The 56,159-nt window shown below is 65.6% G+C and carries 53 protein-coding genes, 1 tRNA gene and 1 other RNA gene (2 of these 55 only partly in view); 35 read left to right on the top strand and 20 right to left on the bottom strand.

What is annotated here, in order from left to right; all coding sequences use genetic code 11:
- The 3 genes from lepA to DEIPE_RS08810 form a co-directional block, all read left to right on the top strand.
- On the top strand, window positions 1-1,261 hold the 3' portion of the coding sequence (gene lepA / locus DEIPE_RS08820; RefSeq protein WP_015235624.1) for a translation elongation factor 4. It extends 545 nt beyond the left edge of the window; the window shows 1,261 of its 1,806 coding nt (coding positions 546-1,806); its start codon lies off the left edge, out of view; its stop codon occupies window positions 1,259-1,261.
- Between the two features lie 67 nt (window positions 1,262-1,328).
- Window positions 1,329-2,441, top strand: coding sequence for a sensor histidine kinase (locus DEIPE_RS08815; RefSeq protein WP_015235623.1), 1,113 nt, complete (start codon window positions 1,329-1,331; stop codon window positions 2,439-2,441).
- The gene (locus DEIPE_RS08810) at window positions 2,438-3,022 is read left to right on the top strand and encodes a response regulator transcription factor (RefSeq protein WP_015235622.1); all 585 of its coding nucleotides are present in this window, start codon (window positions 2,438-2,440) and stop codon (window positions 3,020-3,022) included. Before DEIPE_RS08815 ends, DEIPE_RS08810 begins: the two co-directional genes overlap by 4 nt.
- Before the next feature lie 85 nt (window positions 3,023-3,107).
- Here the strand turns inward: DEIPE_RS08810 and DEIPE_RS08805 are convergent, their stop codons facing one another.
- Entirely contained in the window at window positions 3,108-3,545 is a 438-nt protein-coding gene (locus DEIPE_RS08805) for a hypothetical protein (RefSeq protein ID WP_015235621.1), read from the bottom strand.
- 177 nt (window positions 3,546-3,722) lie between these two features.
- Window positions 3,723-3,808: transfer RNA gene (locus DEIPE_RS08800), tRNA-Leu, on the bottom strand.
- A gap of 267 nt (window positions 3,809-4,075) precedes the next feature.
- Between DEIPE_RS08800 and DEIPE_RS08795 the strand changes: the two genes are divergently transcribed.
- Window positions 4,076-4,960, top strand: a complete 885-nt coding sequence (locus tag DEIPE_RS08795; protein WP_015235620.1) for a PRC and DUF2382 domain-containing protein — start codon at window positions 4,076-4,078, stop codon at window positions 4,958-4,960.
- Between the two features lie 57 nt (window positions 4,961-5,017).
- Window positions 5,018-5,419, top strand: coding sequence for a hypothetical protein (locus DEIPE_RS23910; RefSeq protein ID WP_015235619.1), 402 nt, complete (start codon window positions 5,018-5,020; stop codon window positions 5,417-5,419).
- Window positions 5,420-5,553: 134 nt separating this feature from the next.
- On the opposite strand, the gene DEIPE_RS23905 is transcribed toward DEIPE_RS23910, so the two are convergent.
- The 4 genes from DEIPE_RS23905 to DEIPE_RS08775 form a co-directional block, all read right to left on the bottom strand.
- A complete protein-coding gene (locus DEIPE_RS23905; RefSeq protein WP_245557617.1) occupies window positions 5,554-5,736 on the bottom strand; it encodes a hypothetical protein in 183 nt (60 codons plus the stop codon).
- Window positions 5,737-5,849: 113 nt separating this feature from the next.
- A complete protein-coding gene (locus tag DEIPE_RS08785) occupies window positions 5,850-6,284 on the bottom strand; it encodes a hypothetical protein (protein WP_245557616.1) in 435 nt (144 codons plus the stop codon).
- A gap of 19 nt (window positions 6,285-6,303) precedes the next feature.
- Window positions 6,304-7,311: a hypothetical protein gene (locus DEIPE_RS08780; protein ID WP_015235617.1), complete on the bottom strand. Its 1,008-nt coding sequence runs from the start codon at window positions 7,309-7,311 to the stop codon at window positions 6,304-6,306.
- A complete protein-coding gene (locus tag DEIPE_RS08775; protein ID WP_041230798.1) occupies window positions 7,311-9,620 on the bottom strand; it encodes a hypothetical protein in 2,310 nt (769 codons plus the stop codon). The genes DEIPE_RS08780 and DEIPE_RS08775 overlap by 1 nt, the downstream gene beginning before the upstream one ends.
- 240 nt (window positions 9,621-9,860) lie before the next feature.
- Between DEIPE_RS08775 and DEIPE_RS08770 the strand changes: the two genes are divergently transcribed.
- The 3 genes from DEIPE_RS08770 to DEIPE_RS08760 all read left to right on the top strand — a co-directional run bounded on the left by DEIPE_RS08770 (window position 9,861) and on the right by DEIPE_RS08760 (window position 13,357).
- Window positions 9,861-11,900: an ATP-binding protein gene (locus DEIPE_RS08770; protein WP_157448820.1), complete on the top strand. Its 2,040-nt coding sequence runs from the start codon at window positions 9,861-9,863 to the stop codon at window positions 11,898-11,900.
- Between the two features lie 55 nt (window positions 11,901-11,955).
- Window positions 11,956-12,945, top strand: a complete 990-nt coding sequence (locus tag DEIPE_RS08765) for a magnesium transporter CorA family protein (RefSeq protein WP_015235614.1) — start codon at window positions 11,956-11,958, stop codon at window positions 12,943-12,945.
- A gap of 94 nt (window positions 12,946-13,039) precedes the next feature.
- Window positions 13,040-13,357 carry a hypothetical protein gene (locus tag DEIPE_RS08760; protein WP_015235613.1) on the top strand — a complete coding sequence of 106 codons (318 nt, stop codon included), beginning with the start codon at window positions 13,040-13,042 and terminating at the stop codon, window positions 13,355-13,357.
- A 306-nt stretch (window positions 13,358-13,663) separates the two neighbouring features.
- Here the strand turns inward: DEIPE_RS08760 and nagZ are convergent, their stop codons facing one another.
- From nagZ to DEIPE_RS08730, 6 genes are all read right to left on the bottom strand, one after another.
- A complete protein-coding gene (nagZ, locus tag DEIPE_RS08755; protein WP_052326776.1) occupies window positions 13,664-15,139 on the bottom strand; it encodes a beta-N-acetylhexosaminidase in 1,476 nt (491 codons plus the stop codon).
- Window positions 15,140-15,171: 32 nt separating this feature from the next.
- Window positions 15,172-16,047, bottom strand: coding sequence for an N-acetylglucosamine kinase (locus DEIPE_RS08750; protein ID WP_015235611.1), 876 nt, complete (start codon window positions 16,045-16,047; stop codon window positions 15,172-15,174).
- On the bottom strand, window positions 16,044-16,931 hold the full coding sequence (gene murQ / locus DEIPE_RS08745) for an N-acetylmuramic acid 6-phosphate etherase (RefSeq protein ID WP_015235610.1): 888 nt from the start codon (window positions 16,929-16,931) through the stop codon (window positions 16,044-16,046). The genes DEIPE_RS08750 and murQ overlap by 4 nt, the downstream gene beginning before the upstream one ends.
- Before the next feature lie 117 nt (window positions 16,932-17,048).
- Window positions 17,049-18,170 (bottom strand): ABC transporter permease, encoded by a 1,122-nt coding sequence (locus tag DEIPE_RS08740; RefSeq protein WP_015235609.1) that lies wholly within the window; start codon window positions 18,168-18,170, stop codon window positions 17,049-17,051.
- Window positions 18,170-19,141: an ABC transporter permease gene (locus DEIPE_RS08735; protein ID WP_015235608.1), complete on the bottom strand. Its 972-nt coding sequence runs from the start codon at window positions 19,139-19,141 to the stop codon at window positions 18,170-18,172. Before DEIPE_RS08735 ends, DEIPE_RS08740 begins: the two co-directional genes overlap by 1 nt.
- An 81-nt stretch (window positions 19,142-19,222) precedes the next feature.
- On the bottom strand, window positions 19,223-20,974 hold the full coding sequence (locus DEIPE_RS08730; protein ID WP_015235607.1) for an ABC transporter substrate-binding protein: 1,752 nt from the start codon (window positions 20,972-20,974) through the stop codon (window positions 19,223-19,225).
- Window positions 20,975-21,112: 138 nt separating this feature from the next.
- Here DEIPE_RS08730 and DEIPE_RS25260 point away from each other — a divergent pair, with 138 nt between their 5' ends.
- Window positions 21,113-21,859, top strand: coding sequence for a GntR family transcriptional regulator (locus tag DEIPE_RS25260; protein ID WP_015235606.1), 747 nt, complete (start codon window positions 21,113-21,115; stop codon window positions 21,857-21,859).
- A gap of 75 nt (window positions 21,860-21,934) precedes the next feature.
- On the opposite strand, the gene DEIPE_RS08720 is transcribed toward DEIPE_RS25260, so the two are convergent.
- Window positions 21,935-22,972, bottom strand: coding sequence for a serine hydrolase domain-containing protein (locus DEIPE_RS08720; RefSeq protein WP_015235605.1), 1,038 nt, complete (start codon window positions 22,970-22,972; stop codon window positions 21,935-21,937).
- A gap of 150 nt (window positions 22,973-23,122) precedes the next feature.
- Window positions 23,123-23,471: a transfer-messenger RNA gene (ssrA, locus tag DEIPE_RS23060) on the bottom strand.
- A 132-nt stretch (window positions 23,472-23,603) separates the two neighbouring features.
- Between ssrA and DEIPE_RS08715 the strand changes: the two genes are divergently transcribed.
- The 11 genes from DEIPE_RS08715 to DEIPE_RS08665 all read left to right on the top strand — a co-directional run bounded on the left by DEIPE_RS08715 (window position 23,604) and on the right by DEIPE_RS08665 (window position 35,248).
- Window positions 23,604-24,572 carry a family 10 glycosylhydrolase gene (locus DEIPE_RS08715; RefSeq protein ID WP_015235604.1) on the top strand — a complete coding sequence of 323 codons (969 nt, stop codon included), beginning with the start codon at window positions 23,604-23,606 and terminating at the stop codon, window positions 24,570-24,572.
- Between the two features lie 41 nt (window positions 24,573-24,613).
- A complete protein-coding gene (gene dprA, locus DEIPE_RS08710; RefSeq protein WP_015235603.1) occupies window positions 24,614-25,705 on the top strand; it encodes a DNA-processing protein DprA in 1,092 nt (363 codons plus the stop codon).
- A gap of 128 nt (window positions 25,706-25,833) precedes the next feature.
- Entirely contained in the window at window positions 25,834-26,139 is a 306-nt protein-coding gene (locus DEIPE_RS08705) for a hypothetical protein (protein ID WP_041230796.1), read from the top strand.
- Window positions 26,136-26,966 carry a nitroreductase family protein gene (locus DEIPE_RS08700; RefSeq protein WP_015235601.1) on the top strand — a complete coding sequence of 277 codons (831 nt, stop codon included), beginning with the start codon at window positions 26,136-26,138 and terminating at the stop codon, window positions 26,964-26,966. The genes DEIPE_RS08705 and DEIPE_RS08700 overlap by 4 nt, the downstream gene beginning before the upstream one ends.
- Before the next feature lie 100 nt (window positions 26,967-27,066).
- Window positions 27,067-27,933 carry an aldo/keto reductase gene (locus DEIPE_RS08695; protein ID WP_015235600.1) on the top strand — a complete coding sequence of 289 codons (867 nt, stop codon included), beginning with the start codon at window positions 27,067-27,069 and terminating at the stop codon, window positions 27,931-27,933.
- Between the two features lie 124 nt (window positions 27,934-28,057).
- Window positions 28,058-29,191 carry a type III polyketide synthase gene (locus tag DEIPE_RS08690; protein WP_015235599.1) on the top strand — a complete coding sequence of 378 codons (1,134 nt, stop codon included), beginning with the start codon at window positions 28,058-28,060 and terminating at the stop codon, window positions 29,189-29,191.
- A 1-nt stretch (window position 29,192) separates the two neighbouring features.
- The gene (locus tag DEIPE_RS08685; protein WP_015235598.1) at window positions 29,193-29,714 is read left to right on the top strand and encodes an isoprenylcysteine carboxyl methyltransferase family protein; all 522 of its coding nucleotides are present in this window, start codon (window positions 29,193-29,195) and stop codon (window positions 29,712-29,714) included.
- 230 nt (window positions 29,715-29,944) lie between these two features.
- On the top strand, window positions 29,945-31,135 hold the full coding sequence (locus DEIPE_RS08680) for a GGDEF domain-containing protein (RefSeq protein ID WP_157448819.1): 1,191 nt from the start codon (window positions 29,945-29,947) through the stop codon (window positions 31,133-31,135).
- 83 nt (window positions 31,136-31,218) lie between these two features.
- A complete protein-coding gene (locus DEIPE_RS08675) occupies window positions 31,219-33,135 on the top strand; it encodes a putative bifunctional diguanylate cyclase/phosphodiesterase (RefSeq protein ID WP_015235596.1) in 1,917 nt (638 codons plus the stop codon).
- A gap of 72 nt (window positions 33,136-33,207) precedes the next feature.
- Complete coding sequence (locus DEIPE_RS08670) at window positions 33,208-34,365, top strand: MFS transporter (protein WP_015235595.1); 1,158 nt, start codon at window positions 33,208-33,210, stop codon at window positions 34,363-34,365.
- Window positions 34,366-34,546: 181 nt separating this feature from the next.
- Complete coding sequence (locus DEIPE_RS08665; RefSeq protein ID WP_015235594.1) at window positions 34,547-35,248, top strand: response regulator transcription factor; 702 nt, start codon at window positions 34,547-34,549, stop codon at window positions 35,246-35,248.
- Here DEIPE_RS08665 and DEIPE_RS08660 read toward each other — a convergent pair.
- Window positions 35,236-36,639 (bottom strand): MFS transporter, encoded by a 1,404-nt coding sequence (locus DEIPE_RS08660; RefSeq protein ID WP_015235593.1) that lies wholly within the window; start codon window positions 36,637-36,639, stop codon window positions 35,236-35,238. The genes DEIPE_RS08665 and DEIPE_RS08660 overlap by 13 nt on opposite strands.
- Window positions 36,640-36,800: 161 nt before the next feature.
- On the opposite strand from DEIPE_RS08660, the gene DEIPE_RS08655 reads away from it, so the two are divergent.
- Together DEIPE_RS08655 and DEIPE_RS08650 are read left to right on the top strand one after the other, a co-directional pair.
- Window positions 36,801-37,295, top strand: coding sequence for a VIT1/CCC1 transporter family protein (locus DEIPE_RS08655; RefSeq protein ID WP_015235592.1), 495 nt, complete (start codon window positions 36,801-36,803; stop codon window positions 37,293-37,295).
- Window positions 37,296-37,341: 46 nt separating this feature from the next.
- Complete coding sequence (locus tag DEIPE_RS08650) at window positions 37,342-38,019, top strand: HAD family hydrolase (RefSeq protein ID WP_015235591.1); 678 nt, start codon at window positions 37,342-37,344, stop codon at window positions 38,017-38,019.
- Here DEIPE_RS08650 and DEIPE_RS08645 read toward each other — a convergent pair.
- Entirely contained in the window at window positions 38,009-38,302 is a 294-nt protein-coding gene (locus DEIPE_RS08645; protein ID WP_083865871.1) for a hypothetical protein, read from the bottom strand. The two genes, DEIPE_RS08650 and DEIPE_RS08645, sit on opposite strands and share 11 nt — an antisense overlap.
- Before the next feature lie 123 nt (window positions 38,303-38,425).
- Here DEIPE_RS08645 and DEIPE_RS08640 point away from each other — a divergent pair, with 123 nt between their 5' ends.
- The 7 genes from DEIPE_RS08640 (at window position 38,426) to DEIPE_RS08610 (ending at window position 44,773) form a co-directional block, all read left to right on the top strand.
- On the top strand, window positions 38,426-38,689 hold the full coding sequence (locus DEIPE_RS08640; RefSeq protein WP_015235589.1) for a hypothetical protein: 264 nt from the start codon (window positions 38,426-38,428) through the stop codon (window positions 38,687-38,689).
- A gap of 202 nt (window positions 38,690-38,891) precedes the next feature.
- A complete protein-coding gene (gene mreB / locus DEIPE_RS08635; RefSeq protein ID WP_015235588.1) occupies window positions 38,892-39,932 on the top strand; it encodes a rod shape-determining protein in 1,041 nt (346 codons plus the stop codon).
- A 50-nt stretch (window positions 39,933-39,982) separates the two neighbouring features.
- Window positions 39,983-40,420, top strand: coding sequence for a 3-hydroxyacyl-ACP dehydratase FabZ (gene fabZ, locus DEIPE_RS08630; protein ID WP_015235587.1), 438 nt, complete (start codon window positions 39,983-39,985; stop codon window positions 40,418-40,420).
- A gap of 75 nt (window positions 40,421-40,495) precedes the next feature.
- A complete protein-coding gene (locus DEIPE_RS08625) occupies window positions 40,496-41,650 on the top strand; it encodes an LptF/LptG family permease (protein WP_015235586.1) in 1,155 nt (384 codons plus the stop codon).
- Entirely contained in the window at window positions 41,647-42,819 is a 1,173-nt protein-coding gene (locus DEIPE_RS08620; RefSeq protein WP_245557615.1) for an MGDG synthase family glycosyltransferase, read from the top strand. Before DEIPE_RS08625 ends, DEIPE_RS08620 begins: the two co-directional genes overlap by 4 nt.
- Window positions 42,816-44,030, top strand: coding sequence for a polysaccharide deacetylase family protein (locus tag DEIPE_RS08615; RefSeq protein ID WP_015235584.1), 1,215 nt, complete (start codon window positions 42,816-42,818; stop codon window positions 44,028-44,030). The genes DEIPE_RS08620 and DEIPE_RS08615 overlap by 4 nt, the downstream gene beginning before the upstream one ends.
- Before the next feature lie 2 nt (window positions 44,031-44,032).
- Window positions 44,033-44,773, top strand: coding sequence for a class I SAM-dependent methyltransferase (locus DEIPE_RS08610; protein ID WP_015235583.1), 741 nt, complete (start codon window positions 44,033-44,035; stop codon window positions 44,771-44,773).
- Window positions 44,774-44,804: 31 nt separating this feature from the next.
- Here DEIPE_RS08610 and DEIPE_RS08605 read toward each other — a convergent pair whose 3' ends face one another.
- Window positions 44,805-45,311: a metal-binding protein gene (locus DEIPE_RS08605; RefSeq protein WP_015235582.1), complete on the bottom strand. Its 507-nt coding sequence runs from the start codon at window positions 45,309-45,311 to the stop codon at window positions 44,805-44,807.
- Between the two features lie 170 nt (window positions 45,312-45,481).
- On the opposite strand from DEIPE_RS08605, the gene DEIPE_RS08600 reads away from it, so the two are divergent.
- From DEIPE_RS08600 to DEIPE_RS08575, 5 genes are all read left to right on the top strand, one after another.
- The gene (locus DEIPE_RS08600; RefSeq protein ID WP_015235581.1) at window positions 45,482-47,449 is read left to right on the top strand and encodes a S8 family serine peptidase; all 1,968 of its coding nucleotides are present in this window, start codon (window positions 45,482-45,484) and stop codon (window positions 47,447-47,449) included.
- Between the two features lie 113 nt (window positions 47,450-47,562).
- On the top strand, window positions 47,563-49,092 hold the full coding sequence (locus tag DEIPE_RS08590; RefSeq protein WP_015235580.1) for a S8 family peptidase: 1,530 nt from the start codon (window positions 47,563-47,565) through the stop codon (window positions 49,090-49,092).
- Between the two features lie 85 nt (window positions 49,093-49,177).
- Window positions 49,178-50,386, top strand: a complete 1,209-nt coding sequence (locus DEIPE_RS08585) for an LCP family protein (RefSeq protein WP_015235579.1) — start codon at window positions 49,178-49,180, stop codon at window positions 50,384-50,386.
- A 55-nt stretch (window positions 50,387-50,441) separates the two neighbouring features.
- The gene (locus tag DEIPE_RS08580) at window positions 50,442-51,782 is read left to right on the top strand and encodes an MATE family efflux transporter (protein ID WP_015235578.1); all 1,341 of its coding nucleotides are present in this window, start codon (window positions 50,442-50,444) and stop codon (window positions 51,780-51,782) included.
- 94 nt (window positions 51,783-51,876) lie between these two features.
- The gene (locus tag DEIPE_RS08575; RefSeq protein WP_015235577.1) at window positions 51,877-53,556 is read left to right on the top strand and encodes an alpha-amylase family glycosyl hydrolase; all 1,680 of its coding nucleotides are present in this window, start codon (window positions 51,877-51,879) and stop codon (window positions 53,554-53,556) included.
- Between the two features lie 52 nt (window positions 53,557-53,608).
- Here the strand turns inward: DEIPE_RS08575 and DEIPE_RS08570 are convergent, their stop codons facing one another.
- Entirely contained in the window at window positions 53,609-54,235 is a 627-nt protein-coding gene (locus DEIPE_RS08570; protein ID WP_015235576.1) for a GNAT family N-acetyltransferase, read from the bottom strand.
- Entirely contained in the window at window positions 54,232-54,843 is a 612-nt protein-coding gene (locus DEIPE_RS08565; RefSeq protein WP_015235575.1) for a GNAT family N-acetyltransferase, read from the bottom strand. The genes DEIPE_RS08570 and DEIPE_RS08565 overlap by 4 nt, the downstream gene beginning before the upstream one ends.
- Window positions 54,844-54,907: 64 nt before the next feature.
- Between DEIPE_RS08565 and DEIPE_RS08560 the strand changes: the two genes are divergently transcribed.
- The gene (locus DEIPE_RS08560; protein ID WP_217218468.1) at window positions 54,908-55,228 is read left to right on the top strand and encodes a MazG nucleotide pyrophosphohydrolase domain-containing protein; all 321 of its coding nucleotides are present in this window, start codon (window positions 54,908-54,910) and stop codon (window positions 55,226-55,228) included.
- A gap of 4 nt (window positions 55,229-55,232) precedes the next feature.
- Here DEIPE_RS08560 and hemW read toward each other — a convergent pair whose 3' ends face one another.
- Window positions 55,233-56,159: the 3' portion of a radical SAM family heme chaperone HemW gene (gene hemW / locus DEIPE_RS08555; protein ID WP_015235573.1), read on the bottom strand. The gene runs 249 nt beyond the window's last position; 927 of the gene's 1,176 nt are visible here — the last part of the coding sequence; its start codon lies off the right edge, out of view; its stop codon occupies window positions 55,233-55,235.

Below are 56,159 nucleotides of genomic sequence, written 5' to 3'. Positions count from 1 at the left end.
GGAGCGCATTCCGCCGCCGCCCGGCGATCCGCAGGCCCCCCTCAAGGCGCTGATCTTCGATTCCTTCTACGACGCCTACCAGGGCGTGATCCTGTTCGTGCGGGTGCTGGAGGGCACCGTGCGGGCCAAGGACCGCATGATGACCTACTCCAACGGCAAGAGCTTCGAGGTGGACAAGGTCGGAACCTTCACGCCCGGTCTGATCGTCGCCGAAGAGCTCTCGGCCGGATCGGTCGGCTGGATCGCCGCGGGCATCAAGGACATCCACGACGCGCAGGTGGGGGACACCATCACCAGCAAGGATCAGCCCACCACCGATCCTTTTCCGGGCTTCAAACCGGCCCAGCCAGTGGTCTTCTCGGGCCTGTACCCCACCGACACCGAGGATTACCGCAAGCTGCGCGAAGCGCTCGAACGCCTCAAGCTCAACGACGCCGCCTTCGTGTTCGAGCCCGAGACCTCCGAGGCGCTGGGCTTCGGGTTCCGCTGCGGCTTTCTGGGGCTGCTGCACGCCGAGATCATTCAGGAGCGTCTCGAACGCGAGTACGACCTCGATTTGATCGCCACCGCCCCCGCCGTGGTGTACCGCCTGACCCTGACCAACGGCGAAACCTTCGAGACCCAGAACCCGGCCGAGTTTCCCACCCGTGACCGCATCGAGACGATGGAGGAGCCCTACATCAAACTCTCGATCATGCTGCCCGAGGAGTTCGTGGGTCCGGTGATGCAGCTGCTGCAGGAGCGTCGCGGCGCGATGATCACCATGAACTACGTGGGCAAACGGGTCGAGCTGCTCTACGAAGTGCCTTTCGCCGAGATCCTCTATGACTTTCACGACCGCCTGAAGTCCATCTCGCGCGGCTACGCCAGCATGGACTACGAGCAGATCGGGTACCGCGAGGGCGACCTCGTGAAGGTGGACATCATGGTGCAGGGCGAGACGGTGGACGCCCTCGCGGTCATCGTGCACCGCGACAAGGCCTACTCGCTGGGGCGCAAGATCGTCGACAAGATGGCCGAGGTCATTCCGCGCCAGCTCTTTCCGGTGCCGGTGCAGGCCACCATCGGCGGCAAGATCATCGCGCGCGCCACGGTCAAGGCTTACCGCAAGGACGTGCTGGCCAAGTGTTACGGCGGCGACATCAGCCGCAAGAAGAAGCTGCTCGAGAAGCAGAAAAAGGGCCGTGCCCGCATGAAGAACATCGGCACGGTCGAGGTGCCGCAGGAAGCCTTCCTGGCCGTGCTGTCGACGGACGAGTAAATACCGCAGGCCAGCCACCCTGCAAACCACCCTGGGGCGTGCCCGAGCGTCTACACTGACCTCAGGCATGCCCCCCACCTTTCCCGAGGCCAGCCGCGTGATGCGCAAGCCGATTCAGCCTGGCAGCTTGCGGGCGCAGTTCGCGCTGGTGATCGCGCTGCTGTCCTTTCTGCCCAACATCGTGATCGTGCTGGTGCTCGCGCGCCTGACGGGCCTGACCGACTTCACGCTGATTCTCGCCTGGATGGGCGTGGTGGCGCTCGCCTCCGGTGGAGTGGGGTACGCACTCTCGCTCGCCCTGCTGCGTCCGCTCATCCGGCTGACCGGGGAAGTGGAACGGGGGCATCTGGGAGAGCCTCACGCCGACGATCCGCGTGAAGTGATCTCGTTGCGCGCCGCTTTTGCGAGTCTGCTGGGCCGACTGGCGCAGGAACAGGGACGGCGCAACGCTTTCATGGCCACCCTGGTGCACGACCTCAAGACGCCCCTGATCGCCACCTCGCACCTCGTGGCGGTGCTGCGCGGTGTGGGTCTTCCCCAGCTGGAGCGTGAGGAGATCGCCGGTCAGCTGCTGGGCGAGAATGCACGGCTGCTGCAACTGGTGCAGCAGATGGCCGATGCACACAAGTTCGAGCGTGAGGGCGTGACGCTGCACCGCGCGCCGCTGGATCTGCACGCGCTGGGTGAGCGGCTGCTTTCGCGCTTCCGGGTCCGGGCGGCCGAGCGGAGCGTCACGCTGCAGCTGGGTGGAGCAGGAACGAGCGTTGCCGACGAGGCGCAGCTCGACCGGGCCCTCAGCAACCTGCTCGACAACGCCGTACGCTACGCCGAATCTGCGGTGTGGCTGCAGGTGGAGCGTGACCGTCTTTGCGTGTGGGATGACGGTCCGGGACTGGTGCTGCCGCTGTCCGAGCTGGCGCAGCCGTTCAATGCGCAACCCGTCGAGATTGCCGGGCATCACTACACGGCGGGCACTGCCGGGTTGGGGCTCTTCATCGTGCGGCGCATCGCCGAGGCGCACGGGGGTGACCTGCGCTACCGACGCGAGACGCGGGAATACGGGCAAACGCTGCGGGAATGGAGTGTCTTCGAGCTGTATCTGGGTCGCGCCTCGTCCGATCTGCCCGACCTGCCGCACGCCATTCTGGCTTCACAATCCGCACCACCGGAGGGCGCATGAACGTCCTGATTGCCGACGATCATCCGCTTTTTCGCATGGGCCTGCGTTACGCCCTGGCCGCGCAGGGCTTCACGGTGGTCGCTGAGGCAAGCGACGGTGAGGAGGCCCTGCGCCAATGTCGGCGCACCTTGCCCGACGTGGCCCTGCTGGACGTCAAGATGCCCCGCTTGAGCGGCATCGAGGTCTGCGCGCGGCTGCAAAGCGAGAACATTCCCAGCGCGGTCGTCCTGATTTCGACGTTTGCCGAGCCCGCCATCATCGACGCCGCGCGCTCCGCCGGAGCGCGCGGCTACCTCAGCAAGGAAACCGATCCGGCGGTTCTGGCGCTGTCCTTGCGCCGAATTGTCAGTGAACCCACGCGGGACTGGCTGCCGCGCACCAACCTGCCGAGCCTCACGCCACGCGAACGCGACGTGCTGTCCTTTCTGGCACGCGGACACAGCAACAAGGAGATCGCGCGCGAACTGGGCCTCAGCCCTGACACCGTCAAAGACCACCTGGGGCGGCTGTTCGCCAAGCTGGGCGCCGACGACCGCCTCAGCCTGCTCAACCGGGCGCGCGAGCTGGGGCTGGTGTCATGAACTGGCGTGTCCTGAACTGGCCCGAAGAGCAGGTGCGATGAAAAGCGGAACGGTCATCACTGACCGTTCCGCTTGCTCGTGAGCTTCAGCGCAGGTTCGCGCAGGTCACGCCGCCGTCTGCGGGAGTGCCCGACGCGTCACGTGCGGTGTGAATGTTGAAGTAGGTGCCCTTTTCGACTTCCGAGGTGGCGTGCGAACCGCTGAGCACCAGATTTCCCGTGGCGTCCGTGCGGCCCACCATGGTGGTGGAGACGATCGGTGCCCCGCCCGAAAGGCAGGGTGGCTTGTTGGCGTCGCCCTGCACGTGGTAGTGCGAGACGTAAAAGGTGTTGGGCCGCAGGCCCGCCACGGTCGCCGACGAGTTGGTGAACCCGTCAAAGCGCATGGCGCGCGTGACCGTTCCCGTCGCGTTCAGCTCGGTCATCATGCCTTCCTGCTTGCTCACCGCGAACGACATCTGGCTTGTCGGAGCGCAGGCCCCCAGCAACGCGACTCCCAATGCACCCATCAGCAGTTTCTTCATAACCCCTCCTCGAAATGTCCGGCTCTACCAGGAGATACGCACGCCAAAGGAGTTTGGATGATCCGGTGTCTTCACCATAGTTTCACGCTTAGAGAGGTCTGACAGGGGACTGGCACAACGAAGTTCCAGGGGCCGCCCGGGTAAAAAGCCAGGAACCCCGTTTGGCGGGGTTCCTGCTGGTGCCGAGAACGGGACTTGAACCCGTACGGGCAAAGCCCGACCGATTTTAAGTCGGTTGCGTCTACCGATTCCGCCATCCCGGCGCAGGCCGAGAATACCACGGCTGGCACGTACCTGCGTGGTCGCTCCTGATGGATGGTGTGGGTCTTTTGATGCGGCAGTTGCTCCTTTCTGACCTTGCTCGGAACAGAAGCCCGGAGACGCGGCGCTTGTCTCTGCTGCCCGCACGGCAGCCGCAGCGAGAGTGGACCTCCATAAATGGAATGACCTTTACAGCCCGCTCAAGGCGTTCCTACACAAGTCGCAAAAAATAAAAGAGTTGGGTCCCTCGGGGCCGGAAAGGATTTCAGATGAAAGAGCTTATCCCCCTGCACGATATCTCCCGCGACCACAACGTCAACTTCCGAGACGAGGGCCTTTTCGATCCGACTGGCCACGCGGCTTACGGCGTGAACGGTGACAAGATCGGAACCGTTCGCAGTGCACTGGCTGATCCCGAGACGGGTCGTCTGCGCTACCTGCTGGTCGATGTCGGTGGTTGGTTTTCCAGCAAGGAGGTACTGGTGCCGGTGGGCCTCGCTCGTCTGGAAGACGACGCCGTCTATTTCGACTCGCTCACCAAAGAGCAGGTGCGCGACATGCACGGTTACACGGGCAGTTACGACTACGACGCACAGACCAGCGATGAGCGCATCTTGCGGGGCAATGATTACGACGGCGTCGTGGGAGACCGCGATGCTGGCAGCGTGTCGAACACCAGCGCTACGGACCGCCGTTACAACTACCGTGACGAGGACGAGGGGGACCGGATGTTCAAAACCCCCGAGCGACTGCGGCTGCTCGAAGAGCGGCTGACGGTCGACAAGGAGCGCTACCTCGCCGGCAGCGTCGAGGTCAGCAAGCACGTCGAGAACCGCCAGGAGCAGGTGAACGTGAACCTTGCCCACGAAGAAGTGGTCATCGAGCGGCATCCCGTCACCGACCCGCGTCCGGTAGCGGGCAACGTCACCTTGGGCAGTGACCGCGAAACCGTACGGGTGGACCTGGAGGCTGAGCGCGCCAACGTGCAGAAGCAGGCTTACGTTACCGAGGAGGTCACGGTGGGAGAGCGCACCGTAAGCGAAACGCAGACCTTCACCGAAACCGTGGGCAAGGAAGTCCTCGACGTGAACCGTAACGGCGAAACACGCGACGTGAACGGACTGGATGACACCGGCCGCCGCGACGAACGCTGAGTGACTTGATGACAAGCCGGGCTTCATTGGCCCGGCTTGTCAGGAAAGCAGGAAACCATGAGCAAGAAAGTCAAGATGGACGTTCGGTCCCGCCGCGGTGGGTCACCCTTGCCGCTGGCACTGCTGGCTGCCGGGGCGTACTACCTGTGGCGCAACGAGGGTGCGCGCAATAAGGTAATCGACACCCTTCAGAATCTCAATCCTGGCCCGCAAGGCAACTTCGAGCGGGTCGGCAGCGCGCTGCGCGGTGGTGTTGAGGCCGTGAAGCGCGGTGAAAGCCCGATTGACGCCCTCAGGACCGCCGCCCAGGAGGCTCAGCAGGGCTTCAAGAAGAGTGCGGACAACGCGACAGACGACGTGCGGAACGCAGCCGACGACCTGTCCGATCAGGCGCGGCAAGCCAGCACCGATACCCAGGACGTGCCCCGCGATCCCCTGCACGACCGCACAGACATTTGAAGTCGCCGCACAAAGAAGCCAGGCCGGCCTCCTTGCCTGCCTGGCTTCTTTGACGGTGGGCACACGGCGTCCCAATTTCAATCTGCCGCGTGCTGCTCCTGACTCCGCGTGTCCAAAAGCGCCGCCCGATAAGGTCAGGTGGGTGGGCGTCCGTGCCGGGCAGGCCGGAAAATCGCAGGTGCCGCTGGCAGATGACCCAGCTCGTCACGGTCGTTCGCCAGAATGAGACAGGCCTGCGAGGTTTCCGAAGGGTTGAACAGCCCCAGTACCCGGTAGGCCACGTCTTTCGAGAAGCCACTGTCCAGCGCCCGGAGCATGGGTGACCGGGTCCTTCGAGTTGCTCGATGCGTACGAAGGGGTGCGGGTGGAAAGCGAGTATGCTCCAGTGTTCTGGCAAGCGGAGTGCGTAACCGTACGCCTTGTGACTCCTTCAAGAAGTGGTCAAGACGGGCTGGTCTTCTGGGGCGTCCTCTGTGGGTGAGTGCAGCATCTGGTCGCGGAAAATACGCACGGCGTCCTGTATGTAGCTGAGATAACGCGGCAAAAACTGCAGGAAGTGCCGGGGGTCGGCGTGGATGGCTTCTACGCTGACCCAGGTGTCGTTTTCGACCGTGTGCACTTTCACGAGTTTGGCGTGCCGGTTGAGGGCGTCGCAGGCCAGCAGCGCGCGGCCGTACTCATCTTCGGTTTCCAGCGACCAGAAATTGGGCAGCAGCAGTTGAAAAAACTGCGGGTCTTCGTGGTTGTCCGGCAGAAAGTAGGTGCTGCCCTCGTACTTGAAGCTCAGGCCCGAGTCAGGGCTTTCCTCGACGCGGAAGCCTTCGGCGGTGAGGGCCTCTCGCAGGGTGTTTTGGGATGAGGTCATGGTCATATCCAAGCTCCGTTCAGGTGTCGCGGTAGAGTTCATCGGGCAGTGAGGCGACGAGTTCGTTCATGCAGGCGGTCGCGTCGACCATCCAGGTGTAGGCATTGCCCAGCCCCACGCTGATGTCCGACTTGGCATTGGCCAGGCAGAAAGTGCTGATGACGCAGTCGCCGTTGTCATCGAAATACACCGTGACAAGGCCATTGTCGTCACGCAGATGGATGGTCGTCCGGTCGGGCATGTCCGGGCAGATGTACGAGGTCGCGTCGATGGCCCTCTGGATGCGCAGGTACTTCTCGGGGTCCTGCACAGCCTCGCGAAATCCCCTGGTGCCGGTGCGCAGCTGAAATCCGCACGGCCAGCCGGGACTGAGCACCTCGAACGTGACCGGTCCACATTGCAGAAAGGTGACGTTGCCTTCCTGCCCGGTCTTGACCATGCGCCCCGAGGCTTCGGCAAAGACCACAAAGGCTTCGGCAGCGCTATGGTAGCGGCGCAGGGAGTCGTCGGCACGATAGCCGCCTTCCCAGGTGCCGACCTGCAGCGGAGGCACTTCCCGGGAGGGTCGGCCGAGGAACTTCAGGGCGTGGTTGGCAGCGTCTTCGGCGATGTGCACCGCGATGTCGTACAGCGTGTCGATGCGGTAGCGACCGAAACCCTCACCGCGCATGCCGACCATCAGTTTGTCCTGCCCTCGGTCCACATAACAGCGCGCGCCCATCACGCTTTTGGACACGTGATCCATGCAGCGGTACACCTGAAGCTCGTCTACGCCTGAGACATCTACTTCTGCATACACGGCGTCGCCTGCAATAGCGTTGACGTGATAGCGCAGACCCTGGCGTGTGAAGCGCACCTGCCAACGGGTGCGCTCCGGGTCATCCAGGTCGTCTTCCTCGTAATCCTCGTAGTGGTCGAGGTCCTTGATCAGCCGCGCGGCTTTGAGAAAGGAACCACGGAACTCGCCGATTTCGTAGTCACCGCGCATGACCTCGCGCCTGTCTTTTTTGCGAAACAGTCCGAACATCACTCCTCTTCCTTGATCTGCATGTTTTTCTGAAGGTCTTTCACGAAATCATCGGGATTGATTGGCATCACTTCCTGGATGCCTTCCTGCACGACTTTGCTGATGATTGCGTCGTCGGACTTCGAAGGTTTTTTGCCTTCTTCCTCGCCCAGGAACGTTTTGAGCTGGGTTTTGAGATACAGGTTCAGCTGGTCACGAACCGTCTTCTCGGCTGTTTCGGCCACGCTCGACTCGAGCAGCTGCGCCATACCGGCGATCGGTGTGGCCCCCCGAAGGGTGGAGGCGATCTTCACGTACTTGTCCAGACGGTCTTTGACCGCGAAGCGAACGGGAGAGCTGACCACGTAGCCGCTCCGGGCGATCAGCCCTTGCCGGGAAGCCGCAGAGCCAAAGAACTTGACGAGCACTTTTTTGACGCCTTCTGCCTGATACGCGGCGAGCGTGGCTTTGCGCAGATCCTCGGAGGCGTGGCGGGCCACGAACTTGCTGGCCTCTCTTTCGGCCCGGGCATCGAGGCTGGTACGCGCACGTTGCACAAAGCCCATCGCGTTCATTCTCGACCTGACTTGCTCTGCCCGAGGATTGGTAATTCCGTCGGCCAGCAGTGCCCTGCGTGCCAGCTTCTTTCCGTCTTCCTCGATCTCGCGGGCAAGCCGCGCTTTGGCAGCGGCCTTTGCTGCGTCGAGCTGACTGGCGTACATGGGTTGGGTTCCGACCAGTTGGCGCATTTCGGCCTGCGCGGCGCCCTGCTGCCCAAACAGGCGGCCGTATCCCACAGTGAGTTCCTGACCGGCCTCACTCCACGTCTGGGTCAGATGCGCCCGGATGGCCTGGCTGCTTTCACGAAACTCGTTGAAGGCCTTGACGAGGTTCGGGTTGTTGGACGTGCCAATGACACGGTCGACGTACCTGGTAAATCCGTCTGCCTGCCCCTGCACCAGCTGACCGGCTTTGCTCGTCTTCCACGAGCGTCCGATTTTATGCCCGGCATTGTCGATCTTGTCGAGGGCGACGTTCTTGAGGTTGTTGAGGACCTTTCCTGCTCCTGCCAACCAGTGATTGGCCGTGGTGTTCGCGGCGCGCACGGCCCTGACGGCCTTGAGGCTCGAAGCGCCTCGCAGCAGGCGCAGGTCCTCGACACGCCAGGCCGTCACGTTTCTGCGCAGGGCTTTGATGGCGCCGTTCTTTTTGTCCAGCGCGCTCTGGGCCTGACGCCGCACGAAGTGTCCCGGGCTGCTGTTTTTGACGGTGGCGCCCGCCGAGGTCAAACTGCGCGCGGCCTTGGCTTTCTGGGTGTTCACGAACCCGTTCAGGGGATCGCCCACATGATTTTTGAAACCTGTCATGGTGTGCTGCGCGCCACTTTTTATGGCGCTGCCCGTTCCCTTGACACTGTTTCCGGCGGCCTTGAGTGCCGCGCGCTGCGAAGGCGACAGCAGGCGGCGCGCTCCGGTGCGGGCGGCGGCCATGCCCAGCTGAGCCGTCCCTTTCAGGGCGGGCAAGGCGCCCCTGGCGAGCGCGCCGACGCTGCCGATCACCGCTTTTCCGGCGAAGCGGGCGAGTGGGCCGCCGAAAGCGCCGACCGCGCCGTCAACTGCCATGGTTTTCAGGCTCACTCCCTGAAGCGCGGTCTTTGGCGTGTAAGCGTAAGCTGTCTCTTGCCTGGCCTTTTTGGCTGCGGCGGCGTTGAATACCTGATTGTGCACAGCCTGCGCGGCAACCCCACCCGCCGCGCTGACGGCGCCCGCGAGCATCAAGGCGGGCGCGGTGAGCGTCCCGGCGCTGGCGACCGTGAGCAGACCCACGCCGGTCAGCGTGATGCCTTTCCAGAAAGCCGCTTTGCCTTCTGGCGTCGCGTACCAGCTTTTGAACTGAGTGATTTTCCTGCTCGCGTAGGCCCGGGTGTTTCCAGCCGATGTTTTCAGGAAAGTGCCGCTTTCGGCCAGCAGCTTGCGCGGTTGCCGAGCGTACCCTGCCGCTTTTTGGGCGACCGCAGTCCCGGTGTCGCGCAGCGTCTTTGCCGAAGCGTTGGTCAGGTCGGCAAGTCCTTTGACTTCCTTCTTGAAGAAACTGCCGATCTGTCCGAAGATCGTGTTTTTCCTGGTGATGTCTGTTTTCCCGGGATTGCCAAGGACATGTTTGGGTGCCACTTCGTCCTGAATCCTGCCGGTCGGCGCGGGCCGAATGCCCGGAATTGGGGTGGGCGCGAAGGCGCAGCCTGTTCGGGGCCTGGGCGTGCTGGCCTGCTGAGCGAGGTTCGTCGGTTTGGGCGTGTCCGGGTTCTTGGCCAGGGGAGCGGGAATGGGCAACTGTCTTTTTGCGGTGGTATCTGCTGATTTGGAACGCGTGCCCGTCCGTGGCGATTTGACCGGCGCCTTTCCAGAGAGGTGCGACGCTGATTTTTTCTTCGGGTCGAGCTGCTGATCTGGCATGAACACCTCGGCGGGATGAGAACGCTGCCAGCTTAGCCGACCACTGGGGCCAGAAAGCGCGCAAAGTCGCGCCGATTTTCGCGCCCTGATAGGAGGGTCTTGCGCTACAAAGAAGGAATGCCGCTTTCTGACAGGCCGGGCAGCACCGGTGAGCGTTCTCTGTTCGAGCGGGCGTGTCACGACCTCGCGCGTCAGGTGCTCGAACAGGTCAGTGCCAGCGGAGAGCGTCCGCTCACGTTGTCCCTGCCGGAACTGCCGGGCACGGCCTTTGAATTCCTGTCCGAGACCTTTGAGCTTTCAGCGTTCGAGCGTGCGGTGCTGCTGTTCGCGGCCACAATGGAACTGCAGACGGCCTCGCTGCTCCTGCCCTGCGCGGTTGAGCTGAACTTCGGAGAAGACATCACGCGGGCCTTTCTGAGCCCCTACACCCTGGGGCAGTGGTTGGGCAGTACAGACCCGGCGGCGTTTCAGGCGTCGGCGGCTTTGCGTGCCTCGGCCTTGATTCAGTTGCGGCCTTCCGGCTTCGAGCAGAGCAGTGACGTCCTGTCCGCCTTGCGCATCACTCCCGGAGCGCTCGGCTACCTGCTCGGCGCACAGACGGTCTCGGCAGAGGGGCAGGTGTTTCTGGAGGCGCTGGGAGATGGCGGGAGGCTGGGAGCGTCACAACGCGCCGCGGTGCACGAGATCGAAGGGCTCATGCACGGTTCGCCTGCGGGGAGCCTGCCGGTGATGAACGTGTACGGCGATCGGCAGGAAGGGTTGCTGGAGGTGTGTCAGGCGCTCTCGGTGGGCCCCCGCTGGCTGCTGCGTTTCGACCGGGTTGTGCGGGCTGTGCAGCAGGAGCGCTTCACTCCAGACGAGGTGCTGGGCATCGTGCAGCGCGACCTGACGCTCACGAACGCCACACTGGTCGTGGCTTTGGAGGACCGGGGACCGGGCGAAGCGGACGAGCGAGGAGTCACCCGCCTGGGGTCGCTGGGCTGGACCGAGCAGAACTTTGTGCAGGAACTGTGCGCGCGGTTGCGCACGCCGGTGGTGCTGCTGTCGCGCACTCCGGTGTCCTTTGCGGTACCACAGGACGTGTACGCGCTAAGCGTGGAGGCGCCCAGTGCCGAGGAGCAGACGGAATTCTGGATGGCCGCCATGAACCTCGGCCCGCTTCAGGCGTCCGTGGTACAGCTGCGGGCGAGCTTGCGCCAGGTCACGACACAGTTTTCACTGAGCGCCTCGAAAATCGAAACTGTCGCGCGTGACGCGCACCGTCATCTGCAGCAGCGGGCGGATCCGGACGCTCAGGTCAGCCTGGAATCGCTGCTGAGCGAGGTCTGGGAAGCCTGCAAACGCCAGGGGCGCAAAGCCTTTCAGGGAATCGCGGACCGGATGGTCTCATGCGCTTCGTGGGAGCAACTGGTTCTGCCCCCCGAGGACCTCGACTCCCTGCGGGAGATCATAGAGCAGGTTCAGCACCGGCATACGGTGTACGACGCCTGGGGCTATGGTGCCCAGGAGCGTGGCCTGGGCATCACGGTGCTGTTCAGTGGAACGAGCGGCGGCGGAAAGACCTTCGCCGCCGAAGTGATGGCAAACACACTCAACCTCGATCTCTACCGCATCGACCTTTCCAGTGTCACCAGCAAGTGGATCGGTGAGACCGAGAAAAACCTGAGGCGCATTTTCGACGCGGCCGATGAGGGGGGTGCGATTTTGCTCTTTGACGAGGCCGACAGCGTCTTTGGCAAGCGGGGTGCGGTGCAGAGCAGCAATGACCGTTACGCCAACCTCACCACCAATTACCTGTTGCAGCGGCTCGAGGCGTACCGGGGACTGGCGATTCTCACGACGAACTTCGAAGGCAACATCGATGCGGCCTTCATGCGCCGCATCCGCTTTCAGGTGCGTTTTCAGGAGCCTGACGAGCGCTTGCGCGCTCAGCTCTGGCAGCGGGCTTTTCCGGCAGGTGTGCGAACCGAAATGCTCGATTACGCCGCGCTGGCCCGCGTGAAGCTCACCGGCGCGAGCATCAGGTCGGTGGCGCTCGGCGCCACGTTCATGGCCGCCGCGCAGCACACTCCCGTGACCCCCGTGATCGTGCAGGAAGTCATCCGGCGCGAACTGCGCCGTCAGGGCCGCCTGATGCTGGCCGAGGTCCACCGCTGACACGATCTTGCACCGGCATGAATCGCGGCTTGGTCTCAGGCTCTAGACTCGGGCAATGATTCGCGCGATGTCCCTGCTGAACACCGAGAGCGTCGACTGGAAGACCGGCGGCAACAGCATCTGGGTGGATGTCGAAAGTCCCAGTCCTCAGGAGGTGTCCGAGCTTTCCCAGGTCTTTGCCTTCAACCCGCTGGCCCTGGAGGACGCCCTGACCCACGGACAGTGGAGCCGGTTCGAGGCGTACCCGGAACACGTCTTTCTGGTATTCCGCACGCTCGACCAGCCTCAGGCATGCAACGACGAAACCGAGCGGGTAAGCCTCTTTTGGTATCCCGCCACTGACACCCTGGTCACCTTGAGACTGGGCGAGGTGGATTACCTTTCGCGTACCTGGCTGGAGTTCGAAGGCCTGCGCTACGGCAGCGAGGAGCGCTTGATCTACACCCTGCTGGCGCAAGGTGCCGACACCTTCTTCAAATTCGCCGACGCGATGCAGGACAAGACCGACGAACTCGAAGAAGAGCTCTTTACCCAGCCCAATCCGCGCAACATGGCGCAGGAAGTCTTCGAGTACAAGCACACCATCATGGATGTGCGGCGCCTCGTGCGGGGGGCGCGCGAAAGTGTCGCGGCCTTTGCCCGGCACGGGCAGGTCGTCACCTCAGGCTACGCGGTGGGCGTGAACGGTCAGGGCAGCGCCGGAAAAATCGATCCGCAGGCGCAGGAGGTGATGCTGTACTTTCGGGATGTGGTGGGCACCCTGGACCGGGCGCACGACACGCTCGAGTCGGCCCGTGATGTCCTCTCAAGCGTGCTGGACGCCAATCTGTCATTGCAGAGCCACAAGATGAACGAGGTCATGAAGACCCTCACGACGGTCAGTGCGGTCTTTTTGCCGCTCACCTTCCTAGCGGGCGTGTGGGGCATGAATTTCGAGCACCAGCCGGAATTCGCGTGGCGCTACGGTTACCTGTTTGCCTGGGCGTCCTTTATCGCCGTGGGGGTATCGCTGGCCGTGTACTTCAAAAAGCGTGGCTGGTGGTGACGACCGGGAGTATCTGAGGAATCCATGGCAGGATCTCCGATGATGCTGGGGCAGAGTTCACACCTTCTCGAAGGGCTTGCCTTACACTTCCCGCATGCATGTCCGTCGCCGCAGCAGTATCTACGAGTGCCGGGGCTTCGTGATCGAGCCGCGTGCGGTCGTGTCGGGCACCCTGGTGCGCTCGGACCTGATGGCGCAAGGCAATGCGGCTTTCCCCGAAGGCCTGAATGCCGGCACCCAGCGCAGCTGCGACCTGACCATCGAAGGACCGCTGCCGCCCGGTGAGTTCGTCGCCCGCGTCGACGTGCCCCGCCTGGAGCAGTGGCTGCGCATCCGCGTGGTGCCCGACCGCGTGGCCGGAAATCGCGTGACGGGTCCCTACACGGTGCTCGACCACGGCAAACTGGGTTGACCTGATCACAACCCGGTCACCCGGCGGCAGCGCTCCGGTTCCTCATCCTCAGGGCAGGCATCCTGGGCGCACGGCGGGCGGAACAGCTTGCCGGCAATCACGGCGTGTCGTGTGCCGGTGGTGTGGGGCGGGGTGGGCCAGCCTTGACAGGCGTGGTCGCCTGACCGCCTGCGGCCAGGTCGGCGGGCCGGACGTCCGGGAGAACGCACCTGGCTCTCTGCCTGGCCATCAGGGAGGCTTCGCCGATCTGGGAAGTCGAGCGGTCTGCCAACCGCGCGGAATTGAGGTCGGGTATGTGGTGGAGCGTCATGGCTTTTGCGCCGGGTGCTCGGCGGACCGGGTTTCGAGCAGTACGGGCAGGCGGCCACCTGCGGCCACCTCGCCGCGCAGATAGCCCAGCACCGCCTGTACGGCCTCCGGCCGGCTTCCGTAACTGAGCAGCGCCGGAGCGTCCACATCCAGCACCGCGTACGGGTTCCACAGCGCAAGGTGCAGGTCGGGGCGGGCTCGCCGCCAACCGGGAAAACGCTGGCGGGTGGTGGTGGCCAGGATGACGGGGCGGCGCTCTTCTCGCAGCGCGTCCCAGTCCACGGGCACCTCACCGCTCACCAGGTGCGCCCGTACGTCGTACAGGGTCTCCAGGTGACGAAGCAGCTGTGCCCCACTCAGGCCCGCCTCGCTGACGTATTCGCCGGGGACCTCGGCGAGCGTCACCAGGGTGACGCTCGCGCCCGGGGGTGGGAACTGCGGGTCGCGGTACGTCGTGAGCCCCCGGGCCCAGGCAGCCTGCATGATCCGCGCGTCCTGCTCCCGCTGAACGCCATCGTAAGCTCGCTTCTCGCTGGGAAAGCGGCGGGCGAGCGCGCGCAGCCGGCTGCGGCGTGTGTCGGACTGCTCGATGCGGCCTTCGGCAAGGGCGCGCTCCACGGTCTGCAAGGTTTCTTCCTGCGCGCTGCGCCGTCCCAGAGCCATCACCATGTCCGCGCCCGCTGCAAGGGCCATGACCGCCGCTTCTCCCCGACCGAAATGGTCGTCGATGGCCTTCATGCCCATCGAGTCGGTGATGATCACCCCGCCGTAATTCCAGGCTTCACGCAGCAGGCCGCTCAGCACGCGTTCTGACAGGGTGGCGGGCCGTGTTTCGTCCAGTGCCGGGTAGACGATGTGCGCGGTCATGACGGCGGGCACGTCAGCTTCCGAAACGGCGCGCTGAAACGGCATGAACTCGCAGTTTTCCAGCTGCCCGCGCGTCTTGTCGACCCGGGGCAACGCCAGGTGGCTGTCGAGGTGGGTGTCGCCGTGGCCGGGAAAGTGCTTGACGCAGCCTGCCACCCCTTGCGAGAGTGACCCGGAGAGCCACGCCAGCGCGAGCGGCGTGACCTGCTGCGGATCACTTCCGAACGCCCGGTCGCCGATCACCGGGTTGGCCGGATTGCTGTTGACGTCCAGCACCGGCGCGAAATTCCAGTTGATGCCCAGCGACGCCAGTCCGCGAGCGGTCGCTGCGCCGACCTCAAAGGCCAGTGCCGGGTCACCGCACGCGCCCAGGCTCATGGCACTGGGGGGGAAGGGAAAGAAGGTGGTCCGCACGACCCCGCCGCCTTCCTGGTCGATGGCAATCAGCGCGTCCGGGCCCATCACGAGGCGCAGCTCGGCGGTGAGCTGCGCGAGCTGCGCGAAGTTTTCAATGTTCTTGCGAAACAGGCACACTGCGCGAATAGCGTGACGGCGCAGGTGCTCGCGGGTGTCGTCATCAAGGACTGGGCCAGGAAGGTCGACCATCAGGAGGGCTCCGGCGTTCTGGCAAGCGGGAATCACGTTGATCCTTTCCGGGAGGCGAGAAGTACCCCTCTGTGCTGAGCGAGCGCCGCGGCCCATTGAAGCGGCGAGCAGCGCGCTGCTCGCCACTGTGGTTCGCGCTCGGGCCAGTCGAGTTGCGTGGCCAGTCCCCCCCAGGTCCCCACAAGTTCGGTTTTGCTGTCACGCGTGACTTCTTCGAGCAGTTCCTGGCACAAGTCCCGCCATTCGGTCACGGCTCGCTGCGCGTGCTGGTCGCCCGCGGTTGCAGCCTCGAACAGCAGTGGGGCGAACTGTGCGTAGTCGCCCGCTGCGCGGCCACGCGACCACTCCAGCACTTCGCGCGCAGAGGTGAAGCGCCGTTGCAAAAGCGTACTGAGCGCAGATACACGGCTGTTTTCCCAGTCGCGCAGGCCGAGGCGCAGCGCCTGCAGGCCCAGGTCACCGCCGCCGCCCTGTTCGAGCGGGAAACCCCAGCCCATGCGGCGCAGCACGTCTCCCTGTGCGTTGCGGGCAAGGGCGATGCAACCCGTTCCCACCAGCAGCAGCGCACCGCCTTCACCGGCGAAGTAGGCGCCCAGGGTCAGCAGGGCGTCGCTTTGCACCTGGAGTTGCCCGAACGGATGTCCGGTGTCCTGCAACGCGCGTTCATCCTCCGGGGTCGCCAGACCCGCCACGCCCGCGTGAACGGCGCACTCGCTCAGGGACGCAGGCAGATTCGCCCGCTCGAACGCATTCTGCACGGCTTTCTCCAGATTCGCCATGACCTGGGCCGGGCCAACCTGCCGCAAATTACCCCCCCCGGCGTGACCTTCGCCCAGTACCTGCGCATGCTGGGTCAGCAGGGCTCGGGTATGCGTTCCTCCGGCGTCCACGCCTACCGCGTAGGTCATGACGTGCTGGTGATGGCGGCGCGGACGTGCCCGCCCGACGCCTGCAACAGCGCCCGGGCTTCGCTCACGCTCACGCCCCGCAGCAGACTCACGATGGCCACGTTAACCTTGAAGTCCGCCTGCGCGAGGACCGCGCGCGCCTCGGTCTCGCTCACACCCGCGGCGGTCATGACCAGCATCACGGCCCGCTCGCGCAGCTTGTGGTTGCTGGCCTTCACGTCCACCATCAGGTTGCCGTACACCTTGCCGAGGCGGACCATCACCGCACTCGAAAAGGTGTTCAGGGCGATTTTCTGGGCGCTGCCGGCCTTCAGGCGCGTGCTGCCGCCGATCACTTCGGCTCCCGTGTGCAGGCAGAGGGGAATGTCCGCTTCCAGCAGCAGTGGCGTGCCGGGATTGTTGGCCATGCCGATGGCGAGTGCCCCGACTTCGCGGGCACGGCGCAGGGCGGCCACCGTGTAAGGGGTGGTGCCCGAGGCGGCGACCGCAATCACGACATCACCCGCCCCGAGTTCCACCTCGGCCAGGTCCTGCAGCGCACCATCCGTGCTGTCCTCGGCGCCTTCCTGGGCTTCGAACATCGCCAGGCGCCCGCCGGCCAGCAGCGCCACGGCCCGCTCGGCCGGCCACGAAAAAGTGGGAACCAGCTCCGCCGCGTCGAGCTGCGCGAGTCGCCCGCTGGTGCCGGCCCCCGCGTAAATCAGGCGCCCGCCGCGCGCGAGGCGTGTGACCGTTTCATCGACGGCGCGCGTGAGGTCCCCCAGGACAGCGCTGACCGCCTGGACGGCCTGCGTCTGGTCGTCCACCAGGGCGCGCACGACGTCGGCGGTACCCAGGGTGTCGAGCTGATCGTAGTGGCTGTTGAGCTGTTCGGTGTCGAGCATAATTCTCCGGAATGTTGATTCAGCACTGGCAGTTCAGCCTCAGGTCAGGGCAGACGCGCAGGGAAGGGGGACAGGGGGTGTACCGCGTCAACAGCACAGAATCTATCGGCGCAGAATCTATCGACTCTGGGTGTCGGCAGCGTCGCGCAGGGCGTCGCCGAAGAAGTTGAACGCCAGCACGCTCACGACGATGAACAGGCCCGGCAGCAGCAGCCACGGGTACAGGTTGAGGGTCTGGAAATTCTGGGCGTCCTTGAGCAGCAGCCCCCAGCTGGTCATCGGTTCCTTGATGCCCAGCCCCAGAAAGGACAGCGCGCTTTCGCCCAGAATGTAGCCGGGCAGCGCCAGCGTCGCGGTCACCACCAGAATGGAGCTGAGGTTGGGCATGATGTGGCGCAGGATAATGCGCAGGTCGGATGCCCCGATGGCTCCTGCCGCCGCGACGTACTCGACCTGCCGCGCCGCGAGGACCTGCCCGCGCACCACGCGCGCCAGCGACGCCCAGCCGATCAAGGCCAGCACCGCGACGATCGCGAGGTACACCAGGGTCGAGGGCAGACTGGCCGGAATGATGGCCGACAGCGCCAGCAGGATCGGCAGACGCGGAAAGGACAGCAGCACCTCGATGACACGCTGCAGCAGGTTGTCGATCCAGCCGCCGTAATACCCGCTGACGCCGCCCACCAGGGTGCCGATGGCAAACGAGATCAGAATGCCGATCACGCCGACCGTGAGGCTCACCTGCGAACCCACCAGGGTGCGCGACAGCAGATCGCGTCCCAATTGGTCGGTGCCGAAGGGAAAGTAGTACGCTCCTTCCTGCACGCCGAAGAGGTGCCGGTCCGTCCTCACGCCGAAAAAGCGGTACTCCTCGCCCCGCACAAACAGCTGGACCGCGAGGGGTGTGCTTTTGTCCTCGGCGTAGCGGCTGACGAAGGTGACCGGATCGCGCTCCTTTTTGATGGGGTATACGAAGGGACGCATGAGGCGTCCCTCGTGCATCACGTGCAGCTTCTGGGGCGGTTGAAAGGGAAAGTCGGCGTGCTGGGTGGTGATGTTGTAAGGCGAAAGAAATCCGGCCAGCAGCGCGGTGGTGTAGAGCGCCACCAGAATCCAGCCGCCGATCACGCCCACGGTGGATTTGCGGTAGCGCCGCCACGCCATGTGCAGCGGGCTGGGCGCACTCGGCGCGCTGGTCGCGGAGCGCCCTGTCACGGAATGTCGTCCTCGCGCGCTCATTACTGGTACCTCACGCGGGGATCGGTCCAGGCGAGCGCGAGGTCGGCGAGCAGGTTGCCGATCAGGAGCAGCAGCGCCGAGAGCATCAGCAGGGTCAGCGCGGTGTACTGGTCCTTGTTGATGAGGGAGTCGTACAGCAGCGGCCCGATGGTGGGCAGGCTCAGCACGATCGACACGATGATGGTGCCGCTGATCAGGGTGGGCAGGCTCAGGCCCGCCAGGCTGATCAGGGGATTGATGGCGTTGCGAACCGCGTGGCGCCAGATGACGGTGTTGTTGCGCAGCCCCTTGGCACGCGCGGTGCGGATGTAATCCTGGCTCAGCACGTCAAGGGTGCTGGCGCGCATCTGCCGCATGATGCTCGCCACGCCCTCCAGTCCGAGCGCCACGACCGGAATCCACAAATGCCCCAGCAGGTCGATCAGCTTGGCGCCACTCCAGGGCTCACCGATGAAGCGCGGACTGTTGAGCCCGCCGACGTTGGTGCCGCCCAAATTCAGTACGAGCGCGATCAAGAGCAGGGCCGCCAGAAAATCCGGTACGGCCAGGCCGATGTACCCGAAGAAGTTGGCGAAGGCGGAAGTCTTGCCGTGCCGCCTGATGGCGGTGTAGATGCCCAGCGGCACCGCGATCAGCCAGCTGACGAGCAGGGTGAGCAGCGCGATGAACACCGTCCACCCGAGGCGCTCGCCGATCAGGTTCACGACCGGTTGGCCGTTGGCAAAGGAATACCCGAAGTCGCCCCGGGTGACCACACCCCATAACCACTTGCCGTACTGCGCGGCGGCGCTCTGATCGAGTCCGAGCTGCGCGCGGATGCGCTCTACGGTTTCACGGCTGAAACGCGGGTCTTCGAGGTACTGGTCGGTGAAGCTGCCCGGCTGAAGTTTGATGACGGCAAAACACACGACCGAGATCAGCAGCAGGGTCGGAATCATGCCTAGGACACGCCGAAGGAAGTACAGAAACATAAGGCACCCAGGAGAGAAGCGGGTCAGGCGTGAGCGGCGAGCGGAAGGTCACTTCCTTCACGCTCACCGCTCACGACAGGCTTACTTCTTGAAGATCAGCGGCACCGGGTTGTACCCGGGAATCACGCCGAGGTTGTAGATGTAGTTACCGTACTCGTTGCTGATCGCGCCGATGTTTTCAGGTTTGGCGAGCGGAATCACCGGCAGGTTCTGGGCAAAGAGCAATTGCCAGCGGGTGTAGAGCGCCTTGCGCTTGCCTTTTTCGGTGGTGGTGCCCGCTTCGTTGAAGATGTCGTAGATCTGCTTTTCCCACGGCTGCATGCTGGCGACTTTGGGCGTTTCGCCGTCCTTGGCGGGCTGCAGGCTGCGGTGCCAGTAATACAGCGCGCCGCCGGGCTGCCAGATGGGCTTGCGCAGCTCCGGATCAGGCTGGTCGCCCAAAGCGTGCAGGATCATCTCCCAGTCGCCGCTCATGCCAGTGGAGAGCAGGCGGCTGCTGAGAATGCCCTTCAGGTTGACCTTGACACCGATCGACTTGAGGTCGTTCTGGATGATGGTCGCCATGGCCGGATAGACGCTGGAGTCGGTGCCGTAGGTGAGGTCGAACTCCAGGTTCTTGCCGCGTGCGATGTTGCGCACACCGTCGCCGTCGGTATCCTTGAATCCCAGGGCGTCGAGTTGCGTGGCGGCAGCTTTCAGGTCAAAGGAGCCCAGTTGAGGCTTGGTGTTGGCGTACCACTCGGTGTTGACCGGTGCGATGCCGTGACCGGGCAGGCTGGCCAGGCCGTTGTAGACCGTATCGATGATGCGCTCGCGGTTCATGGCACTCTGCATGGCCTTGCGGAACTTGGTGTCGCTGAAGACTTTGGCCAGGGCGGGGTCCTTGGCGTCGAAGTTGAAGGCCACGAAAGGTGGGCTGCCGAACAGCGCCGTGGAGCGCATGACCTTGAAAGGCGCGCCCGCGACTTCTTTTTGTTTGAGGTCGGGAAACTGCGCGCCGGTGATGTTGATCTGGTTGAGGTTGCCCGCCAGGAACTGCGCCACCTGCGCCTGCGGATCGCGGATGATCAGGAACTCCAGGCGGTCGAGGTAGGGCAGCTTGGTGCCCCGGGCGTCGACTTTCCAGTAGTTGGGGTTCTTGACCAGGGAGACTTTCTGACCGGCGGTGTAGCCGGCGAGCTTGAACGGGCCGGTGCCGACCACTTCCTCGGGATTGGTGTTGGTGGGCCAGGCGTTGTTGATGTCTGCCGCCTTGGCGCCGCCTTCCTGACTCAGACGCGCCAGCTTGTGCTTGGGCATGATGAAGCTGCGCATCTGCAGCAAAAAGGCCGGCGAGGGGCGCGCGAGGGTCATGCGGACAGTGCGCTCGTCGACCTTCTCGAACTTGACGCGTTGACCGCCGATGTTGAAGTTGGCGGCGTCCCCGGCGCGCGCTTCGGGATTGGCGATGATCTGGTCGTAGGTGAAGACCACGTCGTCCGCCGTGACGTTGCGCCCGTCACTCCACTTGGCGTCGCGCAGCTTGAAGGTGTAGACCCGGCCGTCCGGTGAAATGGTCCAGGATTCGGCCAGCGCCGGCTCGATCTTGTAGGTCTGGTAGTTGAACTCCACCAGGCCGTCGAAGAGCTGCTGGGCGACCAGGCCGAGATTGTTGTCGATCACGCCGTAGTAAAAAAAGCTCTGCGGGCTGTCACCGAGGGCAAGCGTGAAGGTGCCGCCCGCTTTGCCGGCGGTGATGCCGAGGCTTTCATAGCCGGTAACTTTCTTGGGAGCGGCCAGCGCCCCGCCCGATAAGAGCAGGGTCGCCAGGAGGATGTGACTGCCGTGCTTCATATGCCCTCCGTTCAACTTCGGTGATGTGATACCACTTTAGAACCACAACACCAGCGATGCAAGGGGAAGAGCCAAACCAACGTGTGGGGTGGGAAAGTGAAACCCGATTGGTTGTGAAGTGGTATGATCGAATGAACCATGACCGCCAGTTCCCTGTCCCTGGCACTCGACGTCCGGAGTGCGACCCCCATGTATCTGCAGGTCGTGCAGGGACTCCGGACGCTCATCGAGCAGCACGCCATCTCCGAAGGTGCGGCGCTTCCGGGTGAGCGGGAATTGGCCGGGCAGCTGGGCGTATCACGCGTGACGGTCCGTCAGGCCTTGCGTGTGCTGGAAGAGCAGGGTCTCGTCTCCCGCCGCCACGGTTCGGGCACCTTCGTCTCACCGCGCCGCATCGTGCAGCCGCTCTCGGTGCTGACCGGCTTCAGCGAGGACATGCGTTCGCGCGGCCTCACGCCGGGCGGGCATGTCCTGAGCCTCGAGCGGACCCGCCCGTCACCGCAGGAAGCCATGAACCTCACCCTCGGCCCGGCCGAGGAAGTGGTGCGCCTTCAGCGGCTGCGCACGGCCGACCACGAGCCGCTGGCGCTCGAAACCAGTACCATGCCGGGACGGCTGCTCGGCACGGTAGGGCCCGGGGATGTGGAGAACACCTCGCTGTACGCCATGCTCCGCGCGCGCGGTTTTACTCCGGCCCGCGCCATTCAGCGCCTCAGCGCCCGCGCCGCCGACACCGAAGCGGCCCGGCTGCTGCACGTCGAAATGGGCAGTGCTCTGCTGGCCACCGAACGGGTCACCTGGGACGAGCGTGGACAGGTGCTGGAATTCGCGCGCGCGCTCTATCGCGGCGACCGGTACGATTTCATCGCCGAGCTCAAGCACTAGGCCTCTTGCGAAAGTGGGTGGGAGCAAAACTGCGGGGGTGGCCGGTCAGGACTTTCGCAGGCGGTCGAGTGACGGTCAGGCGCCTGGCGTCCAATCGGCGGCCAGCGTGTTTCCCACCGCGCGTCGCAGGGCCTGGATGTTGCTGCGGGTGTGCCGCGACGGATGCACGTCGTTGGTGAGGAGCGCCCAGGCATAGCCCCGCTGAAAGTCGATCCAGCAGCCCGTGCCGGTAAAGCCGGTGTGCCCGATGGTCTGCTCGCTGCACAAACTGCCCCCGCTCCACCCCGAATGCTTGCGCTGCCACCCCAGCGCCCGCGAAGGGGTGTGCTCACGGCGCAGCTCGCTGACCGCGGCCGGGCTGGGCCGCGTTTCTTCCAAGAGACCGCGCGCCGCGCCCAGCACCCCGTGCAGGGTGCCGAACAGGCCCGCGTGGCCCGCCACCCCGCCGAGTGCAAAGGCGTTTTCGTCGTGCACTTCGCCGCGCAGTACGCGAGTGCGCCAGGGGCAGCGCTCGGTGGCCACCGACCTCTCAGGGTCAGGAGCGAAAGTGAGACCCTCCGGCAAGGGCAGTTCGCGCAGGGAGACGCCCCGCAGGCGCTCGACCACCACTCCCAGCAGAATGAAGCCCAGATCCGAATAGACGTGCTCGCCCAGCGGCCAGTCTTCCTGCAATACGCGCATCTTGAGCAGTTGCGGCTCACTGCCCCAGGTGTAGAGAGGCGCCCAGGCGGGCAGGCCCGCCGTGTGCGTCAGCAGCTGGCGCAGCGTCCGCTCGCCCAGGCCGGTGTCGCGCATCCAGGAAAGTTCCGGAATGAACTTCCTGACGGGATCGTCGAGGTCGCACAGCCCTTCTTCGCTGGCGCGCAGCACCTCGGGCAGCGTAAAGAGGACTTTGGTCAGGCTCGCCAGGTCGAACAGGCTCTCCAGCGTGAGGGCGCTGGGCGTGGGTTCCCGCTGTGAGAGGCCCCACACCTGAACCTGCGCGTTCCCGTGACGCTGCACCACGCCCAGCGCCGCGCCCGGAATCTGAGCGCGCTCAACGGCCCTCTCGACCAGCTCAAAAGCCCGAACGTTGCGGTTTCCTGACCTGCCTGTGTCGGCGGCGTTCTGCATCGCCTGCCAGCATACTGCGCGCGGTCAGGTGAAGCGTCGTGCCCGGACAGGCCGTCAGCACAGGAGAGAGCCACCGGAAAGAGCACAGGAAAGCGGGAGTTTCGGGGCCGTGCCGAATACAAAAAAGCCACTTCCGAAGAAGTGGCCCTGTGGTGGAGGCGGAGAGAGTCGAACTCTCGTCCGAAAACCCATTCAGCGTGCCTCTACGAGCGTAGTCCGTACTTTGGATCTCGGCCCTCGGTCGCCTACGGACAGGCTACGTTCAGACCCAGTCTCTTATTTTCGCGCGAGCTTAGAGACATCTGCCCGTGCTAGCCATCTTTTCGTTAGCTTGCGTGACGCCAATGGCCGGGCTTCACGGTTGCTGCCTCACTTAAGCAGCGAGACGAAGGTTGTTCTGGTTGCCAGTTAAAGGCTTTGCCGTTTTTTTACGAGGCCAACGACACCCTCGGCTCGCAACATCGCCTGCAGCTGTCCCCGTCGAAACCAGGTCGCCCCCAGGCCCAACCAGTGTAGCAAAAAGCACGCGAAACACCGTTCAGGGAACACAATTTTCACGTCCGGCGCATTCTTCAAACGGCCCGTCAGCGGTACCGGAAAAGAGGCTCACCCGGCCCCGATAGCGTAAAGCATGCGCATCCTGCTCACCCTCGCCCTGGCCTGCGCCTCACTCGCTCCGGCCAAAATGGCCTTCTGGTTACGCCCTCCCACTACCCCGACCGAGCTTGAGCGGACCCTCGCGGCCGCCAAGGCTGCCGGGTTCACCGACGTGCTGCTGGAAGGCTTCTACCACGGCCGTACCGTCTGGCCCAGCGAAGTCACCAGCATGAAGACCAGCTACGACGCCCTCGAAGTCACGATGAAGTTCGCCTCACGCGAAGGTCTGAACGTCAGCGTCTGGTTCGAAACCCTGTACTGGCGTCCCGCCGAGAAGTTCGGCGTGCCGGTCACACCGTTGTGGCGCGACGAATGGGCGACCCTCAGCAAGGAAGGCTGGACCAGCCTGCAGCACGGCAACCTGGGCTTCGTCGATCCCGCGGAAAGCGGGGTGGGTGAAGTGCTGGAACGCCTCGTGCGTGAGGTGGCGACGCGCCACCCGGGCGCCGGGCTGCACCTCGATTACCTGCGCTATCCTCGCGAAAGCGACTTCGGGTACACTCCGACGCAACTGCAGGAATTCCAGCGCCGCACCGGGCGAGACGCGCGCACCATCGCCCAGCAGAACGGTGACGGCCCCACCCCCGAATGGGAGACCTGGATGGCCTTGCGGCGTGACGCCGTGACGAACCTGGCCAACCGGCTGATCGGCGCTTTCCGCGACGCGGGTGGACAGGGTCTGGTCAGCGCCGCCGTATACGGTGGGCAGGACCCCCTGCAGGACTGGCGCTCGTGGCGCGGCCTTCAGGTCGCCATGCCGATGCTGTACCTGCCCACCAACTTCGCCTCGTTTCTGCCCTTCGCGTTGCTGCCTTTTCCCAAAGGCGAGCAGCTGTGGCCGGGCGTGCAGATCGGCCCGAACTACCCCAGCCTGGCGCAGCAGCAGGCCACGCTGCGCGCCCTAGGCTACCCGAATATCGCCGTATTCGACTGGCGGCCCTGAACGCCTCATTTGAGCAGGGAACGCGCTCGGGCACTTCTACAATGTCCCTCGTGACCCTCTTGAGCGCGCCGCCTGACGAGCTGACTGCCCTGCTGGCGCTGCGTTTCACGCCGCATCTGGGCCCGCACCGCATCGAGACGCTGCGGCGCCACTTCGGTTCGGCGGGTGCGGCGCTGAGCGCCCGCAAGGAAGAGTTGCGTCAGGTGCCCGGTCTCGACGCGCGAAGCGTCAAAGAGGTCGGTTCGGCGTCTGCCTGCGAGCGAGCCTGCCTGGAACTTCAGCGTGCCCGGCTCGCGGGTGTTTCCCTGCTGGGTCGTGGCCTGGAAGGGTATCCGGCGGCGCTGGAAGCCCTCACCGATCCGCCGGCCGTGCTGTGGGTCAAAGGGAAGCTGCCGCCGCTGGGCGTCGTGCCGCGTGCGGTGGGCATCGTGGGAACGCGCAGCGCGAGCCCCTTCGCGCTGAACTTCACGCGCCGCCTGACGCTGGATCTCGCGCGCGCCGAGGTGATGATCATTTCCGGTCTGGCGCGCGGCATTGACACGGCCGCGCATCAGGCGGCCATCGAAGGGGGCGTGCCCACGGTCGGGGTGCTGGGCAGCGGGGTGGACAACATTTACCCGAAGGAGAACAAGGAACTTTCGGAACGGATGACCGTCATCAGCGAGCACCCGCTGGGCACCCGGCCTGCCGCCCACAACTTTCCCGGTCGCAACCGGATCATCGCGGCCCTCAGCGCGGGTTCCGTGGTGGTGGAAGGAAGCGCGCGCAGCGGCGCCCTGATCACCGCGGTGGCCGCCCTGGAGTGCGGACGCAGCGTCTTCGCCGTGCCCGGGCGACCGGGTGATCCGCTGGCCGCCGGACCCCACCAGCTGCTGCGTGAAGGGGCCGCCCTGTGCGAGAACGCCGGAGACGTCCTGACCGAATTGGGCTGGAGCGGCGCCCCGCCCGCTCCCCCGCCTGCCCTGCCCCCCGAACTGGCACGCGTGTACGGCGCCCTGAGCGGACCGACCTTGCTCGACGATCTCGCCGCGACGCTGGGAATCCCCCTTTCCGAAGTGCAAACAGCAGTGATGATGCTGTGCCTGCAGGAGCTGGTGACGGAGTGCCCGGGCGGGCGCTACTTGAAGCGCTGAGCGGGCGACGCGCGATCCCCGGTTGCCCCGGTTCGCTCTGGTGCCGCGTTGCCCCGGCCGGGCGTCTCGTGGCGCCTGTATGCTGAAGGGGTGAACCGCACGCCGCCTGACCTGACCGTGCGCACGGCGTGACGTTGGCCTTGGGCGGCGCCATGCTGCTCTTCGCGCTGAACTTCGCGTTGGGCGTCAGCCTGCAGTTCGGGTCGCGCTGGCATCCGCGTCCGCTTCATCATGCGCTTTACCTGCTGACCTGCCTGTCCACGGTGCTGGCCCTGGCACTGGCATGGAAAGAAGGGCACTCCGGCACGTTGTTGCTGTTGCTGGTCACGCTGCTCTTGCTCGTTCCCCGGACCCATCCCGGGCGCGCCGATCACGCGCTGCTCGCGACCCTGATCGGCGCCCTGTACGTATTGACCGCCTGGAGGCTGCTATGAGCGAACTCGTCTCTCCCGACCCCCCGGAGATCCAGGGAAAGCGTGGCGCCCTGCTGCGCGCAATTTTTGCACGCAAGACCACCAACGGTCCCTTCAAGGCGGACGCCGTGAGCCGTGAGCATCAGCACCTGCTGGTGCGGGCTGCCGGAGCGGCGCCCAGCCACTTCAACAGCCAGCCCTGGCGCTTTGTGCTGATCGAGGAGCGCGCAAAGATCGAGCGTATCGCCCACCTTGCCGGGCGCAGTATGCAGCAGCTGATCGAACGCGGCGTGTTCTTCGAGCGTTACCGCCAGTACTTCCGCTTCAGTGAAGCCGAGATGGAAGCGCGGCGCGACGGGATTTTCATCGACCAGCTGCCCGGACCGCTGCGGCCCTTTACGCGACAGGTCTTCAGCGACGCGGGCCTGAGCGTCATGCGAGGTCTCGGTGTTCCTGCCCGGCTGGGGCGTGACAACCAGAAGCTGGTCGCCACAAGCCCGCTGTTGCTGGCTGTCCTGCTCGACAAAAACGAATACCGCCCGGGTCAGTTGAGCGCCTTTTACAGTCAGTTCGGACTGGGCGCGGCAATGGAGAACATCTGGCTGACCGTCGGGGAACTGGGAATGGGCATTCAGTTCGTCAGCACGCCGATGGAAATTCCTGAAGCGTGGGCCGAAATCGCCGCGCTGCTCAAGGTACCGCCCGAACTGGAGCTGATGGCAGTCTACCGCCTGGGCTACCTGCCCGACGACGCGCTGCGCCCCTCCATCGACTGGTCGAGCCGTCACCGCAAGCGGCTGTCGCAGTTCGTGTTTCGCGAGGACTGCAGCGTCCCCGAAGCCGAGTAACACCAAAGCGGCGTCAAGACTTTGCAGTCGCGGCGCTCATTCGGCTCGCTGCCACAGTTGAGGTGTCCGGTGGGGCAGACAATACCCCGTGGAGGACAGCATGACGCAAACCATCAACGCAGCACAAAGCGGAACGTTCAAGATCGGTGGAGAACTGGAAGTCGTACGCCTGGGTTTCGGCGCGATGCGCGTGACCGGCAAGGGCATCTGGGGTGAAAGCGAGGACCCGCAGGAAGCGCGCCGTGTGCTCGCACGCCTGCCCGAACTGGGCATCAACTTCGTGGACACTGCCGACAGTTATGGCCCCGGCACGAGCGAGGAACTGATTCGCGAGGTCCTGCATCCTTATCCGAAGGGTTTCGTGATCGCCACCAAGGGTGGCCTGACGCGCACCGGGCCCGACCAGTGGCACCCGGTGGGACGGCCTGAGTACCTGCGCCAGCAGCTCGAGCTGAGCTTGCGGCGGCTGAAGGTGGAGTGCATCGACTTGTGGCAGCTTCACCGCATCGATCCCCAGGTTCCCGCCGACGAGCAGTTCGGCGCCATGAAGGAATTTCAGCAGGAAGGCAAGGTGCGCTTCCTGGGACTGTCGGAAGTCAAGGTGCCGGAGATCGAGGCAGCCCGTCAGGTCGTCGAGATCACCACCGTGCAGAACCTCTACAACCTCACCAACCGGCAAAGCGAGGACGTGTTGAACTACTGCGAGCAGCACGGCATCGGCTTTATTCCCTGGTTTCCGCTGGCCACCGGTGAGCTGGCGCGCGAGGGCAGTGCGCTTGACCGGATTGCCAAAAAGCTGGGAGCCGCGCCCGCGCAGGTGGCGCTGGCGTGGCTACTGCGGCGCTCGCCGGTAATGCTGCCAATTCCCGGCACGGGCAAAGTGAGGCACCTGGAGGAAAACACCGCGGCGGCCAGCCTGTCGCTCGGTGACGAGGACTTCACGGCCCTCAACGAACTGACCGCCTAGCGGCACCGTACACGCTCACGCCCGGGTTGCGCTTTTTGGCACATTGCCCCGGGCGTTCGCCCGTGAGAATGGCTGGTATGACGAACGCCACCGAGCGGTGCGGACCCCGGAAAAAAGGAGAGGGATGCGTCGCTTGACGGCCGACCTGCTGACAGAGCAAGTGGACGCAACGAGCGTCCGCTTTCGGGAAGCAGGCCCGCAGGTCACCCGGCCGGTGGCGCTGCGTGGCCTCTTCACTGCCACCCCGGCGCACCGGGCAACGCAAGACGAGATTCGTGAGGTCGCCCGGCGAACGTTTCCGCGCCTGTCGGCCTTCCGGCAGTTGATGGACGTCTTTGCGAACACGCAGATCGACGCGCGCTTTCTGGCCATGCCGCTCTCCTGGTACGAGCAGGAGCACGGTTGGGCCGAGAAGAACGCCGTGTACACCCGCGAAGCCCTGCGCCTGAGTGAGCAGGCCGCGCGGGGCGCGCTGGACGCGGCAGGCGTGCGGGCCCGTGACGTGGATGCGGTGGTGTTCGTCACGAGCACTGGCGTCAGTACCCCGAGCCTGGAGACTTTTCTGATGTCACGCCTGGGCGTCAATCCGCACGCGGTGCGGCTGCCGCTGTGGGGCCTGGGCTGCGCGGGCGGAGCGGCGGGTCTGGCACGCGGGGCAGACCTCGTGCGCGCCGGATTTCAGCGCGTGCTGCTGGTCACCGTGGAATTGTGTTCCTTGACCTTCGTGCGGGGGGACGAAAGCAAGTCCAACTTCGTCGGCACGTCCCTCTTCGCCGATGGCGCCGCCGCCCTGGTGCTGGGTTCACCGGACGCGCGAGCCAACGGCGATCCCCTCGCACATCTGCACGGCGCCCGCAGCACCCTGATCGAGGACAGTGCCGACATCATGGGCTGGGACGTGGTGGACGCAGGCCTGCAGGTGCGCTTTTCGCGTGACATTCCGGCGCTGGTGCGCTCATTGATGGCGACCAACGTGCACGAAGCTTTGAAGGGGCACGGCTGGAGCCGCGATCAGCTGCGGCATTTCGTGGTGCATCCCGGGGGTGTCAAGGTACTGTCCTCCTACGAGGAAGCGCTCGCCCTGCCAGCCGGGGCGCTCGACGCGTCCCGTACCGTGCTGCGGCAGTATGGCAATATGAGCGCCCCGACCGTGCTGTTCGTGCTGGAACGCGCCTTGCGCGGTGGACCGCGTGGCAAAGGGCTGCTGAGCGCCATGGGTCCCGGCTTCAGCGCCGAACACGTGCTGCTGGAGTTCTGAGGTGCGTGCCCGAAGCTTGTCACGCTGGCTGGTCCTGACGATCATGCTGCAGCGTCTGCTGGAATTGCGCCGCGCGCGCGCGGGCGAACGCTGGGCGCGCGCGCAGGGTGCGCGCGAGTACGGTCGTGCCCACTACCCGCTTTTTTTTCTGCTGCACGGCGCGTGGCTGGGGTCGCTGCTGCTGGAGGGTCGTCATTCCCGAGGGCGCGTGGCCTGGCCGTGGCTGGTGCTGTGGCTGGCCTCGCAGGGTGTGCGCTACTGGGTGATGCATACCCTGGGACGTTTGTGGAATACCCGCATCCTGATCGTGCCGGGGGCTGCGCGCGTGCGCCGGGGGCCGTTTCGTTTCGTGAAGCACCCCAACTACCTGGCGGTGGCGCTGGAACTGCTGAGCGCTCCTCTGAGCGTCGGCGCACTCCGGACGGCGGTGGTGTTCAGCCTGCTCAACGCGGCCCTGCTGCTGGGCGTGCGCATCCCCGCCGAGGAGCGCGCCCTGCGCGAGTACGAAAGCCCGCCTCGCTGAGGCCTTGCTGGCCGGGGTCACCGGACGCCCCGACATCATGAGGATTTGTCGGAAGCGAGGCCGAGGGGCGTAAGAAATCCGTGAGAGTGGGTTTTCTAGGATGTCTTCGTGTGCGCGCGACCTGAATTTCGTTGCTGTCCGGTTGCCCCAGCCCGGCAGGACATCAGGCGTGTCCGGGCAGTGGAATGGGCCGCGCCGTGACCGTTGCCCCCGGACGTGAAGGGTCAGAGGTGAGCACGCAGCAGGCCCCTTCGGGTCAGGTGCTTTCAAGCGTTGCCCGGGCCCAGAAGTTGCGGCTGAAGCGCACTGGGCTGGGCATTGCCACCCACTGTGGCGGCGTTCTGATCGTGCTGGCCTGTTCCGCGACCGGCATGCTCGACTGGATCTACACGCTGCACTACATCCTGGTCATAATGGCGCTGTACTCGCTGTTTGTCGGCTTGATCGTCAGCAACCGGAATCTGCGGTTCAGAGATCCCAGCATGACGTCGGTGCAGGTCATCGTGACCATGTGGCCGGCGGCCTACGTGATGTTTTTCATGAACGAACCGCAGGCCCGGGTGCCCTTTTTGCTGATGGGGGTGGTCGGCACCCTCTTCGGCGTGTTCGCACTGAGCTTCCGACGGATGCTGCTGGTGGGTGGCTGCGTGTTCGCCTGTTATCTGGCCCTGGTCGCGTCGCTCTTTCTCTGGGCACCCGAGCGGGTCGATCTGCGCATCGAGGGCGTTTCGGCCCTGGCCTTCGCGGTGGTGCTGCTGCTGACGGTGTATGTGGGAAGTTACCTCGCCGGCCTGCGCAAGAAGCTGCGCGAGCGCAACGCACGCCTCGAGGAGACGAACGTCCGCCTGGAGCAGGCCATGGAGGAACTGCGCGAGCTCGCCACGCGGGATCCCCTGACCCGCCTGCCCAACCGCCGCTCGGCCCTGGAGCGCCTTGCCCAGGAGAAGTCCCGCGCCCTGCGCCGCCTCGACGAGGGCGGCGGCCTGTGTGTCGGCTTGCTGGACATCGATCACTTCAAGCGTGTAAATGACACTTACGGGCATCATGTGGGCGACGCGGTGCTGTGCCGGGTGTCCGAGACGCTGCAAAGCACGTTGCGCCAGGACGAATTCGTGGGCCGTTACGGTGGAGAGGAATTTTTGATCATCCTCGGTCAAGGCGCCCCCACGGGAGCGCTCGCCGCCGCAGAGCGCCTGCGGGTGGCTTTGCAGGCGCTGCAGATCGAGGGCTATCCGGGGCCGCCTGTCACGGTGTCCCTGGGCCTGACCTTTCAGCAGCCCGGAGAAACCCTGGAGGTGCTGCTCGAGCGCGCCGATCGCGCCCTGTATCACGCCAAGGCGCAAGGACGCGACCGTGCAGTTCTGGTTGTCGAGGACAGCACTGGCCTCGTCGACCGCACTGAGGCGCCGGTGACCCTTTGACCCGGCTGCCCGTACAGCAAGAAGGGCAAGCAACCGGAAAGAGGGCTGTCCGACTGCTCGCGATACAACGCTCAGGGGATTTCGTGAAGAACACGCTGACACTGCCGACCACACTCGCGGCGTCCCACCCGGTCCAGTTCGGGCTGTCGGGTCGCCTGCTGCTCTTCGTGCTGCCCATCATCGCGCTGGCGTTCCTGACCGCATGGCTGCTGGGGATGTCGAGCGGTCGCCTCGCTGCTTTCGACGCCTTCGCCTATCCGCTGATGTTCGCGGGAATCGTGGCGCTCGAGCTGTTGCTGCTGGCCAGACGGCACGCCAAGACCGTGGTCACGGCGGCCGTGCTGTTGTCTGCCAGCGGCTTTTTTCTGGCCAAACTGGTCTTCCTGGTGTTGTTCGCGCCGCAGGGTGAAGCGCTGGCGTTCGGGTTCAGCCAGTCTTTTCTCTGGACGGCCGGGGTGTTCGTGCTGTCGTTCTTTCTGCCTTCGGCACGCCTGGCACGCCGTGTCAGCTTCGCCTTTCTGGTGGCGCTCGTGGTCACGTCGCTGGTGTGCGTGGTCGTGGCGGGCGCTCTGGACGGGTCACGGCTCAGCGCCGAGCTGCTCAACGTGCTGGTGCAGCTGAACCTCGCTTGCCTGGTGTTTTTCGTGCTGGCGCGCGGTTCGCACCAGTCCACCGAAGAGCACGCCCGGGCCGTGGCGCACACCGAGGCCGTCGAAGCCCTGCTGAACGCCGACGCCCTGACCGGCTTGCCCAACCGCCGGTTTCTCGAAGCGCACCTGCAGCAGCTGATCGGCGCGCCGGAGAAGGCACGCAAATTCAGCGTGGTGTACCTCGACCTCGACGGCTTCAAGCTGATCAACGACACCCTCGGGCACGCGGCGGGCGATGAGGCCCTGCAGGAAGCCGCTTTGCGCTTCATGACGTGCCGCAGGCCCGATGAGGTGGTCGCGCGCATCAGCGGAGACGAGTTCGTGGTGGTGCTTCCCGAGCGAGAGGAGCAAGCCTGCGAGCGCGTGGACTGTTTTCTGGAAACGCTCAGGCGTCCGCTGCTGATCGAGGGTCAGGTGGTCTACCTGACGGCCAGTGCGGGCATCAGCCACTTTCCGCAGCACGGCGAGAACGCCTCGGAGCTGCTTCGTCACGCGGACAGCGCGATGTACCACGTCAAGCGTCGTGGCCGCAACGGCTTGCGGGTCTTCGAGCCGTCCAATGTCGAGCAGGAGATCGGGCGGACCCTGACGCGTGACCTCACGGCGGCACTCAGGGAAGGACAGTTCTCGCTGGCCTACCAGCCGCTCTTGGACTTGCAGACCCGCACGACCGTCAAGGTCGAGGCGCTGTTGCGCTGGACACACCCGCTGCACGGCCCAATTTCACCCGCGACCTTTATTCCGCTCGCCGAGGTGAGCGGTCTGATCGTGCCGCTGGGCGATTGGGTCCTGCACGAAGCCTGCGCGCAGGTGCGCCGCTGGCAGGAGGCGGGCCTGCGGGTGGGTGTCTGCGTGAACGTTGCCCCGCTGCAGTTCGCGCAGCCGGGGTTTGTCGGGAAAGTGCTCGAAACGGTGCGTGCGCACGGCATCCCACACGGCGCGCTGGAGCTGGAACTGACCGAGGGTGCCCTGCTGGCCGATCCGACCGGAGTGCGTCAGGCGCTGCACGAACTGAAAGCTGCCGGTGTGCGCACGGCCCTCGACGATTTCGGCACCGGTTACTCCAGCCTGTCGCAACTGCGCGATCTGCCCATTCAGACGCTCAAGATCGACCGCTCGTTCGTCCGCGACCTGGAACAGCCGGGCGAGGCCTGTCAGTACACCGAGGTGCTCATTCAGGCGGTGCTGGCGGTAGCGCGCACCTTGCACCTGGGCGTGGTGGCCGAAGGTATCGAAACCGAGGCGCAACTCCGGCGCCTGCGTGAGTTCGGGGTCACCGTCGGTCAGGGCTACCTGTTCTCGCCGCCGCGGCCCGCGGCTGAGATCGAGGGGCTGAGCGGCCACCTGTAGACGTCGGCGCTCAGCCAATTTGCTTACCACCCGGCGCACCTTGTGACCTCGGGGTGCGTGGTAGCGTGCCGCATGCGCGTCGCCACCAGCGTTTCCACCGGAGCTGCCGTCGCCGTCGCCGTCACGGCGGGACACTTCATCAACGACGCTTACTCGGCCATGCTGTCTCCGCTCGGGCCGGCGCTGCGGATGCAGTTCGGGACCTCGATTGCCGCGATCACGCTCCTGATCGCGGTCTTCTCGTTCACCTCCAGCGTGCTCCAGCCGTTTCTAGGCATTCTGGGTGAACGCTTCGACCGGCGCCTGATGGCGGCGCTGGGCCCGGCAGCAACTGGCATCGGCCTGAGCTTGATGGGTTATGCGCCCGCCTTCGGGCTGCTGGTGCTGCTGGTGGCCGTGGCCGGTCTGGGCAGCGGTCTGTTTCACCCGGCGGGCGCCGCGTTCGTGGCGCGCTACAGCCCGGTCGATCAGCGTGGCTTGTGGGCGAGCCTGTTCAGTGCGGGAGGAACGGCCGGGATGGCGCTGGGACCAATCTTCGCCGGGGTGGGGTTGCACAACCTGCCGGTGTTCGCGCCGATCGGACTGGTGGTGGCCTTTGCGATCTATCTGGTCACGCCCGCCGAGCGCGCCAGCACCCAGCGACCCGGCGTGCGCGAGTACCTGACGATTTTCCGGGGACCGATGGTCACCTTGTGGGGCATGGCCGTGTTGCGCTCGCTGGCCTCCTCAGGTTTCGGGGTAATGCTGCCCTTTATCCTGAGCGCCAAAGGCTACAGTTACGGCGCCACCGCGCTGGCCTTGGGTGTGTACAGCGTGGCGAGCGCGTTGGGCGGCATTGTCGGCGGGCGCATCTCGGACCGGCGTGGACGTACGCTCGTGCTGCGCTCCAGCATTCTGGGCACCGTGCCGCTGTTCGTGCTGCTGGTGCTCTCCGAGCCCGCCCAGCTCTGGTACTACCCTTTGATGTTCCTGGTGGGCGCTTTTATCAACGCCTCGATTCCGGTGGGGGTGGTCACCGCGCAGGAATACGCGCCCAAGCACGTGGCCGTGGCCAGTTCGATCATGATGGGATTTTCCTGGGGATTCGCGGGCCTGCTGCTGTTTCTGGTGGGATTGCTCGCCGACGCGACCACGCCGACTGTCGCTACGCTCGTGAGCATCTCGCTGCTGCTGCCCAGCGTCTGGCTGGCTTACCGTCTGCCCGAGCCTCAGAAAGCCAGGTTGGACTGAGGGCTCGGTCCTGCCAACGCCGGAATTTTCCGGCGTTTTTGTTGCTGCGGGCACGGCACACAAAGCTAAAGGATGCCTTTGCACTGGCTTCACTCATGGAGTTCTTATCTGTGAGGATAATGAATCTGATCCCCCATCCTGTGTACCGTCCCAACGGTACGGGAAAGACTGTGAGATGCACATGACCTACTCGATTCTTGTCATCGAAGACAATCCGGACGTGATGCACGTCGTGCAGCACGAACTCGAAAATGCCGGCTTCATCGCCCACACCGCCGATACCGGTGCGGGCGGCCTGTCGCAGGCCCGTGAACTCAATCCGGATCTGGTGATTCTCGATCTGGGCCTGCCCGACTTCGACGGAGCGGAAGTGGCGCGTCAGCTGCGCCGTTCGACCAACGTGCCCATCATCATCCTGACGGCCCTCGACGCCATCGAGCGCAAAGTCGAGCTGTTCGGCTTCGGGGCCAACGACTACATCACCAAGCCCTTCAACACTGCCGACCTGATTGCCCGGGTCAACGCCCAGCTCCACCAGGCCAACATCAACGACCTGCTGGCAATCGGGGAGCTCTGCGTGACGCTTCCGGCGCGTCAGGCCACCTACGCCGGGCAGAATCTGGCGTTGGAAGACAGGGAATTCGATCTGCTGACGCTGCTCGTGCGTCAGCCCGGACGAATCTTCACGCCCGAGCAACTCCTGGAGACCTTGTGGGAAGGTCAGGTGGACCAGAAGGCCAACCTCGACGCCTGCCTGGAATCCTTGCGTGGCAAGCTGCGCGGCGCCGGCGCTCAGGATGTGATCCGCACCGTGCGCGGTATGGGATACGCCTTCCGCCCTCCCGTTCAGGAGAATGCGCTGGCCACGATTCAGCCTCGCTGATCCTGACACTCTTCCAGTGACGCCCCCGGCGAAAGTGACCGGGGGCGTAAGCGTGCTGTCGTGAGCTGCCCCAGCAGCGCCACCAGCACCGTCAAGGCAAAGAGGATGCCCACCCCGGTGCTGACACCCTGAGCCGCCAGCAACGCGCCTCCAATGCCTGCTCCGATGGCCGCGCCCAGCACATCGGCCATCTGCAGCGTACCGGAAACCTGACCTTCCTGGCCGCCTGGTGCGTGGTGAAACACGACGAGCGTGTGAGACTGAAACCCCAGCCCCATGCCCAGACCGCCCAGCGCCCAGAAGGCCGGGGCACTCCAGGCAGGTGTGCCGGGCAACAGCAAGGCGAGCGCCATGCCCCCCAGGGACAGCGCCACAATGCTCACGCCCAGGCGCGCGGCGCGGTGCCGCCAGCGTCCGGCGGTGCGCTCGTCGAAACGCGAGTGCGCGAACGAGGTGGCCGACCACACCAGCGCGCTCACGGTCAACACCGATCCGGCCTGCAAAGCACTGAAACCCAGCAACTCGCTCAGACCCAGCGGCACGAAAGCTTCTGCGCCGAAAAACGAGAAGGTCAACACGAAACGCGTCGCGAACCCGGCGGCCAGGGGGGCCCCGGCTGCTCTCGAGCGCCAGGGAAACGCGGGAAACAGCGCCCGCAGGGCCGGTCCGGCCAGCAGCAGCCCGGTCACTCCCAGCAGCGCCGCCCACCCCCACGCCCGCTGTTGCAGGGCGGCCAGGGCCAGTGACACGCCCAGGGCGGCCATCAGGGCAAAGCGGACACGCGCGGTATCCAGCGGCGTTCCGGCAGCCTGCAGACGCCGCAGGGCCGGCAGGGCCAGCGCCGCGACCAGCGCGAGCGGCGGAGCGAGGCCCAGAAAGACCAGCCGCCACGACGCAACCTCGGCGATCACGCTGGCCGCGGCGGGGCCGATCAAGGCAGGCACCACCCAGGCGCTCGAGAGCAGCGCGAGCATGCGGGCGCGCAGTGCGTCCGGATACGCGCGGTTGATGACCAGATAGGCGATGGCCACCAGGCCGCCTCCCCCCAGGCCCTGCAAGGCGCGCCCCGTGATGAACATCTCCATGCTGGGCGCCAGGCCCGAGAGCAGCAACCCCGCACCGAACACGGTGAGCGCCAGCAGAAAGGGTCGCGAGGGGCCGTCACGGTCGGCCACGCCACCCAGCACCACCGTCGAGAGCAGGTACCCCATGAAGAACGCGCTGAACGACCAGCCATACAGCGCAAGCCCGGACAGCTCCCGCGCCAGCGTGGGCAGGATGGTCGCTACTGCCAGCGATTCGAAGGCGATCAGCAGCACGCACAGCAGCAGACCAAAGGTGAGCGGGCGCAGCCCGGGACCAAAGACACCGGAAGCAGAAGGAGAGTGCATGGCAGCCTTCGCAGCTTGCCCCTCACGGTTCGGTGAAACCGGTGGTTGTCCCACAAACCGGGTTTTCCCTGAAGCAGGGATCGCTTGCGAGGCTGTCTTGGGCGTATCAATCTCAAGACCACCCATTTTCTTATTGAGAACGATTCCCGTTAAGCTGAAGCATGACCGGTCACTCGTCCGAGCAGCGTTTCGTGTTGCAGATCATTCAGCCCGCACTGCTCGGTTTGATGGACGGCTCGGTGTCGACCCTGGCGCCGATCTTTGCGGCGGCCGGTCTGACGGGTCGGCCCATCGACGCCTTTTACGTGGGACTTGCCGCCTCCGTCGGCGCGGGCATCAGCATGGGTCTGGCCGAAGCGCTCAGCGACGACGGCAAGGTGACGGGGCGCGGCAGCGGGCTGCTGCGCGGCGTCATCACCGGGGTCGCGACCATTGTGGGGGGCATGCTGCACACCTTTCCGTTTCTGATCGCCGATCTCCCCACCGCCCTCGCGGTGGCGTACGCGGTGGTGATCGTGGAACTGCTGGCCATCGCGCTGATCCGCTGGCGATACATGCGCTCCTCGCTGCCGCGCACCATCGCGCAGGTGATCGTCGGTGGCGCGGTGGTATTCGCTGTGGGTGTCTGGCTGGGCCGCTTTGGCGGCGAAGCCTGAAGCGCTCTTTCAGCAGGCTGCCCGCCAGAGGCGGTAGCGTAGCAGCATGAGCGCCTCACCAAAAGCCCTGCTGTTTGACATCGACGGTACCCTGACCGCCACCGACCCGCTGCACTTTCAGGCCTGGGCCCAGAGCCTCCGGAAGCACGGTCTGAACATCGACGAAGCGATTTACCAGCAACGCATCAGCGGCCGCCTCAATCCCGACATCGTCGCGGACCTGCTTCCGGCGCTGGGCGCGGACGAAACGGAGGCCTTCATCGCTCAGAAGGAAGAAACCTTCCGCGCGCTGGCCACCAGCATCATGGCCCTGCCCGGCCTGAGTGAACTGCTGCACTGGGCGCGCCAGCACGACCTGCCGTGCGCGGTGGTCTCCAATGCCCCGCGTGACAACGCCGTCTTCGTGCTGAGCACCCTCGGCCTCGACCGGACGTTCGCGCATATCGTGCTGGCCGACGACCTGCCACGCGGAAAACCCTTTCCCGATCCTTACCTGGAAGCGCTGCGGCGGCTGGGCGTGAATGCCCGGGACACGTTCGCCTTCGAGGATTCTCCTTCTGGCGTGCGCTCGGCCGTTGCGGCGGGCATTCCGACGGTCGGGCTTACCACCGGGCACGGTGAGGAAGCCTTGCAGGAAGCGGGCGCGGCGCTGATCGTTCCCAATTTTGCCGATCCGCGTCTGCCGCAGTTCCTGGGCGTACCGGCTTTCGCGATCAGCGGCTGAGGAGGCCCCGCAACTCTGCTTGCAGGGCCTCCTCGATGCCGCGCCCACGCCAGGTGGATTCCAGCGCCTGCGTTTCCTGCCACTGGGTGCCAGTACGCTGCGCCACGAGAAAACCCACCGGTTTGCCGCCCGCAATGACGACCAGGCAGACAAAGTCATCCGGCGCCGGCTCACCCGGCGCTCCCAACGCGAATTGCGGATTCAGGCGGCGCATCTGCGTGAGCAGGGTCCCTTCGGGCGGGCCGGGCAGGCGGCTGATCCGGACACGGGCGGGAAGCTTCACGGCTTCATGGTAATACGGTAGGCGTGGTGCGGTCGGGGCGCGTGTCATGTGGGCTTCATGCGCCCCGACCTACAATGTGCAGGTGATGTTTTTCGTGACAGATCACCAGGGACAGGCGTGGCCATGCGTGTTGTGACGACGGTGCTGCTGGCGGTGCTGGGCGCGGTGTTCGCGTCACTGACGCTGGCTGCGTTTGCGAGCGTCAACCCGAGCGTGTCGGACGCACTGCGCCTGCTTTCAACCGTGGAGGGCACGCTGGCCACGCGCCTGGGGCCCGCTTCCTTTGCCTTTTCCGACCTCGACGGCTTCTGGCGTGGCCTGATCTACCTGGGAATCACGACCGCCTGCATCTGGCTGGCGGCTTATCTCAAACCACGCGGGGCTTGAAGGTATAACCGCATCGGAAGCGCAAGGAGAGTGGCGTGTTAGCATACGAAGGTTCTAGAGCGGTCGTCAGCGCGCAGGCAGATCCTGCCCGGCTGACCGAGTAGCGCGAGAAGCCCTCTTCCGGAGCGAGTGAGGGTGGAGTTCACAGGCACGCTCTTCGGCAACGGATCAACGCTCTACAGGCCAGCGTGAAGGAGTCAGGGTGAGGTTTTCAGAAGACATCGGTATTGACCTGGGAACGGCGACGTTCCTCATTTACAGCAAAAGCCGCGGACTGGTTCTCAACGAGCCCAGCGTGATCGCCATGACCCGTGACACTAAGGAAGTCATGGCCGTCGGCGAAGAAGCCTACCGCATGCTGGGCCGCACGCCGGGCAATATCGTGGCGGTACGGCCCATCAAGGACGGCGTGATCGCCGACGACGCCCTGACCGAAAAAATGATCGCAATGTTTCTGCGCAAGGTGCAGGGCGGCGCGGGCAAGCTGTTCGGATTCAAGCCCCAACTGATGGTGGGTGTCCCGAGCGGCGTGACCGACGTCGAGAAACGCGCGGTGTTGCGCGCCGCCCTCAACGCCAACGCCAAGCGCGCCTTTCTGATCGAAGAGCCCCTCGCGGCGGCCATCGGCGCAGGCCTCAAGATTGCCGAACCCGTCGGCAGCATGATCGTCGACATCGGCGGCGGTTCGACGGACGTGGCCGTGATCTCGCTGGGTGGCATCGTGGTTTCCGAGTCGCTCAAGGTGGCAGGCAACGAGTTCGATGAAAGCATCATTCGTTTCGTGCGCCGCAAGCACAACCTGATGATCGGCGACCGCACCGCCGAGGAAATCAAGGTCAAGATCGGCGCGGCGATGCTGGGCCGCCCAGAGGACAACATCGTCGCGGAAGTGCGCGGGCGTGACCTGGTGCACGGTCTGCCCAAGACCATCACCCTGCAGACCTCGGACATCACCGACGCCCTGGCCGAACCGGTCAGCAAGATCGTGGACGGCGTGAAGCGGGTGCTGGAAAGCACCCCGCCCGAGCTGGTCAGCGACATCATCGACCGCGGTATCGTCATGACCGGCGGCGGCAGCCTGCTGCGCAACTTCGACGAGCTGTTGCGCCAGGCGACCGGCATTCCGGTGGCCGTGGCGGAAAACGCCAACGAGGCAGTGGCCATCGGCACCGGCATGGCGCTCGAGATGATTCCGATTCTGCGTCACCACCTGATTTCCAGCGACAACTACCTGCGCCGCTGAGTTGCGGGGCCCCAGCCCCGCTCTGCCTGACAGTGGCCCGTGAGGGACCCATGACCCAGACTTTTGATGCTCCGCTTGACATTCAAGGCGTTCTGACGCGCCTGCCGCACCGTTTTCCTTTTTTGCTGGTCGACCGCGTGCTTTCCTGCGGTGAAGGCCAGGTGCACGCCTTCAAGAACGTCTCGATCAATGAGCCTTTCTTTCAGGGCCACTTTCCCGGCGAGCCGGTCATGCCAGGGGTGCTGATTATCGAGGCACTCGCGCAGGCCAGCATGTTCGGCATCGACCTCGAACCCGGCTCGATTGCTTACCTGGTCGGTATCGAGGGCGTGCGCATCAAACGCAAGGTCGTGCCCGGCGATCAGCTTCACCTGCACGCCAAGCTCGATTACCTGCGCCGCGGTCTGGGAAAGACCACCTGCCGTGCCGAGGTGGACGGCCAGCTCGTGTGCGAAGCGCAGATCCTCTTCGCGCTCGCCAAGGCCTGAGTCCTTCTCACGGTGCTACGTTAATGCTGAATCCGGCAGCGCGCTCCTTGGGCGCTTCTCGCTGACCTTCCCCTTATGCGCTTACAACGGTACATCCTCCGCGAACTCTGGCCGCCCCTGGTGACGGGCACCTTGCTGTTTACGGCCATCGTCTCCTTCGGCTACTTCTTCGCGAGTTCGCAGTGGCTGGCGAACGCGCCGTTTCTGGGCGTGCTGCGTTATATCGCCTTGCAGGTGCCCAACACCCTGGTGCAGGTCTTTCCGATGGCCGTGGTGCTGATGGTGGTGGTGGCTTACGGGCGTCTGGCCAACGAGCGCGAGCTGAGTGCCGCACAGTCGGGCGGTGTTTCGCTGGGGCGGGCCGCCCTGCCGGCGGTGGGCGCGGCCCTGGCGGTGTCGGGCCTGTCGCTGTACCTCTCCGAGTATGTGGTGCCGCGCGCCAACGTGGAAGCGCGCTCGTTTTACTGGGATGACCTGACCGGCGCGGGCCTGCAGCAGCTCGCGGGACGCACGGTCGAAATCGGCCCGGGTCTGGAGCTGCACTTCCAGGGCTACGTTCCGGCCACCCGCGAATTGCAGAATGTGCGCCTGCAGCAGTGGAGCGACAACGGCAGCGGCCGCACCGGCATCGTGTTCTTCGCCGACCGTGGCCGCTACGAGAACAATGACATCACCTTGATCGGCTACCAGGGATACAGCCTGGACTACACGGCCATCGCGGCCCTCGACCGATTGCCCGAAGACGCGTCCGAAGACGCCTTCCGCGCGGGGGTGGCCGACATCTTCAAGGTCACATACCTGCCCACCACCCCGGACGCGAAATTCGAAATCGAGACCGGACTGTCGCGCAAACAGGCCATCGCGGGTTTCGCCGACGCCATCGCCGCCGACGCCACTTCACTCTCCACGCTGTTTGGCACGGTGTTCAGCCGCACTGCCCGTCCGGCCGAGCGCTTCGCGGCACGCGCCGAGCTCAACCGCAAGCTCGCCTTGCCGCTGGGCAATCTGGTGCTGGTGCTGGCCGCGCTGCCGTTCGCGCTGCGCTACGGCCGCACGACCGGGGTGGCCCTCGGCGTGGCGCTGTTGATCGCGGTGTCGTACTACCTGGTGTACGTGCTGGGCCTGTCGCTCGGCAACTCGGGGGTGCTGCCCCCGGAGCTGGGCGCCTGGCTGGCCAACATCACCTTTGCGCTGGGCGGGCTGTATCTGCTTCGTAAGGCGTCCTCGTGAACCGCCAAGCTTCACCGCTTCGACACAACTCGGCCGTCCGGCTTCCGCCCGAAATGCGCGCGCTGATCGTCTCGGCGGCGCTGGGCGGCGGGCACCTCAAGGCGGCCGAGGCCCTCGAGCGGGCGCTGGCAGAGTACTCGCCCGGCTTCAATGCCCTGCATGCCGACTACCTGACGTACCTGAATCCCGTCGAGCGCGGTGTCTCGGCGGGCGTGTACCTGTGGTGGCTGCGCCACAGCCCCAACACGTACCGCTTCTTCTACCACTGGAGCGACCGCGCCGAGGCGCCGTGGTTCGTGAAATCGGCGGCCAGCACCGCGGGACTGCGCCGGATGCTGCGTGACCTGCGCCGTGTCCGGCCGCACCTCGTGCTGTCCTCCTACGACGGTCCGGCAGTGCTGGCGCACACCGCCCGCCGCCGTCATGGCCTGTCGTTTCTCAACGCGCTGCTGGTGACGGACTACACCATCCACTATCACTGGGCACGCCCCGAGGTGGACTTTTTCATGGTGGCGACCGATCGCGTGAAAGACGGGCTGGTGGGCTGGGGCATCGACCCCGAGAAGATTGCCGTCACCGGTATTCCGATCCTGCCGCGTTATGCCGAGTTGCAAGGCGCCGACAAGATGGCACTGCGCGAGCGTTTCGGTCTCCCGCAGGACGAGCCTCTGGTGCTGGTTTCGGCTGGTGGTAAGGGCAGCATCTATCACGGTCTTTCCGACGTGATCGACGCCTGCGCCGGGGCGGGCACGCGCGTGCAGGTTCTGCTGCTGGCAGGCGGCGGTGAGGTCGGCACCGAGCAGGTTGGCGGCGCGACCGTGCACCGGCTGGGGTACACCAGCTTCTTTCCCGAACTGCTGGCCGCCAGCGACCTGGTGATCGGCAAAGCGGGCGGCCTCACGGTCTCCGAGGCGATCGCGCTGGGTGTGCCCATGCTGATCTACCAGCCCATTCCCGGTCAGGAGGAAGGCAACGCCGCCTTCCTGCAGGAGCGGGGCGCGGCCCTGTGGGCGCCCTCGAAGTGGGAATTGCGCCGCTCGCTGGTGGCGTTGCTGGGTGACCCGGCGCACCTGCAGGCGATGAGTGAAGCCGCGCGGGCGACCGGGCGACCCCACGCGGCCCGTGACGCGGCGCAGGCGTTGCTGAGGCGGCTGGGAGCGTGGGAATGAAAAAACGGGTGTGGTGGACGCTGGGTGCGCTCCTGGCGTACGTGGGCCTGCCCTACGCCCTGGTGCAGGTGGGCAATCTCGGGGTGGTGCGGCGTGGCCGGAGTCCGGGAACGGGCATCGCCCTGACCTTTGACGACGGCCCGGATCCCTCGACTACGCCGCGAGTGCTGGACGCCCTGCGGGAAGCGGGCGTGCACGCGACCTTTTTCATGCTGGGCGAGGCGGCCGAGCGGCATCCGGACCTCGTGCGGCAAATTGCAGCTGAGGGCCACGAGGTGGCCTCGCACGGCTACGCGCACCGGCATGCCTGGACGCGCGCTCCCTGGAGTGTCGGCGCCGATCTGCGGCGTTCGCTGAAAGTATTGCGCGGCCTCACCGGGCAGGACATCGCCTTTTTTCGGCCTCCGCACGGTGCGTACACCCTGGCTACCGTGCTGACGCTGCGCTTTCAGGCAGCGCAGCGTGGCGTTCGTGGGGCGCACTGGACTGTCGAGGCGCACGACTGGCACCCCGGCTACACGGCATCGGGCGTGACCCGGCGCGTGCTGGACAGCGTCGAGGCAGGCGGCGTGATCGTGATGCACGACGCCGGGCGGGGAGGCGAGACGGCCGCGCAGGCGTTGCCCGAGCTGTTACCAGAGCTGAGAAAGCGTGGCTACGCGCCCACGACCCTCTCCGGGCTGGAAGGCGTGCGCCCCGAGCGCGCTCATGACCTGCTGCCGCGCGCCCTGAAACTGCTCGACCGGTGGTTTGACCGCACTGGCAACGTCGTGCGTTTCGGAATCAAGGCCAACAGCCTGCTGCGTGCCGGGCTGGTCAAGTTCCCGCTGCCTGACCATCCCCAGTTCGCGCACGGGGCGCCCCTGCTGGAGCTGCACGTGAACAGCGAACGCATGACTCAGTTTGCCCCGAAGCCGCTGACTGGAATCCGCATGACGCGTGAAAGCCTCAAGGAACTGGCCCGCGCCGTGCAGGAGCGGCCAGAGTGGGCGGGCGCGCAGGGAGTGTTCGCCATCGGTCCCTTTTCGGACATTCTGGGCGCCCTGGGATTTGAAGCCGCCGACGTGCCGCCCGCGATGCGCCGTCGGCTGGGGACCTGGGCGAACATGCTGCGCCGCGCGTATGGCGCAGTCGGTGAAGGCCACGCGCACGATGTGCGCGTGGCGACCATCTCGCGCGAGGAGCTGCTGCGCCGCTACGGGGCGCGCTGACCGTGGACTACGACGCCTTTGTCGATCTGTACGACCGGCAGTACGATCTGTACCGCGAAGACCTGCACTTTTACGCGCGTCAGGCGCAGCAGGCGGGTGGTCGCGTGCTGGAGCTGGGCGCGGGCACGGGACGGGTGACGGTGTACCTCGCGCGGCGTGGCGTGGACGTGACGGGTGTGGAACTGTCCGGTGGCATGCTGCAGCGCGCCCATGAACGCGCGGCGTCCTCTCAAGTGCAGCCCCGCTTCGTGCAGGGGGACATGCGCGACTTCGATCTGCACGAGCAGTTCGAGCTGGTCATCGCGCCGTTCAACGCCCTGATGCACCTCTACACCATGCAAGACCAGCTCGCGGCCTTGCAGTGCGTGCGGCGGCACATGGCGCCCGGAGGTACCTTTGCCTTCGACCTGTACGTTCCGGTGTTCGGTCCTGAGGGCGTGCTGCGGCACGAGGGGGAGACGTTTCTGGAAGGGGGCGCGCGCACCGACGTGTTTCTGCGCCAGGACGTGGACCGCGCCCGGCAGCTGGCGACGACCGAGTACTTCGTGGACACGACGGACACCGACGGCACCCTGAGGCGGGCCCACCGGACCCTCACGCAGCGCTACTACACCCGCTTCGAACTGGAGTGGCTGCTGCGTCATGCGGGTTTTTCGGCTCGGGTGGCGGGCTCCTTTGAGGGCGGGGCCTTCACGTCCGACAGCCGCTACATGGTGGTGAGCGCCCAGGCCAAGCCCGGGTGATCTGGGCTTGGCCTGGGCGCTCACCTGCAGCTCAGCGCCGCTTTTTCTTCCAGCGCATCTTGTGGTCGGGGCGCACACCGTCCGCGATGAGGTGCAGCCACTGGCTGAGGTAGTAGCCCACCAGCAGGGGCAATGCCAGCGACCAGGAGAAAGCGAGGGAGGTCACCGGCCAGTCGACGCTGGGCAGCAGGAAGTGCAGCAGTCCGGTCACGACGGCCACCATTACGGCCAGATAGATCAGCCGGGTCAGCGGCCCGATCAGCCAGGAGTGAGACCAGCCACGGTGTGAGAACAGCAGGCCGTAAGGCACCCAGAGCGCACCCAGGAAACCCCAGGCCCGCTTGGAGTTCACGTGCCCTTCGGCCAGGTCGAGGTCGGGTGACAAGAAGACCGTGCCGACCAGAAAGCCGAGCGTGAAGAACAGCGCATCTTCCTGACCGATGAAAAAAATTCCTTGCCGGTGGACATACAGGGCGACCGACCCGAGCACGGCGTAAGCCGCCAGGTTGATAAAAGTGTGGGATTGTCCGCTGGGCACAACTTATTGTAGGGACACGTCAAAGGCGAATACCCGAACGGGCAGGCCGTCCTGCCCGGCGAAGACGCACAACTTATTGTAGGGACACGTCAAAGGCGAATACCCGAACGGGCAGGCCGTCCGGTATTCCTCATGTGCCGTCAGCTGTGCCCCATAGACTGGGAAGCAACATGAAACGCCTGTTGTCCGTCGGTCTGTCCTGTGCCGTGCTGAGCTTCACGCTGGCCGCGTGCGGGCAGCTGAGGGCTCCGGTGCCCGGCGCACTGTCAGTGACGGCGGGCACGGCCCTGGAGCGCTCGCTTTATCTGCCGTTTCAGGGCAGCTGGCAAGTGCAGGACGCGCCCGCCTGGCTCAAGGTCAGTCCACCGTCCGGTGAGGGGCACATTCGGCTGCGGCTGCAGCTGGCGAGGCCCGCGCGCAGTGAGACGCCGCTGCTGGCGGGTAAGTTCAAGCTGCGTTGGAAACAGGGATCGCAGAGCGGCGAGAGCGTGGTGTCGGTCACCGCCGACATGTTCCAGGTCACGGGCCGTGTCGCCGGCGAGGTGCGGGCCAGCGGCGACACGCGCGCGACCGGCAGTCCGCGCACCTCCGCTCCACCCGAGCCGCGTGGGGTGATCGTCAAGTACAAGTCGGCCTCGGGCCTGTTGCAGGCACAGGCACTCGGTGCCCGCATTCAGAACGAGGGAAAGCGTCTGGCCGTCCTTTCCACCCCGGATGTGGGCGGCGCGCTGCAGCGGTTGCGGCTCGATCCGCGTGTGGAGTACGCCGTGCCGAACGTGGTGCTGAGCACGCAGCAAAGCGAGGCGTTCGTGCCGCAGGACGAGTATGCGCCGCTGCAGTGGACGTACCCTTTGATCGGGTACGGCGCGGTGTGGCGTGACATGCAGGGTTCGCCGTACCCGCACAGCGTCACGGTGGCAGTGCTCGACACGGGTGTCCGCTTCGACCATCCCGATCTGAAAGGGGCCTTCTGGGGTCCGGGCGAAGGAGCGCTCGACCTGGTTCCGCGTCCGATGAACGGTTCGGGCGATCTGTACGGTCTGGACGAGGACCCGACCGATCCCGCCACGCCTGGACGCACGGTCGGCAGCCACGGCACCCACGTGAGCGGCATCATTGCTGCGCGCTGGGGAAAATTCACACCGCCCTGCCTGGCGTGCAGCGACAGCGGTGTGGTGGGCGCTGCCTTCACGGCCCCGGTGCGGATTCTGCCAGTGCGGATTCTGGACGCCTCGGGCAACGGCGACCTGGCCACCATTGCCGAGGGCGTTCGTTACGCGGCCGGTTTGCCGGTCACCTTGAACGGCAAGCGATACGTCACCCCGCACAAGGCGCAGGTGATCAACCTGTCGCTGGGCGGCGCGATCCAGGCCAGTGAGGCTGTGCCCCTGTGCGAAGCGATAGAGGACGCCCGCAAGGCCGGTGCGCTGGTGGTGGCTGCCGGCGGCAACAACGGTGACTCGGCACTGTTTTACCCGGCGGCCTGCGCAGGAGTGGTGGGGGTGGGGTCGGTCAGCCTGTCGGTTTCGCTGCCCGAACGCGCGTACTACAGCAACGCCAACTCCAGCATCGACCTCGCCGCGCCGGGCGGCAACGACCAGCGCGCCCTGAACGGTGGGGTGCTGGGCAACGACGCATTTGCCGACGCGGTGTTTTCCACCTCATGGAATTACTCCGACAACCGCCCGAACTATGAAGGCATGGTCGGCACTTCGCAGGCCGCGCCGCAGGTGTCGGCGCTGGCCGCGCTGCTGCTCAGCAAAGGCGTGGCGGGAAGCGCCTCGGAAGTTCTGACGCGCCTGCAGCAAACGGCGACCGACCTGGGCCCCGCGGGCCGCGATGACGCTACGGGGGCCGGGTTGATCGACGCGGCTGCCGCGCTGGGCGCTCCGGCGGTGAAGTTGCCCCTGAGCGTGCAGGCCCGCCGTGGCGTGGGCAGTGAAGCGCAGAGCGTGACCCTGAAAGTCGATGCGCTCGGGCGTTTTCAGGGCTTTCTGCGGGACGGGAGTTACACGCTGCTCGTTCGACGCGACGCGACGGTGTCCGGCCAGGCGGGGAGTCTCAGCGAGACTGCGTTTTCGCTGGGTCCGCTCCTCCCGCAGATCGACCTGGGCCTGCTGACCCTGCGCGAGCCCTGAGAGCGCTGTTGCCTGCACCTGGCACGGTTGTGTGAAGACCGTCTCGGGTTTTTGCTGGGCCGGGTAAAGTCAGACCTCATCCCAGGTCAGACGCAAGCTTTTCACAATGGTCTATGATTCACTTTTCTGCCAGACGAGGTCCGGCCCGCGAGGCGTTGCTGACCGGACGGGGGATCGTCGCGCTGACCGTAGTGGGTGCTCTGCTGGCCGCCTGCGGAAGTCCGGGCGTGCGGAACCCGGTGCCGACGAACCCTGTGCCGACGCCGCCCACCAGTGGCTGTGTACCCACTGCGGGCGTCAGCGCCATGCAGCCCCTGATGAATGAGCCACTGACGAATGAATCGGGGACGAGCAGCATCCCAAGCGTCATGGGCAGTGCGCCCGACTGGTCCGCGCCGCGTGTGGCAGGACAGCTGCTGGTCGTCTCGACGGCGCAGACCGCAATGTCGCCTCAAAGTCTGCGCGTGCTCGCGGGAGTGGCCACCGAGCGCCTGACCCAGGATGTGACCCTGCTGCGCACTCCGGCCGGGCAGACGGACCGGGCGTTCGCGGCTTCCCTTGAAGCGCAGGGCCTGCAGGTTCAGCCGGATTACCTCTACCGCGCGCTGGCCCAGCCCAACGATCCTGGGGCGCCGCGCAACGCCGGCCTGACGGTGGGTGGTGCGGTGCGCCGCCAGGGTTACCTGGAGCGCATCAACGTGCAGAGCGCCTGGGATTATCTGGCGGCCAAATGCTCAGTTGATTTTGCGCCCGTCACGGTGGCCGTGCTGGACACGGGCGTACGTCGCGCCCATCCGGAGCTGGCGGGTCAGCTGCTGCCGGGCCGTGATTTTTGCAGTGCGCTTGACGGCGAGGGCAACACCTGCACCGGCACCGACGACGATCCTTCGGAAGTAGTTGGGTCCAACGCCGGGCACGGCACTGGCAGTGCCGGTCTGATCGGCGCGGCCACCAACAACGGGCAGGGGATTGCCGGGGTGGCCTGGAGCGGAACGGGCACCAAGATGCTCTCCAGGATTCTGCCCGTCAAGATCTTCGGTGAGAAGGGCGGCGAGTCCTTTGCCCCTACCAGCGCGCTGGTACAGGGACTCGATTACGCCCGATTGCAGGGTGCGCGTGTCGTAAGTATGAGCCTTGGTTTTGTGGAGAGCCCCGAGTTCGATCCGGCGCTTGAGAGTGCCATCGGACGCGCGGACGCGGCAGGAATCGTGATGGTGGCCGCGGCCGGAAATACGCCCAACGAAGGCATCTATTATCCGGCGAGCGATCCACGTGTGCTGTCGGTGGGTGCGCTGGGTGCGTCGGACAGCCTGGCCTGTTACTCGGCCCGCCCCAGCGCCGATCAGCGTTCACGCGGTGTCGAACTCGACCTCGCCGCGCCCGGCGGATCCTCGCCGTGTGGTTCGGGCAGCGACATCCTGACCCTCACCGCTTCGGGCAGCTCGCCTTATGGCCTCTTGGTCGGGACTTCCGAGGCGGCGCCGCAGGTGGCGGGCGTGGCCGCCCTGATCCGCGCGTACAAGCCCGGACTGAGTGCGGCGCAGGTGCGCTCCATTCTGCGCAGCAGTGCCCGCTCTGTGAACGGGGTGCGCATTCTCGATGCAGGTGCAGCGGTGCGGCTGGCCGAAAACCCGCCGCGCTGAGTGCTCTCCCGACTTGCCAGCAAGCCGGCACAACGCCGGCTTGCTCATGTGAATTGCAGGCGCGTCATATAGAGTTTTGGTGAAGATGTCTTCATCCGAACTCCCGGCCTCTCCGCCTTCACGGCGCAAACGACGCGTCGGCAACACAGCGCTGGTTTCGCTGCTGTCACTGGCCGGTCTGGCTGCCTACCTGGCGCCCGCCGTTCCGGCGCTCACGCGGTATGGCGCTCTGCCGAAAGCGCCTGAAGGCACCCAGACTTTTCTGGTGGCCGGAGTGACTCCCAAGTATCCGGTCTCGGCAGTCTGGCCTTATCCGGCGGCCCCCGAAGACTTCACCGGCCTGACCGACACCATCATGCTGGTGCAGGTCCGTGCAGGAGAGCGCAAGCTCAAGTTGCTCAACGTTCCGCGCGACACCTGGACAGCCGTTCCTGGTTGGGGCTACAGCAAGATCAACGCCGCCAACGTGCGCGGCGGTCCCCCGGCGTTGCGGGCGGCCGTGGAAGACCTCACGGGCATCCGAATCGACGGTCACGTGCTGCTGAGCCTCGACGCGCTGCGGGATGTGACATCGGCTGCGGGGGGCGTTACGGTGAACATCGAGAAGCCGATGAAGTACACCGACAAGGCGGGCGGTCTGTTCGTGGACTTCGAGCCGGGACGTCATCACCTGAACGGGAAGCAGGCCGAGGCGTACCTGCGTTTTCGCTACGACGGCATGGGCGATATCGGCCGGGTGGAGCGTCAGCAGGCCTTCATCAAGACCCTGGGTGCCCGGCTGCTGAGTTTTCCCGGGATGCTGTACGCACCGCGTGTGGTGGGCGCGCTGGAGCGCAACGTGCGCACCGACCTGTCACGGCAGGACCTGGCGCAGCTGCTGGGCGCCCTGCTGCGCCGACCCACCGTCGAGACCACCCTGCTGCCCGGCGGCTTCGGGAGCGGCGGAACCTGGGAACCGGACCGCGCCGCAATTCGTGCGCTCGCGCAGACGACCTTTGCCCGTGAAATTCTGCCCGGCGATCCTCGTGGCCTGAAGGTCGCGCTGATCAACGAGAGTGCGCCGGGAGGCAGCGCCCGGCGCCTCAAGGAGAAACTGGAAGGGCTCGGCTACAGCAACGTCGTGGTGGGCAACGGGCGAGGCGGGGTGGACCACACCACGGTGTTTGCCGCCGACCGGCGCGCGGCCGAGCGGCTGCGCAGCGACCTGGGCTACGGCAGTGTCAGCGTGGCCAGCACGGGTGAGGCAGGCGCGGACATCACCGTGCGGCTGGGCGCCGACACGCCAGGTCAGTAAGCCGCGCCCGGCGCGGTCTCCGTGATCTCCGTGGGCGCCAGGTGGGCGTGCTAGCGTGCTGAGCGTGCAAGACGCCCCGCTTTCTTCCAGCCCCACGGGCGGCCTGCGTGAACTCTTCGTGCTGGCCTGGCCCCTGATGTTCTCCAACCTGGCTTACACCGCGGTGGGTTTCACCGACACGCTGATCATGGGCCGCCTGGGCGTGACCGAGGTGGGCGCAGTCGGTTTCGCGAGCATTTGCGTCCTGACGGTGATGCTGCTGTTTCGCGGCAGTCTGAACAGCGCCTCCACCTTCGTGGCGCGCGCGCTGGGGCGTGGTGACCGGGTGGGCGTGCGGCGCTGGGCCAGCGTGTTTCTGGGCCTGTCACTGGTGGGCCTGCCGCTGGCGCTGGCAGGCCCGTTCCTGATCGACGCGCTGTTCGCGGCGTTGCGCCCGGACGCGGCGGTCGCGGCGGTCGCGCGGCCGTACGCGCAGATTCGGATGCTCGAAGCGCCACTGCTGCTGCTGGGCACGGTCAGCATCTCGGTGATGCTGGGGATGGGGAACACCCGCACGCCGATGGTGCTGTCGTGGCTGGTGATGATCCTGAACGCGGTGCTGGCCCTGCTGTTCGTGTTCGTCTTTCACTGGGGAGCGCTCGGTGCGGCCTGGGCCAGCGTGATCGCGGTGAGCGTGCAGAACGGTCTGGCGTTCGTGCTGCTGCGCCGCCTGCACGGCCCTGATTTCGGTTCCCTGCTGCACGCCCTGCCCGCCCGGGACGAGCTGCGCAGCATCAGTCGGGTGAGTTTGCCGACCGGCCTGACCGAACTGGGTGAGGTGAGCGCCTTCACGGTCTTTCAGGGTGTGATTTCCCGACTCGGCCCGACCGAGCTGGCCGCTTCGCAGATCGCCATCCAGCTGTCGAGCCTGGGTTTCCTGCCCGCCTACGCGCTGGCCGCCGCGACGGGCAGCCTGCTGTCGCGCGCGCTGGGTGCCGAACGCCCGGACATCGCGACCCGCATCGGCTGGCGGGGTGCTTTGCTGGCGGCGCTCCTGATGGGTATTTTGGGATTGCTCTTCCTGGCCGCGCCGCGCGCCCTGATCAGTCTGTTCAACACCGATCCAGAGGTGCTGGCCGTCGGCACGGCCGTGCTGGCGGTGATGGCAGCCTTTCAGCTGCTCGACGGAATCGGCATCGTGCTGGGCGGTGCGCTGGGTGGAGCCGGTGATACCCGGTTTCGTCTTGTCGTCACATTGGTTGGCGCGTGGCTGTTCATGGTGGGTGGCGCGACCGTCCTGACCCCGCTGTACGGCGTGACGGGAGCGTGGGGTGCGGCGCTGGTGTACATCGTCGGGGCGGCACTGGCGTTCGGGCTGCGTTTTCGCTCGGGCCGCTGGCGAGGCGTGCGGCTGTAGCCGTCGAGATCGGACCTGCTTTTCTGAAGGGTGCATGACCGGCGGGGGCTCGAGAAGACCGCGGCCGGCGTTTTGGGCGGTTTAGACTGCCCGCATGACCGGAAACGAAGTGACGACCGACTCCCTGCTGTGGTGGCAGCGTGGAATCGTGTATCAGATTTACCCGCGCAGCTTTCAGGACACGGACGGAGACGGCGTGGGCGACCTGCCCGGCGTAACCGCCCGTCTGGATTACCTGGCGTCGCTGAACATCGACGCGGTGTGGCTCTCGCCGATTTTCACGTCCCCCATGAAGGACTTCGGATATGACGTGGCCGACTACGAGGACGTCGATCCGCTGTTCGGCACGCTCGCTGATTTCGACGAACTGCTCTCACAGGCCCACGCGCGCGGTCTGAAGGTCATGCTCGATCTGGTGCCCAACCATTCGAGTGATCAGCACCCGTGGTTTCAGGAGGCGCGTCGTTCGCGTGACAATTCCAAGCGGGACTGGTACATCTGGCGCGATCCGGCACCGGGCGGCGGGCCGCCCAACAACTGGCTGTCGTTTTTTGGTGGGCGCGCCTGGACTTTCGACCCGCACAGCAATCAGTACTATCTGCACCAGTTTCTGCCCGAGCAGCCCGAGCTGAACTGGGCCAATCCCGAAGTGCGTGCGGCCCTGCTCGGCGCCATGCGCTTCTGGCTGGCGCGCGGCGTGGACGGCTTTCGGGTGGATGTGATCTGGCTGCTGGGCAAGCACGGTGATTTCCTCGATGAGCCCGCTAATGAGGAGTGGAGAGAAGGCCACTTCGAGCACGGGCAGCTTTCGCACATCTACACGCAGGATCTGCCCGAGACCCACGCTTACATTCGTGAGATGCGCGCGGTGCTGGACGAATTCAGCGTGCCCGGTCAGGAGCGCATGATGGTGGGCGAAATCTACCTGCCGCTGGAGAAGCTGGTGACGTACTACGGCAGCGAGGTGGGCGCGGAGTGCCACCTGCCCTTCAATTTTCTGCTGCTCACCCTGCAGGAGTGGAGTGCGGGCACGGTGCGTGACCTGGCGCGGCGTTACGACGAAGCGGTACGTGAATACGGCGGCTGGCCGAACTGGGTGCTGGGCAACCACGACCAGCACCGCTTCAAAAGCAAGTACGGTGCGGCGCACTACCGCCTGGCGCAGACCTTGCTGCTGACCCTGCGCGGGACGCCGACGGTGTACTACGGCGATGAGATCGGCATGCAGAACGTCGAGGTGCCGCGTGAGCGTCAGCGTGACCCCTCCGGTTTGCAGCAAAGTGACAATCCCAATGCCAGCCGTGACCCGGAACGTACGCCGATGCAGTGGGACGCGTCGCCCTTCGCGGGCTTTTCGTCGGTAGAACCCTGGTTGCCGCTGGCCCCCGATTACGAGCGCGTGAACGTCAGTGTGCAGGACGCCGATCCGCACTCGGACCTGCACTATTTTCGCCGGCTCACGGCCCTGCGGCGCGCGACGCCCGAATTGTACGGGGGAGATTTCCTGCCCCTGCCCGAGGGTGGGAACGACGTCTTTGCCTTTGTCCGGGCACACGAAGGTGGGCGGGTGATGGTGCTGCTGAACTTCAGCAGCCGGGCGGTTGTGCTGGATTTGAGCGCGCACGCTTCGCAGGCCCGTGACGGGGGCCACACCGGAGAGGTGTTGCTGTCCAGCCTGGAGCGCGGTGGAGACGTCGAGCTGGCGGCCCTGTCACTAGAAGCGCACGAGGCCCTGATTGTGCGCTTGATACCAAACTTGGTGTCCCTCCCGTGAGTTGACCTGCTGCGCCCGCTCAAAGACACGCCCGCCTGAGGCCGGACGGCGCTCAGCGCAACTTCATTCCGAAGGTCACTGCCCCCGGCGTGCGGGCGAGCTCCTGAAAGCCGAGACGCCGGTAAAATCCGATGGCGCGCTCGTTGCGCGCGCCCACCCCCAGGTGCACGCCCGGCGAGTTCGCTGCCCGCAAGGCGCCGAGCAGGGTCCCGATCAGGCGTCGGCCGTTTCCGGCTCCCTGGGCGCGGGGCAGCAGATCGATGTGCAGGTGCGAGGGGTAGGCCTGCCACAACCCCGTGTCGTCAGGAAAACCAGTGTGAATCTGCGCGATCAGGCGTTCGTCGGGTGTGTGCGGCGGGGCGTCTGCGTGGCTCAGGGGATACCGTGCGCGCAGGTCCGGCCACCATTCGCGCTCGAGCCGCGTGTTGAAGGCTGCGGTGTCCCGCGCGCCGACCACATAGCCACACACGCTCACGGCATCTTCCAGAATGAATGCCAGCTCGGGTTCGAACCGACCGTACGGCGCAGCGTACAGATGGCCCAGCAGCAGCGGGTCAGCGTACAGCTCAGTGGCGTCCGCGCCGCTGTCACCTGTCTCCAGGCAGATGCGGTACAGCGCCGTCTCGTCCTCGGGGCGGAAGGGACGAACTGAAAAGGCGGCAGGTGCGTCGGAAGTCAAGGTGTGTTCAGTGTACCGGCCCGTTGCAGGCGCTCGCGCAACCGGGAGCGCACTTCGGGCCACTCGTTCCCTGTAACGCTGTACATCACCGAATCCCGCATGCTGCCGTCCGGCCGCACCTGGTACTGGCGCAGAACACCTTCGCGCACGGCGCCCAGTTTCTCCATCGCGCGCTGGCTGCGCTCGTTGAGGGCGTCCACCTTGAACTGCACGCGCGCCGCGTTCAGGACCTCGAAGCCGTACTGCAGCAGCAGCAGCTTGCTTTCCGGATTCACGAAGGTGCCCTGGTAGGCGGGCATGATCATGGTGCCGATTTCCAGCCCCCGGTCGGCGCGGCGCATCTCCGAGTATGAGATGCGTCCGGCCACGTCGGGCGTGCCGTGCACCAGAATGGCGAAGTTCCAGCGTCCGGGAATGGCGTTCAGGTAAACGATGAATTCCTGCCAGGCCTGCGGCGTGTCATCGGCCGGACCTCCACGCCCCAGGTAACGAAAGACTTCCGGGTCGTGCTGGCGGGCCAGGGCCGCAGCATGCTGCGTGCCGAGCGGTTCGAGCGTCACGAACTGCCCGCGCAGGGTAGGACGGTCCTGCCAGGGATCGCTGGTCATGCCGCCGATGTTACCGCACCCGCCGCGCGCTTTTCGGGAACGGAAGCGCTCACGCTTGCTCGTCTTGGCCATGCCGAGCGAAGCGCAAGAATCGACGGCCGCCTTCCTGAAAGCGCATCATCTGGAAGCCGGACCGGTGACCCGTCTGCTGGACCTGCTGTCCGAACTGGGTGAAGTCGCCAAAGCGCACCTGAACGCCACCGATTACGGCGCCCGGCCTTTCGTGCCGGGTGAGCAGTGGGCCGGGGAACTCGGTGACACTTACTTCAGCCTGCTGTGCTTGGCCCACGCGTCAGGTGTCGATCTCGACGCCGCGTTGCACGTCGTGCTGGCAAAATACCGCCGGCGTCTGGAGCAGCAGGGCCATACGGGTTCGGGCCGCTGAGCGTTCAGGCTTCCAGAAAAGCGCGAATCACGTCGTTCAGCACCCACTGGCCCGCTTCGGTCGCCCGCAGCGCCCTGCCGTCAAACTCCAGCGCGCCGCGCCGTGTCTGCATCTCGATCACCCCGGCGTAACGCGCGGCCACGTCCAGACCCGAGCGCCGCGAGAGGTCACGCAGGTCCACTCCACGCGTGAGGCGCAGTCCCATGAACAGCGCGTCGGTGGCGTACTCCTCGGGCGTGATGAGGTCGCTTTCCCCCGGCTGGCCGGCCAGCCACCCGTTCAGGTGTGGATTCGTGCGCCGCTCGGACAGCACCCGCTGCCCCGCGACTTCACGCCCGGGCGGGGCCGGGTAATGCCCCGCCGCGCCCGGGCCCAGCCCCAGGTAGAACTGGTTGGTCCAGTACGCCAGGTTGTGGCGTGAGTGTCCACCGGAGCGCGCGTAATTGCTGATCTCGTAGCGCTCGAAGCCCAGCTCGCCCAGCAATTGGGCAGTGCGTGAGAAGCCTTCACGCTCGTCTTCCTCGCGCACCGTCACGCCGCGCCGCGCGAAGGGCGTGCCGCTTTCGATCGTGAGGGTGTAGGCGCTGACGTGCTCGACGCCCAGTTCCACCAGGCCGCGCACATCGCCGTCCAGCGGTTGGCCTGCCACGGCGGTGATGAGGTCACCGGACACCCGGAACTCCTGTGCCAGGAGTTGCTCGACCGCTTCGCGCGCCGAGCGGGCGTCGTGCTGACGGCCCAGAAACTTCAAGGTGGGGTCGTGGAGGCTCTGCACGCCCACCGACGCCCGGTCAAACCCCAGTTCACGCCACTGCCGGGCCCGCTCAGGCGAAACCGTACCCGGATTGACTTCCAGGGTGTTCTCCTGCGCTCCCCAGCCGAAGGCGCTGCGCACGATGTCGACCACTTCCGCCATTTCTGCTTCGCGCAG

The sequence above is a fragment of the Deinococcus peraridilitoris DSM 19664 genome (assembly GCF_000317835.1).
GTDB classification, from domain to species: Bacteria; Deinococcota; Deinococci; order Deinococcales; family Deinococcaceae; genus Deinococcus_A; species Deinococcus_A peraridilitoris.
Note: the sequence above shows the minus strand (reverse complement) of the source record. Positions and strands in the feature narration are given on the sequence as shown.

Excerpts from the sequence above, each read along its gene's own strand:
- DEIPE_RS08650 (WP_015235591.1), top strand. The coding sequence starts at position 37,342 with ATGAGCGCCTCACCAAAAGCCCTGCTGTTTGACATCGACGGTACCCTG.
- DEIPE_RS08750 (WP_015235611.1), bottom strand. The coding sequence starts at position 16,047 with ATGACCTACGCGGTAGGCGTGGACGCCGGAGGAACGCATACCCGAGCC.
- DEIPE_RS08780 (WP_015235617.1), bottom strand. The coding sequence starts at position 7,311 with ATGTTCGGACTGTTTCGCAAAAAAGACAGGCGCGAGGTCATGCGCGGT.
- fabZ (WP_015235587.1), top strand. The coding sequence starts at position 39,983 with ATGACCCAGACTTTTGATGCTCCGCTTGACATTCAAGGCGTTCTGACG.
- DEIPE_RS08655 (WP_015235592.1), top strand. The coding sequence starts at position 36,801 with ATGACCGGTCACTCGTCCGAGCAGCGTTTCGTGTTGCAGATCATTCAG.
- DEIPE_RS08575 (WP_015235577.1), top strand. The coding sequence starts at position 51,877 with ATGACCGGAAACGAAGTGACGACCGACTCCCTGCTGTGGTGGCAGCGT.
- DEIPE_RS08565 (WP_015235575.1), bottom strand. The coding sequence starts at position 54,843 with ATGACCAGCGATCCCTGGCAGGACCGTCCTACCCTGCGCGGGCAGTTC.
- DEIPE_RS08770 (WP_157448820.1), top strand. The coding sequence starts at position 9,861 with ATGCCGCTTTCTGACAGGCCGGGCAGCACCGGTGAGCGTTCTCTGTTC.
- DEIPE_RS08670 (WP_015235595.1), top strand. The coding sequence starts at position 33,208 with ATGCGCGTCGCCACCAGCGTTTCCACCGGAGCTGCCGTCGCCGTCGCC.
- murQ (WP_015235610.1), bottom strand. The coding sequence starts at position 16,931 with ATGCTCGACACCGAACAGCTCAACAGCCACTACGATCAGCTCGACACC.
- DEIPE_RS08785 (WP_245557616.1), bottom strand. The coding sequence starts at position 6,284 with ATGACCTCATCCCAAAACACCCTGCGAGAGGCCCTCACCGCCGAAGGC.
- DEIPE_RS08585 (WP_015235579.1), top strand. The coding sequence starts at position 49,178 with ATGTCTTCATCCGAACTCCCGGCCTCTCCGCCTTCACGGCGCAAACGA.
- DEIPE_RS08660 (WP_015235593.1), bottom strand. The coding sequence starts at position 36,639 with ATGCACTCTCCTTCTGCTTCCGGTGTCTTTGGTCCCGGGCTGCGCCCG.
- DEIPE_RS08615 (WP_015235584.1), top strand. The coding sequence starts at position 42,816 with ATGAAAAAACGGGTGTGGTGGACGCTGGGTGCGCTCCTGGCGTACGTG.
- dprA (WP_015235603.1), top strand. The coding sequence starts at position 24,614 with ATGTCCCTCGTGACCCTCTTGAGCGCGCCGCCTGACGAGCTGACTGCC.
- DEIPE_RS08730 (WP_015235607.1), bottom strand. The coding sequence starts at position 20,974 with ATGAAGCACGGCAGTCACATCCTCCTGGCGACCCTGCTCTTATCGGGC.
- DEIPE_RS08600 (WP_015235581.1), top strand. The coding sequence starts at position 45,482 with ATGAAACGCCTGTTGTCCGTCGGTCTGTCCTGTGCCGTGCTGAGCTTC.
- DEIPE_RS08765 (WP_015235614.1), top strand. The coding sequence starts at position 11,956 with ATGATTCGCGCGATGTCCCTGCTGAACACCGAGAGCGTCGACTGGAAG.
- DEIPE_RS08665 (WP_015235594.1), top strand. The coding sequence starts at position 34,547 with ATGACCTACTCGATTCTTGTCATCGAAGACAATCCGGACGTGATGCAC.
- DEIPE_RS08700 (WP_015235601.1), top strand. The coding sequence starts at position 26,136 with ATGAGCGAACTCGTCTCTCCCGACCCCCCGGAGATCCAGGGAAAGCGT.
- DEIPE_RS08640 (WP_015235589.1), top strand. The coding sequence starts at position 38,426 with ATGCGTGTTGTGACGACGGTGCTGCTGGCGGTGCTGGGCGCGGTGTTC.
- DEIPE_RS08590 (WP_015235580.1), top strand. The coding sequence starts at position 47,563 with ATGATTCACTTTTCTGCCAGACGAGGTCCGGCCCGCGAGGCGTTGCTG.
- DEIPE_RS08715 (WP_015235604.1), top strand. The coding sequence starts at position 23,604 with ATGCGCATCCTGCTCACCCTCGCCCTGGCCTGCGCCTCACTCGCTCCG.
- DEIPE_RS08740 (WP_015235609.1), bottom strand. The coding sequence starts at position 18,170 with ATGAGCGCGCGAGGACGACATTCCGTGACAGGGCGCTCCGCGACCAGC.
- DEIPE_RS08760 (WP_015235613.1), top strand. The coding sequence starts at position 13,040 with ATGCATGTCCGTCGCCGCAGCAGTATCTACGAGTGCCGGGGCTTCGTG.
- DEIPE_RS08810 (WP_015235622.1), top strand. The coding sequence starts at position 2,438 with ATGAACGTCCTGATTGCCGACGATCATCCGCTTTTTCGCATGGGCCTG.
- DEIPE_RS08720 (WP_015235605.1), bottom strand. The coding sequence starts at position 22,972 with ATGCAGAACGCCGCCGACACAGGCAGGTCAGGAAACCGCAACGTTCGG.
- nagZ (WP_052326776.1), bottom strand. The coding sequence starts at position 15,139 with ATGGTCGACCTTCCTGGCCCAGTCCTTGATGACGACACCCGCGAGCAC.
- DEIPE_RS08695 (WP_015235600.1), top strand. The coding sequence starts at position 27,067 with ATGACGCAAACCATCAACGCAGCACAAAGCGGAACGTTCAAGATCGGT.
- DEIPE_RS08735 (WP_015235608.1), bottom strand. The coding sequence starts at position 19,141 with ATGTTTCTGTACTTCCTTCGGCGTGTCCTAGGCATGATTCCGACCCTG.
- DEIPE_RS23905 (WP_245557617.1), bottom strand. The coding sequence starts at position 5,736 with ATGCTCCGGGCGCTGGACAGTGGCTTCTCGAAAGACGTGGCCTACCGG.
- DEIPE_RS08795 (WP_015235620.1), top strand. The coding sequence starts at position 4,076 with ATGAAAGAGCTTATCCCCCTGCACGATATCTCCCGCGACCACAACGTC.
- DEIPE_RS08690 (WP_015235599.1), top strand. The coding sequence starts at position 28,058 with ATGCGTCGCTTGACGGCCGACCTGCTGACAGAGCAAGTGGACGCAACG.
- DEIPE_RS08625 (WP_015235586.1), top strand. The coding sequence starts at position 40,496 with ATGCGCTTACAACGGTACATCCTCCGCGAACTCTGGCCGCCCCTGGTG.
- DEIPE_RS08815 (WP_015235623.1), top strand. The coding sequence starts at position 1,329 with ATGCCCCCCACCTTTCCCGAGGCCAGCCGCGTGATGCGCAAGCCGATT.
- DEIPE_RS23910 (WP_015235619.1), top strand. The coding sequence starts at position 5,018 with ATGAGCAAGAAAGTCAAGATGGACGTTCGGTCCCGCCGCGGTGGGTCA.
- DEIPE_RS08805 (WP_015235621.1), bottom strand. The coding sequence starts at position 3,545 with ATGAAGAAACTGCTGATGGGTGCATTGGGAGTCGCGTTGCTGGGGGCC.
- DEIPE_RS25260 (WP_015235606.1), top strand. The coding sequence starts at position 21,113 with ATGACCGCCAGTTCCCTGTCCCTGGCACTCGACGTCCGGAGTGCGACC.